Raw genomic sequence first — 50,178 nt, 5'->3', positions numbered from 1 at the left:
TTGTGGGTGGCTTCCACGCTGCTTGCGGTGCCTTTTTGCTTCGCCACGCCCGAGCCGTGCGCCGGGGTGTTGACCGAGAGCCGGCGCGCGGGTTTGCGCTTGCGCAGGCCAGCGTTGAGCTGGGCGAGCAGCCAGGCAATGCTGTTTTGTGTGGCCGGGTTGGCCAGCGCGGTGAGCATTTGCCGGATCAGCACGGCCAGGCCCTTGAGCACTTTGATGTGTGGCTGAACAAGTTTTACAACCAGGCCAGTGTTGCTCGCTGCCGCTTTGTAGCCCTCGGTCGCGCCGTACTGAAGCGCCCCGGCTGCGGTGCTGATGACCGCGCCGGCCCTGTCCAGCAGGCCCCAAAGGGAGGGTGACCACACCGATCAGGTTGATGCCCAGGCTGACCCAGTCCAGCGGGTCACTGGAGCCGGTCTTGGTCAGGTGGATGATGTCGCCCAGGGCATCGAACAGGGCGACGATGTTGCCGACCACTGGCACCGCGCCGGCCCAGGCCTTGACGGTGGCGAGGTCGATCTGATTGCCGCTGAGGTCCAGTAGCCACTCGTTGACGATCTTTTCGCCTTGGCCCAGGTCTTCAGCGACCAGATTGTTCAACGGGACGAGGGCGACTTCGCGTTCTTCGATTACTTTCTTGTCTTGTGCATTCATGTTTACAGCCCCCACCCTGTGAGGATGCTGAAGATAGAACGCATATCACTTGAGCTAATCATATGTTCTCCCGCTGTTGAATCCTTCGGGCAGGTTTGTAGAACCAGATCCATTTGTAGAACGTACGGCATAAGTTCACTAAAGGCGGTAGTGCGAAGTCCGTGATTATTCGCTAAGGACTCACCTCATGCTGTGTAGGGCGAATATCTGTAACAGTTTTTTATTAAGTGAAAAGTTACATTCGCAGTGTTAACGCGATGCAGTGTTCAGTACGTACCTCCGGACTTTAGGTTGTGAGAAGCCGCTCTGTTCGAGGGCTGGGCAGCAAGACGAAATGAGAGCATAAACGCATAAGGGGCAAGATTTTTGGGTGGGCTCGAAAATCAGAAGTATCTGTAAGAAAGTTCCTGCATGGTAACTATGTATTTAAACAATTTTATTGAAGGGGAATTAGATGAGGAATGAGTGCGGGGGATGAAGGCGTGAGTGCTTGCACGAACGGTGAGCGGCAGGAGGAGAGGTCTGAAAGTTGCTGCATATGCAAAAAGGCCGACATCCACAGCGCACTGTGTATGCCGGCCTTTCGAGGATGGGGGCCCACAGCCCCCGATGTGTTAACGCTTAGGGTTCAGCGTCAGGTGCACGTGACGGTTCACGTCTTTGTACAGCAGGTAGCTGAAGTTGCCTGGGCCGCCGGCGTAGCAGGCTTGCGGGCAGAAGGCGCGCAGCCACATGAAGTCGCCGGCTTCCACTTCGACCCAGTCCTGGTTCAGGCGGTATACCGCCTTGCCTTCCAGCACGTACAGGCCGTGTTCCATCACGTGGGTTTCCGCGAACGGGATCACGCCGCCCGGCTGGAAGGTGACGATGTTCACGTGCATGTCGTGGCGCATGTCGGCCATGTCGACGAAACGGGTGGTTTTCCAGCGGCCTTCGGTGCCCGGCATCTCGATGACGGTGGCGTTGTCGCGGTGGGTGACGAACGACTCCGGTACGTCCAGGCCTTCAACCTTCTGGTAGTGCTTGCGCAGCCAGTGGAAGGTGACGTTGGACTTGCTGTTGTTGCGCAGGCTCCACTCGGCGCCCGGGGCCAGGAAGGCGTAGCCGCCCGGTACCAGGGTGTGGTGCTTGCCTTCAACGGTGATGTCCAGCTCGCCTTCGACGATGAACACCACGGCTTCTGCATTAGGGTCCAGCTCAGGGCGCTCGCTGCCGCCTTCCGGGGCCAGCTCGACGATGTACTGGGAGAAGGTTTCGGCAAAACCGGTCAGCGGGCGGGCGATGACCCACATGCGCATCTTGTCCCAGAACGGCAGGTGGCTGGTGACGATGTCACGCATCACGCCCTTGGGGATGACGGCATAGGCTTCGGTGAACATGGCACGGTCAGTCAGCAGCTCGGTTTGAGCTGGGTGCCCACCGTGGGGGGCGAAGTACGAATGGTTCGACATGGACAATCTCGACTTGTTGTTCTCTCCCCGTGCCGTGAACCGCACCGGCCGGTGCGGCGCAGGGGATGTGGCAACAGAATAGGGTCGAGCGCGCGCCATCCACAAATTAAATGTTGGAATACCCGGTATTTGATCGCTGAATGTCGACCTGGCGCCCGGCGTGCTGTTCCGGCAGTCGATCGCCTTGGCCGAACAGTTTGTGGCGCAGGGTGCCTTCGGTGTAGCTCGACGGGTAGCGGCCACGGCGTTGCAGCTCGGGCACCAGCAACTCGACCACATTGGCCAGGTCGTCCGGCTGCACGGCGTAGGTCAGGTTGAAACCGTCGATACCGGTTTGGTCCAGCCAGCTTTCCAGCTGGTCGGCGACCTCGCTGGCGGCGCCTACCAGGACCGGGCCACGACCACCCAGGCCAACGAACTCGGCGGCCTCGCGTACGGTCCAGCGGCGGTTCGGGTCGGCGGCGGTAAACGCGGCCAGGGCTGCGCGGCCGGCGTCGTTTTCGACGTATTCGATCGGCGCATCGGGGTCGAGGCCGGCAAAGTCGATGCCGGTCCAGCCCGACAGCAGCGCCAGGGCAGCGTCCAGGTCGACGTAGCGACGGTATTCGGCGAAGCGGGCCTCGGCTTCTTCGCGGGTAGGGGCAACGATCAACAGCGCCTGGGCATAGATCAGCACTTCATCACGACCTCGCCCGGCGGCCTCGCTGGCCTGGCGGATGCCGTCGGCGTAGCGGCGCAACACGGTCGGGGTCGGGCCGCTGATGAACACGCATTCGGCGTGGCGTGCGGCAAACTGCTGGCCGCGTGCCGAAGCGCCGGCCTGGAACAGCACCGGCGTGCGCTGCGGTGACGGCTGGCACAGGTGCATGCCGGGCACCTGGAAGTGCTCGCCCACATGGTTGATCGGGTGCACCCGGGTTGGCTCGATGTAGCGCCCGCTGTCGCGCTCCAGCAGCACCGCGTCGTCGTCCCAGCTCTTCTCCCACAGCTTGTACAGCACCTGCAGGTATTCCTCGGCCAGGTCGTAACGCTGGTCGTGGCCCAGCTGGCGCGCCAGGCCGAGGTTGCGGGCGGCGCTGTCGAGGTAGCCGGTGACGATGTTCCAGCCGACCCGGCCATTGCTCAGGTGGTCGAGTGTGGACATACGCCGGGCGAAGGGGTAGGGGTGCTCATAGGTGAGCGAGAAGGTGACGCCAAACCCCAGATGCTCGGTGACCCCGGCCATGGCCGGCACCAGCAGCAGCGGGTCGTTGACCGGTACCTGCACGCCACCGCGCAGGGCGGCTTCAGGGCCGCCCTGGTAGACGTCGTAGATGCCCAGCACATCGGCAATGAACAGGGCGTCGAACAGCCCGCGTTCCAGCAAGCGGGCCAGGTCGGTCCAGTAGCTCAGGCGGTTGAAGGCCACGCTGGTATTGCGTGGGTGGCGCCACAGGCCAGGGGACTGATGGCTGGCGGCGTTCATGCTGAACGCGTTGAAGCGGATCGGGCGGGGCATGTCAGGTGCGCTCCGCTCAAGGCAACACGGATGCCGGGTAAACCGCGTCGGCCACCTGCAACTTGTGTGGAATCAGGCCCAGGCCCTGGAAGGTGTCAGCCAGTTTCTGTTGTTCGGCGACAATCTGCGGGGTGATGGCCACGGCGTTGTAGTTACGGCGCTCGCTGGCCACTTCCAGCACGTTGGCGTTGATGCCTAGCTGCGGGGCCAGCAGTGCTGCGACTTCTGCGGGCTTGGCGTTGGCCCACTGGCTGACCTTGCCCAGCTCGGTAAAGAAGGTTTTCAGCAGCGCACGGTGCTGGTCGGCATAGCTGGCGGTGGACAGGTAGAAGGTGCGGTTGTTGGACAGGCCGCTGCCGTCACGCAGGTTTTTCAGGCCTGGCTGGCTTTCTGCTGCGGCGAGGAACGGGTCCCACAGGGTCACGGCCTGCACGCTACCCGACTGCAGGGCGGCCACGGCATCGGCGGCATTGTTGACGTAGGCGGGGGTGATGTCCTGGTAACTCAGGCCGGCCTGTTCCAGCGCGACGGCCAGCAGGTACTGGGCGTTCCAGCCTCGGCCGGTGGCTACGCGTTTGCCTTTCAGGTCCTGCACGCCGGCCACATGGTCCTGCTCGCGCACCACCAGGCCGATACCACGTGGGTAGGGCTGCTCGGCGGCCAGGTACACCACCGGTTTGCCGGCGGCCTGGGCGAACACCGATGGGGCGTCGGCGGCGTGGCCAAGGTCGATGGCGCCGGTGCTCAGGGCTTCGAGCAACTGCGGTCCGGCGGCAAATTCGTGCCAGCTGACCTTCACGCCTTGCGGGGCCAGGGCCTTTTCCAGGGCTCCGCTGCCTTTGAGGATGTTGATGCTGTTGAACTTCTGGTAACCGATGCGCAGGGTCTTGGCGTCGTCGGCCAGGGCTTCGGACCAGGGCAGCAGGGCGCTGGCGACACTGGCCAGCAGACCGCCGATCAGCAGGCGGCGCAGGGGGGAGAAGGCACGGATTGGCATGGGGTTGCTCCTTGAAACCGGGTGGGAAGCGATGCGCCCAGACTAAGGAGGTGGCGATTGGCTTTCAATTTTTATATTCCGTTTCGTTAGATTGTTTTGTTATTTTTATATCCTTTTGTTTTGTAACGGTTTGCATTCTTTCGACATTTTTTTCACATCCGCTTGCTAGCATCCCCGGCATTCCCAAGGAGCCCTACATGCCGCAATTCCTGCGCAAGCGCAGCACCCGCATCGCCCTGACCGCCACTACCGGCGTGCTCACCGCCACCTTGGGTTTCTTCGCCTGGCAGAGTTTCTACCCGGTCCAGGCTGCCACTGGTTGGGGTGTCGAGGTGCTGCATCGTGATGTGGCCAAGGCCGCATCGCTGTTGCCGCAAGCGGATGGCAGCCTGCTGGTCAGCCGCGAGCTGGACGATGGCCTTGGCAGCATCCTCAAGATCACCGCGACCGGCGAACGTGTCGTGGTGGTCGACAATCTGTCCAAGCCCGATGGTATGGTCGCGGCACAAGGCGGATGGGTGTTCAGCCAGGAAGGCGGCCAGGCGCCTGTAAGCCTGGCCCGCGATGGCCAGGTTACCCATCTGTTCGACGGTGAAAGCGTGCAGGGCCTGTGGAATGACGGCGACCACCTGTATGCCATCGAGGACCGCAAGGGCAATGGCCGCCTGATGCGTTATGACTGGGCCAGCGGCCAGCTTGATGTGCTGCGCTCCGGCCTGACCGAAACCGAAGGCCTCACCCGTTGTAACGACGGCCGCTTGCTGTACACCGAGAAAGCCAACGGCAAGGTTCGCGCCCTGTCTGACGATGGCAAGGACCCGGTGGTGGTTGATGGCCTGCGCAACCCGACCTTCCTGTTCTGCGACCAGCGTGGCCTGTGGATCAGCGAAGACAACACCCACCGCGCACGCTTGTTGCTAATCGATGCTGACGGCGTCCAGCACACCATGCTGACCTTCCTCAAGGCGCCGCAGTCGATCGTGGCGGACGGCAAGGGCGGTTACCTGCTGGCCGAAGGCGGGCGCAATCGCGTGCTGCAACTGACCCCGCCACCGGCGCGCGACACCGCCCAGCGCTAGCTCGGCAGGCGCTGCTTGCGCCCTGGCAGCAGGCCCAGCACCAGCATGCAGCCAAGCAGAATCACCAGGCCACCCGCCGCCTGCAACAGGCTGAGGGCTTCATTGAGAAACAGCGCACCCACCAGCACCGCCACCAGCGTGACCACGAATTCCACGCTGATGGCGCGGGTGGCGCCGATCCGTGCCACCAGGCCGAAGTACAACACGTAGGTGGTGGCGCTCATCACGGCGCCGCTGATCAGCAGGTAAAGCCAGTCGCCTGCTTGTGGCACGCTGGGCACCGGTACCACCAGCAACAGCGGCAAAGTCAGCAGCCCGCCCGCCAGAAACGCACCGCCGGTGACCGTCCACGGGTCCTGGCCGCGCAGGTGCAGGCTGGCGTAATTGCTGCCGTAGGCGGCGCTGATGGCACCCAACAGCGAGGCGATGCAGCCGTGGATGAAATCGTCATCGACCGGCCTGGCCGGAAAGCCGACCAGTATGGCGATGCCGACAATGCCCAGCAGCAGCCCGGCCAGGCTTTGCGGGGTTATTTTCTCCAGCCCCCAGACCCGCCCGATCAGCATCGAGAACAGCGGAATGGTGGCGACAAAAATCGCCGCCATCGCCGTGCCGATGCGTGGGGTGGCGTACGACATGCCGATCAGTTGCCCGGCCACCGTGGTCGCGCCCACCACCAGCAAGGGTACCAGCAGCGGGCGCAGGCGCAGCGGGCGGCCCAGCAGGGCTGCGAGGGCCGCCAGGGTGCCGCTGGCAATCAGTGCACGCAGGCTGACCGCGCCCACCCAGCCGAAGGCATGCACCACCTTGAGCAACACCAGGAACGAAAAGCCCCAGGCGATGGCCAGGAACAGGTAGGCGGCGAGGTCGCGCGGTTGCATGAGGCAGGGTCCATCCAGGGCAGGGGCAGGCAGGCTAGCGGGTTGCACGGCGCGATATCAAGGCCGGCCAGCCGCAATGCATTATGGCTACCCGACCAACAGCGTGCTTCCCTGCATGGCTGCGCTCGCGGATAATCCCCCGTATTCCAATAAATAGCCTGTGAGTGGGTATGAGTGATTCCGTAGTCAGCCTTGGCCAGCCTGAAACCGAAGGGGGGCGCAAAACGCGCAAGAACAACCCCGAGAAAACCCGCGAGGACATCCTCCAGGCAGCCATCAACGAGTTCGTCCAGCAAGGGCTGGCCGGCGCGCGCGTCGACGCCATCGCCGAGCGCACCGCTACCTCCAAACGCATGATCTACTACTACTTCGGCAGCAAGGAACAGCTGTACTGCGAGTGCCTGGTGAAGTTGTACGGCGACATCCGCAAGACCGAGCAAAGCCTGGACCTGGAGTCGTTGCCGGCTGAGCAGGCGATACGCCGGCTGGTCGAGTTCACCTTCGATCACCATGACCGCAACGTCGATTTCGTGCGGATCATCTGCACCGAAAACATCCATTATGGCGAGTACGTCAAGCAGTCGCCGGCGATCCGCGAAATGAGCAGCCTGGTGCTCGAAGCCCTGGGCAACACCCTGCACCGTGGCGTGGAGGAAGGCGTATTCCGCGCCGGCATCGAGGTGATCGACCTGCACATGCTGATGAGCTCGTTCTGCTTCTACCGGGTGTCGAACCGCCATACCTTTGGCGAGATCTTCCAGATCGACCTGTCTGACGACCAGGTCAAGCTGCGCCACAAAGCCATGATCTGTGACGCCGTGTTGCGCTATATCCGCGCCTGAGTAGGGCGGTAGGTATTCGGCGCCCATGAAACCGAGCGCCGCGTGGGTGGAGCTCGGTTTAACAGGCGCAGAAACTGCTGCGGCGAACACCTTGCAGCCTTCTCACACCCTGAAGGTAAGCCCTCACTGCTTCATGCCCAACTCAGCATCATCCATCAGCGCCTTGGCCATAGCGCTTAGGTAGAGAGCGGCCCATGTCATTGTTCAATCCCCTGAAAACTCTCGACTGCCTGGGCCGGCCCCTTCGCGGGCTCGCCCGCTCCCACAGGTCCTGTGCAAACCTTGCGGGCTGTGGTGATCCTGTGGGAGCGGGCATGCCCGCGAAAGGGCCGGCCCTGGCAGCACATTAATCAGCTTTAATGCGAAGTTCTGGGCGGGGAAACGCCCTACAAGGAAGGGGTTAAATCTGAGTTTTTCCCACTCACTCGCCCAGCCGTTGCTCGCGCGACGGCGGGTAGCCGAAGTACGCCGCATAGCACTTGCTGAAGTGCGATACCGAAACAAACCCGCAAGCCACTGCCACTTCCATCACCGACAGGTCGGAGTACTGCAGCAGCCGGCGGCTTTTGGTGATGCGCAGTTCCATGTAGTAGCGCCGTGGCGAGGTGCCCAGCTGCGCCTGGAACAGGCGGTCGATCTGCCGGCGTGAGCGCCCGCTGTAGGCGGCCAGTTGGTCGAGGCTGAGGGTTTCCTCCAGGTTGTTCTCCATCAGCTCGACGATGGTGCGCAGGTGCAGGCTCATGGACTTCTTCGCCCCCGGGCCGACCTGGCGGTAGCGGGCCCCGGAGAACGACAGGATTTCCTCCACGCCTTCGGCCAGCCCGTCGCCATACAGCCGGCGCACCAGGCCCAGCATCAGCTCCATGGCGCCATTGGGGCTGGCGGCGCTGAGGCGGTCGCGGTCGAGGGTGAAGCTGGCCGGGGTGATGCGGGTTTGCGGGCTGCGCTCGGACAGGCTGGCGCGCTGCTCGGGGTGGATACTGCAGCCATAGTCGTCCAGCACCCCGGCGCGGCCAAGGAACCAGGCACCGTTCCACAGGCCACCCAGGGCCATGCCGTGGGCGGCGCAGTCGTCCAGCAGGCGATCGAGTTCAGGGTACTTCAGTGGGGTGCGCAAACCGCCGCAGATCACCAGCAAGTCCAGTTCTTTCAGCGCCCCGGCGGACAGCTCGGTGGCCACCAGTTCCAACCCCAGGTCGCTGGTGACCCGGTCGCCATCCATCGACAGCGGGGTGAACTGGAAACTGTCGCCGCGCAGCAGGTTGGCCGTGACCAGCACGTCCATGGCCACGGTGAAGCTGGCCATCGAGAAGTGTTCGAGCAGGACGAAATCAACCCGATAGGGGGCCTGGGCATTGGCGCTGGTGGATTTCAGCCGCAGCATGTTGCTGGTGCTGGTCTTCTTGCTGAACTGACGTGGCGTGGGCACTCTGGACTCCGCTTCCTGGCTGGCCCGCAGAGTGTGGCGGGTGGCCGGGGGAAAGACAATGTCCCGGGTGGCTGTGTCGTATTTCAGGTCGTGTTCAGGCAACCTGTCTGGCTTGGCCTTTTGCCGCCCTGTTGCCCCACTGTCACTGAGGACGCCCCTGATGAAGTACGCCGTTGCCCTGTTGTTCTGCCTGTTGCCGCTGCTGGCCAATGCCCTGGAACCGGGCGAGAAACTGGCCCCGTGGACGCTGCTCGACCAGCACGACCAGGCCTACAGCCTCGATACCGGCACGCACATCCTGCTGGTAGCCCGCGACATGGACGGCGCCAAGTTGGTCAAAGCGGCGTTGGCCGAGCAACCCAAGGGCTACCTCGAGGCGCGTGATGCAGTGTTCGTTGCCGACATCCAGCGCATGCCGGCGCTGATCAGCAAGCTGTTCGCCATCCCCGCCATGCGCGATTACAGCTACCGGGTGCTGCTCGACCGTGAGGGAGATGTGGCCAGCCGTTATCCCGGGCAGGAAGGTCAAGTTCAGTGGTTGCAGCTAGAACAGGGCGTGCTGGTGAGCCAGCGGGCGTTTGCCGATGCAGCGGCGTTGAAGGCAGCGCTCGAGCGCGCCCCACAGCATTGACGGCAGGACGCCGACCCTTGTAGGAGCGGCCTTGTGTCGCGATGGGCTGCAAAGCAGCCCCCTACCATCTACAGCAAGGCAAATATCCTGGGGCTGCTGCGCACCCCATCGCGACACAAGGCCGCTCCTACAACGGTTCGCGATGCCATACTGTTGGTCAAATCAATCTGAACCCTCAACGCTATCGGTAACCCAACGCATTACATGCCAAACGGGAGAGCGCTCATGGAAATAGGAACGATCTGGATCACCATCGCAGCCTTGGTCATCCTGATGGAAATCTGGGCCATCTGGCACATCATCGGCAGTGACCGGCGCGCCGAGCGCAAGATGCTGTGGATCGTATTCGTCGTCTACGCACCCTTCCCGGGGTTGTTGTTCTGGGCCTGGCGCGGGCCGCGGGCGGTGAAGGGCAGGGCGGTCCTCCAGGAAAAATGACGGTTTCCGGCATCAGACGCGGGGGCGCCTGATGCCACCGATATTCATTTGGGCAGGATGTCGAAGCGAATGGCTGGGCCCAGCCCGTCAACCATCAGGCAGCCGTAGAATTTCACGGTCGAGAGCACCTGCAGCTGCCTGAGTGCTTCATGGATGTAATCGTGCAGCAGCTTTTCAGCTTCGCGCTTGCGGTCTGCGAGGATGGTGCTTTTAAGCGTGATCATGCCGAGCAGGGTGGTTTCGATCTGCTCGACGGTGTCCAGGCCGAGCTTCTCGCGCAGGTGCAGGCGTGCCTGCGCGGCATCGGCTTCATCGTAGGCAGGGTTGTGCGGCTTGATGGTATAGGCCAGCTGAAAATCATATTTGCTCATGCGCTTTTCCTTGTGACGTACAGGCCTCCATGCCGGGTCTTGCAATCTACTGCCTGACGGCCATCGCGCAAACAGACGCGTGGTTCAAGCATGGCAATGCATTGTGCGAAATGTCCTACCCTGCGCTTGACCTCGAGTTAACTTCAGGTCCGATACTCCGCCACTCTTCCAACCGAGTGAGTGCTTGTCGTGACCCAATCAACTGCATTTCAGCTGAGCAACACAGAGGGCCTGTACGACCCCAGTGGCAATGCCTATTCCCATGTTGCCGAAGTGCGCGCTGACAGCCGCCTGCTGTTCATCGCCGGCCAGGGCGGGGAGGACGGCAACGGCCAGTTGTCGCCATTGTTCGCCGAGCAGGCCCGCCAGGCGCTGGCCAACCTTGAACTGGCCTTGGCGTCCAAAGGCGCCAACCTGGCCCAGGTGTTCAAGCTGACACTGCTGATTGTCGAGCACTCCGAGACGCGCCTGGGCCAATGGGTGGCCGAGGCCGACAGGGCCTGGGGCCCGAACATGAAACCGACCTGCACGCTGATCCCGGTACCCCGGCTGGCACTGGACGGCATGCTGGTGGAAATCGAGGCTATGGCGGCGCTGTAGCTGAAGCACTGGGCGGTATTGCCCTGCGCTGGCACCACGGCGCTAGAAGAAACTGCGCTGGGCCTTGAGCGTGACCACGCTGTCGCAATAGGTGTTGATGCCCGAATACGCGTCGCAACCGCCGCCACTGAGATTGGAGTTGCTGTAGATCAGGTTCAGGTCGATGCCAAGCCAGGGCCGCGACAGCTCCAGCGACCAGTCGGAAAAGGCATTCACCTGGCTGCCGTCGCCAATGGTGAAAGGGGTGCCCAGGCGATGATGGGCGAGCTTGACGGTCAGGTCGGCATCAAACAGCGGTAGTTGGCCAAAGTCGGCGAACAGGGTGCCGGTGCGGTTGCCGGGGTTGTCGCGCAGCGCGCCGCCGAAGCGGTTGCCCAACAGCGAGATGCCACCGTAAAGGGCGTAGCTGTCGGGGCCTGCGATAGTCGGCTGGCTGTAATGGATCAACCCCACTTCATAGCCCAGGCTGCTGTCGAAATGGTGCTTGTAGCCCAGGTAGCTGTCCAGGCGCAGGGTCGAGTTGGGGGTGACGCCCGTGCTGGGGGCGTACTGGCCCAGGTACCAGCCACTGGGGTGGCTGAAATCGAGACCACCGTGGAATGCGCCGACGGCACTGGGTGAGATAAGGCCTTGGGCCATGCTGCGCGAGGGTGTGGTGCCGAGTGTGAAGTCGAAGTCGCCCAGTTCGCGTTTTATCTGCTGGGCCATCAACACTGGGCTGAACAACAGTGCAGCACTCAGCAACAGAAGGGGCCTGGTCATGGTCTCCATCCTGGAAGGCTTGCGGTTGAGCGGTAGAGGATACCTGCGCAGGTGGAAGGAGGGAACCTTTGCCTGCCCCACTCAGCCTTTGGTCGAACGGTCTGCGTCGGCGGCTTCGGTCACCACGGGCAGGTTGCCGGCACGCTGGATCACCCGCCGTTGCTGCTCATAGTCGTCCAGGGACAGGCCGCGGCGCTGCAACGCTTCCAGTTGCAGCTGGCGGGTCTCTTCGGCGCTGTACGCACGCAGTTCAGGGTGGTTGGCACAGCCTGCCAGTACAGCAATGCTGGTTGCGGCCAGGGCAGTGAGGAAGAGGCGGGCCTTGGTGTTCATCGAGCAGCTCCGGAATGCAGGGGATTCGCCAGGTTCGAATCGATGGAGCTAGGTTATTAAGCCTGCGCGATCAGTAGAAATTGCCTTGTTCGATAGTCACTATTGACGCAAGCATCAGTGCTAAAAGTTTGCGCTCTCACATGTGGCCAAAAGCATCGCCATTGCTACCCTTAACCCACGCGATCTGACCTGTTGGGGATAAGCGATGCGCATGCCATTGTTTGCTTTGCTGTCGGCGCTGATGTGCCTGAACGCGGCGCCCGGCCTGGCGCTGGCGCAAGACGTACCAGCCCCCGACCCGGCCCCGCAAACCGACACGGTTGCGGCCAAGACCCCGGTGTTCACCCAGGAGCAGCTGGACCAGATGCTGGCGCCGGTTGCGTTGTACCCCGATCCGCTGCTGGCCCAGGTACTGATGGCGGCCACTTACCCGGGGCAGGTGAACGAAGCTGTGACCTGGTCCAAGGCCAACCCCAAGGCGTCGGGCGATGATGCGGTGAAACAGGTGGCGAAGCAGCCGTGGGACCCGAGCGTGCAAGCGCTGGTCGCCTTCCCGCAGCTGCTGGCGACCCTGGGCCAGGACCCGGTGTGGGTGCAGCGCCTGGGTGATGCCTTTCTGGCGCAGCCCGACGATGTCATGGGCGCGGTGCAGCGCTTGCGTCACCAGGCACAGGCGGCCGGCAACCTGCAAAGCAACCAGTACCAGAACGTGACCGTGCAGGCCGCCCCGGCAGCACAGGCTGCCAGCAGCCCCCCATCCACCATCATCATTCAGCCGGCCGACCCGCAAGTGGTGTACGTGCCCAGCTACAACCCGACTACCACCTATGGTACCTGGGCCTACCCGGCTTCACCGCCCGTGTACTACCCGCCGCCGCCGATGTACTACCCAGGTTCCGCGCTGGTGGCCGGCCTGGCCTTTGGTACCGGTGTGGCGATCGTCGCCTCGTTGTGGGGCGACTGCGACTGGGGCAACAATGACATCGACATCGACGTCAACCGTTACAACAACATCAACGCCAACAACCGCATCACCAACAACCAGAACAAATGGCAGCACAATGCCGCGAATCGCGAAGGCGTGCCTTACCGCGATACCCGCAGCCGCCAGCAGTATGGCCGCCAACTGGACGGCGCCACCCAGCGTACTGCCTTCCGTGGCGACGACGCGCAGCGGGCGCAGGCTCGGGACAAGGCCCGGGCCTCGATGGACCGCGCAGGTATCGAACGGCCGGCCACCGACAACCGCCAGGCACGCCAGCAAATGCGCGAGGCGCAGGCCGGCAATTCGGTCGGCAACCGCATGCAACCCCGTGGCGACAATGCCAGAGCAACCGACCGTCGCCAGGAAACACGCAATGGCCAAGGCCGGCAGGTGGCACAGAACCGGCCGGCCAACAGCGGCGGCCGGGCGCGTAACAATGCCTTTGACGGCGTGCGCTCGCCCGCGCGCACCAATATGCAGGCCGACCGCGGTCGTACCAGCCAGTCGTTTGCCCAGCGGCCCAGTGCATCACGTGCCGCCGGCCACCAGATCTCCCGGCCCAGTGCGCCAATGCGTCGCGGCGGAGGAGGCCGTCGATGAACCGTCCAGTATTTGCAGCCATGCTGCTTGCGGCATGCGTGGCATGGGCTTCCCTGGCGGCTGCCCAGGAAGCCTTCCCAACGCCGGAGAAGGCCGTGGAGTCCTTCGTTGCGGCGCTGGGCACGGAAAAGGCCGATGAAGCCCGCCTGGCCCAGTTGCTGGGTGATGACTGGCGCACCTATATCCCGCGTGGTGGTGTGCAGCGCAGCGATGTGGACACTTTTCTGGAGCAGTATCGCGCGCAACACAGTATCGACATGGCAGGCGAGGGCAAGGCCATCCTGGCGGTGGGCAGTGGTCACTGGAAATTGCCCATTCCGTTGACCAAAAGCAGCCAGGGCTGGCGCTTCGACCTCAAGGCCGGCAGCGCCGAAATCCGCGCCCGGCGCATCGGCCGCAACGAGCTGGGTGTTCTGCAGTCGCTGCTGGCCTATCACGATGCGCAAATGGACTACGCCGCCGAGGACCATAACGGCAACGGTGCGCTGGAGTACGCGCAAAAAATCTTCAGTGAGCCTGGCAAGCATGACGGCTTGTACTGGGATGACGACGGCGATGGCCAGGTCAGCCCCCTGGGGCCGCTGTTTGGCCAGGATGTGGTGGGTGACGACTGGTATGGCTACCACTTCCGCATCCTCGACGCACAAGGCCCGTCCGCCCCGGGTGGCGCCTACAGCTACCTGATCGGCAATCAGATGAGCCGTGGCTTCGCCATGGTCGCCTGGCCGGCCAAGTACGACGACACCGGGGTGATGAGCTTCATGATCAGCCATGATGGCCAGGTGTTCGAGAAAGACCTCGGGCCGCACGGCGACAGGCTGGCCAAGGAGATGAAGCGCTTCGACCCGGATGACAGCTGGAAGGTGGTGGATGTGGCGGCAGAGGATTAAGCCCGCAAATCACTGCAATCGCGCAGCCCTGACTTCTCGCGCCGTGCACCCATAGTGCTGGCGAAACGCCCGGGTGAATTGCGCCTGGTCGGTAAAGCCCCAACGGAATGCCAGCTCGCCAATGGCCAGGTGGCAATGCGGGTCGCGCAGTTGGCGGTGCACGGCCTCCAGGCGCTGTTGGCGCACCCACTCACCAAGGGTGTAGGGCGTAATCGCGAACAGCTTGTGCAGGTAGCGCAACGACAGCCCGCAGGCGCTGGCGATGGTTTGTGGCGACAGTTCGGGGTCGCCCAGATGTTGCTGCACATACTGCTCGACCCGAGTCAGGTGCAGGGTGCTGAGGTTGTTGCCTTCGCTGCCCAGTACTCGCTCATCCTGTTGCAGGGCCAGCAGCAGTGTGGCCGAAGCCTGTTCCAGCAGTAGATGACGGGCAGCTGCGGGGCTTGCGTCGAAATGGCGGGCGCACAGGTCCAGTTGCTCTACGAAGATGCGCCCCAGGCCTTGGCTGGCATCGAAGCAATGCCGGGTGTAGCGTTTGTGCCCCAGCAGGTTGGCCTTGAGTGCCCGCTCGGGCAGCTTGAGCACCCACAGGTCGTTCTGCGTGCCGTAATGGAAGCGGTAAGGCGCATCGCCGCGCTCGACGATGAACCCCCCCGGGCTGCAACTGAGTGGGTGACCGTCCTGTTCGAAGTGCACTTCGCTGCTGCGCGGCACCGTCACCAGGTAGAACGCCTCATGGTCCTGGCCGACGTGCGCCTTGCTGCGCGAGTAGCCCAGCGGGCTGGAGCGCAGGCGTGAAAGGCTGAGTGGCGTACTGGGCGTGCTCCAGCGCTGCAGGTGGCCATCGAATGGCTGCTCGCTGGCAAACTCCAGGCTCAACGGGAAATAGGTTTCATTGATGGCTTCGGCCCAGCGCGCCTGGCGTTCCGGCTGCGGCCAGCCATGGGTCGAGAGTTCTGTGGGCATGGTGGGTCCTTTTTCAAAGAGGGCAGCATTGAAAAAAGGAACTGCAGGCAAGCTACTCAAGCAGCTCTTGTTATTGTGCAAACCGCCCGGCAGCGCAAGGCTGCCGGGCGGCTTCAGGCCCATGATCGGCGCACGCCGACCGTTTGATCAAGCCCCGCGTGTCACCCGGTAGGTGGCCGAAGGCTCCAGGCGCGCCCGCCAGCCGGGTGGCAGGACGATGTTGGTGGTGTCTTCTTCGATTACGCAGGGGCCCTGCACGGTCTGCCCCGGCAGCAGGCGGTTGCCGTTGAACACCGGCGTGGGCTGCCATTCGCCCTCGGCACTGAACAGCATCGGCCGGACACCATCCGGGGCAGGCGCGGGTGGTTGGGCCGGGCCCTGCAACTCGGGCTGTGGCGGACGCGGCAGGTGACCAATGACTGAACACTCCAGGTTCACCAACTCCACCGGGCTGTCGGGCTCGCTGTACGAATACAGGGTCTGGTGGCGGCTGTGAAAGTGGCTGATCAGTGCGGCCAGGCCCGCGTCATCCAGTGCATGCTGCTGCAGCTCCACGCTGCATTCATGGATCTGCCCCAGGTAGCGCATTTCCAGGGTGTAGTGGCAGCTGCTGGCCTGGTCGCCAAAACCGTCTTCACGCAAGTTTGCCAGTCCTTGTTGACGTAGCTCGGCAAGTGCCTGGTTAAGCTGCGCCAGGTCCACGTGCCCGGCGTCCAGCCGCATCGACAGGCTGGTGAGCTGGTCGTAGCGCACATCGGACAGGATCTGGCCGAATGCACACAAGCCTGAGGCCACCTTGGGGATCAACACGGTCTGCATGCCGATTTCCTCGGCCAGGCGCACCACGTGCATGCCCGCTGCGCCACCTGCGCCGATCAGGGCGAAGTCGCGCGGGTCGTGGCCGCGTTCGATGGACACGCGGCGAATGCCGTTGACCATGTTCAGGTTGACCAGGGTGGTGATGCCGAACGCTGCGCGTTCCACGCTGATACCTAACGGTTCGGCAATCTTGCTGCGGATAGCGTCCAGTGCGGCCTGGCGGTTCAGGCGGATGCTGCCGCCCAGTAGCGCGCCGTCGGGCAGGTAGCCCAGGGCCAGGTTGGCGTCGGTTACCGTGGGTTCGCTACCGCCTTTGCCATAGCACACCGGCCCAGGCATGGCACCGGCGCTGCGTGGGCCGACCTGAAGCATGCCGAACTCGTCCAGGTGGGCGATGGAGCCGCCGCCGGCACCCAGGGTTTCCACCTGGATCATCGGCACGCCGATGCGCTGGCGCAGGAAGTCCACGTCCTTGCTGAAGTTGGTGCGCCCGGCGTTGGTCAGGGTGATGTCGAACGAAGTGCCGCCCATGTCCACGGTAATGACATTGTCGATACCGAACGGCCTCGCCACCGCCAGCCCCGCCTGTGGCGCCGAGGCGGGGCCGGAGTTGATCGCATTGACGGCGCGCTCGCGCATCAGGTGCCCGGGCGCCAGGCCACCGTTGGACTGGAAATAGCGCACTGGCTGCTGCGCGCCAAGCTCCTGGAACAGGCTGTCGATGCGCGCCACATAGCGCGCCATCACGGGGCTGAGGTAGGCGTTGACCACGGTGGTGGAGGTGCGGGTGTACTCGCGAATCTGTGGGAACACCTCGCAGCCGGTGCAGACGAACACCCCGGGCAGGGCGGCCCGTACCAGCTCGGCGGCGCGCTGCTCGTGGCTGGGGTTGCGCACCGACCACAGGAAGGAAATGGCCACGGCCTGCACGCCTTCGGCACGGAAGTAGTCGATGGCGTCATGAATGGCGCGCTCGTCCAGCGGGCTGTGCTCACGGCCATCACCGAGGATGCGGCCACCAACCGGGCGGCGCAGATGGCGCGGGGCAAGCATGTGAGCCGGCGGGTAATGGGCGTCGTAGCGGTGGCCTTCTTCCTTGTGACCCAGGCGGATTTCCAGGCTGTCCTCATGGCCTTCGGTGCACAGCAGGCCCACCTTGACCCCGGTGCGCTCGATCAGCGCGTTGAGGGCCACCGTGGTGCCGTTGATGCACAGGTCGCAGTTGGCGATCAGCTCGGCCGGGCTGCGCCCGGTGGCGTCGGCGATCTGCGCCAGGCCGGCGCGAATGGCCAGGGTGCCATCCTGCGGCGTGGACGGGGCCTTGAACAGCTGCACGCCGCCATCGCGGTCGGCCAGGATGAAATCGGTGAACGTGCCGCCGGCGTCGATGCCCAGGCGATATTGATTACGCATGATGGTTCTCCGGTCAGCGCGGGGCGCGGGCAAGGCGGGTTGCGGTGTCGTCGAGGTGGCCATCGTCATCGAGGACCACGCCATACTCCAGGGCTGCCCCTTGTGGCGAGACCAGGCCGTTGCGCACATCCTCCAGTACTGCTGCGACCGGACGGCGCAGCGGGTCGCCGTAGCCACCACCACCGGGGTTGATGTTGATGATGCGTTCACCGGGCTGCAGGGTGAGCATCGGGTTCTGCGTGTAATGGTCTTCGCTGCCATCGGCGTGGCGGTGGATCAGCCGACCCAGCTTGGGCTCGAGCAGGGCATTGCGTGCCCCGGCGGCACCCGCGGTGGGCAGTTGGCGTCCCTCGCCGAAGCCGACCACGGTCATGGCGTGGTCAAGCGGTTCGATCTCCAGGCGGGTGCCCGAACCACCGCGCAATTCACCGGCGCCGCCACTGTCGGCCATCAGGCTGTAGCGGTGGATCAGCACCGGATAGGCGTGCTCAAGCAGTTCGATGTCGCCGCTCATCAGCGCCCCGAAGCAGCACAGCGGACCGCAGGCGTGCCAGCCATCCATCACCTGGTTGGCACCGGCACCGGAAATGATCGAGGCCAGCACCATCGTCACGTACTCGCTGTTGCCGTTGCGCGGGTCGTGGCCGGCGATGTTGATGCCGCTGGTGTGCCCCCAGGAGGCCGTTACCCGCTGTGGTGAGGCTTGCTCCAGCGCGGTGCGCACGGCATCGGCCAGGGTCTCCATCGGCGTGGTGGTGCAGTTGACGTGGGGCGCCGGTTCTTCGGCGTTGCACAGGGTTCCACTGGGCCCGACATCGACCGTGACGCAGCGGTACAGGCCTTCGTTGTAGGGCGGTGCCACCTGGGCGAACATCATCAGCCCCAGGTAAACGCCCGACACCGAGTTGCCCTCGTAGGAGTTGATGAAGTAGGGCACCTGCGGCGGGCTGTCGATACGCACGTGGGCCTGGTCGCCACGAATCTTCACATGGGCGGTGATGGCCAGTTCCCCCAGGCCGTGGCCGGCATCTTCGAGCACGGCGGTGCCGCTGTAGTCACCGTCCGGCACGTCGCGCAACAGCGCGCGCATGTGCCGGTCGGCCATGTTCTTCAGCTCGGCAATGCAGGCACGTACTTGCGCCACGCCGTACTTGTCCAGCAGCGCCAGCAAGTGCCGCTCGCCGACCTTGCAGGCGCCGTACTGGGCATTGAGGTCGCCTTCCTGATAGGGGCGGGCGCGCATGTTGGTGAGCATGAAGTTGATCACGTCTTCGCGGCGCTTGCCCTTTTCCCACAGCTTGACCGGAGGAATGCGCAGGCCTTCGGCGTAGATCTCCTTGGCGTCCGGGTTATAACCAGCCGGTACCGGGCCGCCGATGTCGGTCAGGTGGCCTTTGCACACGGTCCAGAACACCAGTTCGCCCTTGTAGTACACCGGCTTGTACATGCAGCAGTCGAGAATATGGCTGCCTTTGTAAGCCGGGTCGTTGTGGTAGATCACATCGCCTTCGGCGATGTCGTCGCCGAAGAACCCGGCCACGCACTTCATGGCCGGGATCAGCGAGCCCAGGTGGATGGGAATGTCCTGGCCTTGCAGGATCATTTCCGGCAGGTGGTCGAACAGCGAGTTGGAATAGTCGTGGGCCAGGTTGAACACACTGGAGCGCCCGGTCTTTTCCAGGGTCAGGGTCATTTCGCGTTGCGCTGTCTCCAGCGCACCCCGGACAACCGCAAGGGTGATCGGATCTACTGTCTGCATAGGTCACCAACGTTTGTTCTTGTGCTTTGGGTGCGTGCCGCGGCAGGGCGGCGCGTGGTGACAGGCTACGGGGCAGGGCGGGGGAAGGCTTGTCGCTGGGTGTACTGGTTGTTGTGTCAGGGCGCACTAGCGGGGCTGGCTTGAAAAACTGGGGGCGCTTTGCGCCCCTTTCCGACCGGTCCGGCGCCCCGGCAAGGCCGCTCCCACAAGAGAAAGCAATCCAGCGGGCCAACGCTGTACCTGTAGGAGCGGCCTTGTGTCGCGATGGGCTGCGCAGCAGCCCCAAATGCTGGCAGGTAAAGACCTACTGCCCCAGCATCTGCCGTACCAGCCATTGCCCCGCTGGCCCAAGCGCCCGCCGGCTCGACCAGGCCACATCCATATCCACCCGGCGCGGGTAACCCGCTATCTGCAACTCCACCAGCTCATTGCCAAACCGCGCCACCAGCGCCCTGGGCAGTTCGGCCCAGCCAAACCCGCGCACGGCAAACTCCAGCAGGGTGAGGTAATCCGGTGCCGACCAGGCCTGGCCACGGCCGTGGTGCAGGCTGGGGGCGTAGGTTTTGATGTAGAGCTGCCGCGCGTTTTCAAGGTGTTGCGTTTGCACCGTTTTCAGGCCCGCCAACGGGTGCCCGCTGGCCACATACACACCGAACTCCGCCTGCTCGGGCAAGCGCGCCACGGCAACGTCGGCGGGGTAGCTGGGCTGCGTGGCTAGAATGCCGACATGGGCCAGGCCCTGCTGGATCATGTCGATCACATCGGCGTCTTCCGCCGGGCCGCAGCGCAATTCGGTGTGCGGGTAGTGCTGGGCGAAGCGGGCCATTACCGCGCCCTGGAAGGTGACGCTGTAGCTGTCCGACATCACCACCGAAACCAGCGCCTCGACGTGCTGCCCCAGCCTGACCGCCAGCGCATCCAGCTGGGCGCTGGCGTCCAGGATCGCTTCGACATGGCTCAGCACCTGCCGGCCAGCTTCGTTCAGCGTGGGGTGGCGGCCACCGCGATCAAACAGCGGGCAGCCGATATCGGCCTCGAAATTGGCGATGGCGATGCTGATCGTGGACTGGCTTTTGCGCAGTTTGCGCGCCGCTGCAGAAAAAGAGCCTAGCGATGCTGCTTCAACAAAGGCGACCAGAGCTTCGGGTGAGTAGCGCATGGTATTGATAAAACCGATGGTAGCTATGTCGCGAGTATCAGTTCTATCAAAGAAAATAGGAAGCACGACTCACGCAATGGATGGAATTTGCAATGAAAACGGTCTCTTTCACCGAACGCCTGGTTCACGCCGTTGGTTACGAAGTATTCGCTGTACTGCTGTGTGCGCCACTGTTGTCCTGGGTGATGGGCAAATCGCTGGCAACGGCGGGGGCACTGGCGGTAACCCTGTCGCTGATCGCCATGTTGTGGAACATGGTCTACAACGCGCTGGTCGATCGCTGGGTGCAGACTGAGCGCATCCACTGGAAGGCCAGTGCGCGCTTTGTGCACGGCCTGGGCTTCGAGGCTGGGCTGGTGGTGTGGTGCCTGCCGGTGGCGGCGTGGATGCTGGATATTTCGCTGCTGCAGGCGTTCATGGTGGAGCTGGGTTTTTTCGTGATCATTCTGCCCTACACCGTGCTGTACAACTGGGCCTTCGACAAAGCCCGGCACCTGCTGATGCAGCGTCGCCTTGCATAACTCTCCTGTGGGAGCGGCCTTGTGTCGCGAAAGGGCCGCAAGGCCGCTCCCACATTTTCTCGAGTCGTCCAACAAAAAACGGGGCATGCCATTGCTGGCATGCCCCGTTTTCATACAGCTGATGCGCCTCAGGCGACCTTGACGATCCAGCCTGCCGGTGCTTCAACATCACCGCTCTGGATGCCGGTCAGCTCGTTGTAGAGCTTCTGGGTAACCGGGCCGACCTTTTCCAGGTCGTGGAACACGTGCAGCTTGCCGTTGTACTCGATACCGCCGATCGGGGTAATCACCGCAGCGGTACCGCAAGCGCCGGCTTCGATGAAGCGGTCCAGCTTGCTGATTTCGACGTCGCCTTCGATCACGGTCAGGCCCAGGCGCGATTGCGCCAGTTCCATCAGCGACAGGCGGGTGATGCCTGGCAGCACCGAGGCCGATTTCGGGGTCACGAACTCGTTGTTGCCGGTAATGCCGAAGAAGTTGGCCGAACCGACTTCCTCGATCTTGGTGTGGGTCAGCGGATCGAGGTAGATGGCGTCGGCGAAGTTGGCCTTCTTGGCTTCAGCGCCTGGCTGCAGGCTGGCAGCGTAGTTGCCACCGACCTTGGCTGCGCCGGTGCCTTGTGGAGCGGCGCGGTCGAAGCTGGAGATCTGGAAGTTGTGCGGCTTCATGCCGCCCTTGAAGTACGAGCCAACCGGAATGGCGAAGACCGAGAAGATGAACTCGGGGGCGGTGCGCACGCCAATGTTGTCACCGGTGCCGATCACGAACGGGCGCAGGTACAGGGCGCCTTTGCCGTGCGGTGGCACGAACTTTTCGTTGGCCTTGACCACTTGCTTGCACGCTTCGATGAACACATCGGTCGGCACGTGCGGCATCAGCAGGCGGGCGCAGCTGCGCTGCATGCGGGCGGCGTTCTGGTCCGGGCGGAACAGGTTGATCGAGCCGTCCTTGCAACGGTAGGCCTTGAGGCCTTCGAAGCATTGCTGGCCGTAGTGCAGGGCCGTGGAGCCTTCACTGATGTGCAGGACGTTGTCGTCGGTCAGGGTGCCCTTGTCCCACTCGCCATTGCGCCATACGGACAGGTAGCGTTTGTCGGTTTTGATGTAGTCGAAACCCAGCTTGTCCCAGTTAATGCTTTCGTTGCTCATGACACCCTCATTGTCTTGCAAGTGCCCGATCGCTCGGGCTGCTGTTATATGCGCACCACGTCACCATAATACATCCATCGCGGATCGGGAACGGCCAGTCACGAATTGATAGCCTGCGATGCATTATTCTCGGTCCGCGGTCGTTGTAGGAGCAGCCTTGTGCTGCGAAGAGGCCGGTCCATTGGATGCAATTGTGTCGCCAGTACCGGCCTCTTCGCAGCACAAGGCTGCTCCTACAAGTGCAGGTAGCCATGCAGGGCCAGGTTTTCCAGCAGTACCGCATCATGGGACGCCACCATCAGCGCCCCACGAAACCGCCCGAGCATGTGCTCCAAGGCTGCCAGTGATGGCAGGTCCAGGTGGTTGCCGGGCTCGTCCAGCAGCAACAGGTCGAGTGGCCGCTCGCGGTACAGCACGGCGGCCAGCGCGGCCTTCATCCGCTCGCCTCCGCTGAGCAGGCTGCTGGGCAGTTCGATACGGGCCGCATCCAGGCCCAGTTGCGCCAGGCGGCTGCGCAATTCGCCCTGGGCCAGCACCGGGTTGGCCTGGCGCAGGTGTTCGAGCACGCTGATGTGGCCTGGTAGCGTGCTGCAGTGCTGGTCGAGCAGGGCAGTCTCGCCACTGAGGCGTAACTGGTCGGGCGATGCCGGTAACGCTCCGCTCAGCAGCCTGAGCAGGGTGGACTTGCCACTGCCATTGGCGCCGACCACGCCCAGCCGCTGGCCCTGGCACAAGCGCAGGTCAAGCGGTTTGCGGGTGCCTCGGGGCAAGCGAAGTGCCTGCACGGCCAGCACTTCGCGGCCCGCATGACGCTGTGGCGTGGGGGCATGCAAGGTAATTGCACTGGATTGCTCGACCTCGCGGGCGGCGTCCCGCACTTGGCTCAGCAGGGCTTGCCGGGCATCGCGATGGTCGCGGCGCTGCTTGCCCGCTGTGGCCTGGCTGCGCTCCTGCTGGCGGTCGACCAGGATTTTGGCCTGGTTGGCATGCCTGGCTTGCCGCCCGGCCCTTGCCTGATGGCGTTCCAGTTCTTCGCGCTGGCGCTGCAGTTCACGGGCCTGGCGTTGCTGCTCCTGCTTCAGTCGGGCAAGTTGCTGCTCGGCCTGCGCTGCCTGGCTGGCTTTTTGGGCTGCATAGAAGCTGTAGTTGCCGCCATAGGCCTGCAACCCCAGGCTGGATAATTCGACGATGCGCGCCATGTGCCCCAGCAGGCTGCGGTCGTGGCTGATCACCAGCAAGCCCCGGTCCCAGTCCTCGATCATGCCAAGCAGCTGGGCACGGGCGTCGTTGTCCAGGTGATTGCTCGGTTCGTCGAGGATCAGGTAGTCGGCATCGCTGAGCCATGCGCCAATGAGCGCCACGCGCATGGCCTGGCCACCGCTCAGGCTATGTACGGGCTGGCGCCAGTCGAGTTGACCCAGGCCATGGCGCTGCAGCTCTACTTGCAATTGCTCGCGGATATCCCAGCGCTCGCCAACGGTGTCGAAATCCTGGGGGTTGATGCTGCCGTGCTCGATGCGCTCCAGCGCCGCAACCACCGAGCCCACCTGGGCCAGGTCGGCAAGCGTGGCGCTGCGCTCGATTACCTGCTGGTTCAGCAGGTGGACAAGGCCAAGGCGCCGGCAATGGCCGCTGCTCGGTTCACGCTGGCCGGCAAGAACCTGCCCAAGCAGGCTCTTGCCCACGCCATTGCGCCCGACCAGGCCGGTGTGGCGTTGGTCGAAGGTTTCGTTAAGGTCGGTGAACAGCAGCCTGCCATCAGGCAAGGCCAGGGAGACGCTGTCCAGCGTCAGGATTGACGTGTTCGTCATGCACAACTCCACAAATGCCGCGACATCTCCGGAGTGAACCGGAGGCTGAAGACTGGCCGTCAAACGGACGGCGGCATCAATGGCGCATTGGACGAACACCTCGTAATTGGGGAATGCGTAGCCTAACCAACCGCCGGGGGCGGGTAAAGCACCGCCCGCCAGCTGGCCTCAGCGCTGCTTCTGCAAGCGCTTTGCCCAGTCGCCACCGTGGCCGTGTGCGCAGGCCTCTTCACTGTCAAAGCGCACATGCCAGGCAGGGTGATCCAGCTGGATGCCGGCGTGGTCCAGCGCCTGCCGGGTCAGCGCCAACATGCGCGCTTTCGCTTCGCCCGCCACGGCAGCAGCCTTGTCGGCCTCGTGCTCGAACACCCAGGTGATCCGCAGGCTGGCTGGGAAGTTCTCGGGGTCAAGGCGGTGGGTGAGCCAGGTGAAGCCGACGATCTGGGCCTTCGCGGTTTCGCAGGCGTCGGTCAGGCACGCCACCAGCTCGCGCTCCAGGCGGGCCATTTCGCGTTTGCCCAGCGCCTTCACGGCTTGGCCTCGTCATCGATCTGCTGGCAAAAGCGCAGGCGGTTGCCGAACGGGTCGCACACTTGCATCTGCAGGCCCCAGTCCAGGCGCTCGGCCTCGGGCCGGGCATAGCCGTACTGCTTGTCTTGCAGTTCACGCTCCAGCGCGCGCAGGTCGTCGGTGCGGGCGAACACGGTAGAGCCGGGGCAGGCATCACCATGGTGCTCGGAAAGGTGCAGGATCAGGCCGTCGCGGTGAATTTGCATGTACAGGGGCAGGTCCGGGCTGAAACGGTGCTCCCAGTCCAGGCGGAAGCCGAGGAAATCGAGGTAGAACTCCTTGGCCTTGTCGACCGAGAAGATGCGCAGTACCGGTATGGCGGGGGCGAGGGGCATGGGGCGTCCTTGACCGTGGGCAAAGGTGCCACTTTAGCGCAGTTGCACCCCTTGTGGTCGGCCAGCCCGCAGCAATGGTTGACCACCCGCCAGCCACTGCGTAGCCTTGCCACTTCGAGGTTCTTCGGCCAGGCCGAAGCTAAGACGGGAACGCGGTACAAGCCGCGGCTGCCCCCGCAACTGTAAGCACCGACAACGGATCGACACAGCCACTGCGCCAACGCGCGGGAAGGCGTCATCCCGCCAGCCCGCTGTTCAACTGAACGGGGAGATGGAACGGTGCAAGCCAGGAGACCTGCCTCGCAACGTTTTCGACTTTCAACCGGGCGGGGTGATCCGGTGGCGAACAAGCCCGGCCGACCTGGCCCGCGGCTGTCGTCCTGCATGCCCGCGCCACTCTGCCAAGGGCAATGCGACATGAAAACACTGGCCAAGCTCCCCGTTACCATCGTCACCGGCTTCCTCGGCTCGGGCAAGACCACCTTGCTGCGCCACATGCTCGACAACGCCCAGGGCCGCCGCATTGCGGTCATCGTCAACGAATTCGGCGAACTGGGCATCGACGGCGAAATCCTCAAGCAGTGCAGCATCGGTTGCACCGAAGAAGAAGCCAGCGGCCGCGTCTATGAACTGGCCAACGGCTGCCTGTGCTGCACCGTGCAGGAAGAGTTCTTCCCGGTCATGCGCGAGCTGGTGGCACGTCGTGGCGACCTGGACCACATCCTGATCGAAACCAGCGGCCTGGCCCTGCCCAAACCGCTGGTGCAAGCCTTCCAGTGGCCGGAAATCCGCAACGCCTGCACCGTCGACGCGGTCATCACCGTGGTCGACAGCCCGGCCGTGGCCGCCGGCACCTTCGCCGCCTACCCGGACCAGGTCGATGCCCAGCGCAAGCTCGACCCTAACCTGGACCACGAATCGCCACTGCACGAGCTGTTCGCCGACCAACTGGCCAGCGCCGACCTGGTGGTACTGAACAAGGCCGACCTGATCGACGCCGAAGGCCTGGCCAAGGTCCGCGCCGAAGTGGCCGAAGAACTACCGCCGGCAGTCAAGGTGGTCGAGGCCAGCAGCGGCAAGCTGCCACTGGAAGTGCTGCTGGGCGTGGGCGCCGAGTCCGAGGCACACATCGATGGCCGCCGTACCCACCACGATTCGCACCACGACGGCGATGATCATGACGACCATGACCATGACGCCTTCGACTCCATCTCCATCGACCTGCCCGAGGCTGACGAAAGCCTGCTGCTCGACGCCCTGACCCAGCTGGTGGTGGAGTTTGGCGTCCTGCGCGCCAAAGGCTTCGCTGCCATCCCGGGCAAGCCGATGCGCCTGCTGGTACAAGGCGTGGGTACCCGTTTCGACAAGCACTTCGACCGCGCCTGGCGTGCCGACGAGCCGCGCATCACCCGCCTGGTGCTGATCGGCCAGGAGCTCGATGCTGCCCAGCTGGAAGCGCGCCTGCGCCAGGCCTTGGGCGCCTGACCCATGCACTTGCTGCGGACCCAGCCCGGCGGCTTCGTGCCGGACGACAGTATTGCCGATCTCGGCCAGACACCCGCCGAACTGGTGATTCTCTGCAGCGGCGATTCGCACCTGGCATTGCTCGCCGATACCGCCGAGCAATTGCCTGAAGGCTTCCCCAGCCTGCGCCTGGCCAACCCGATGCAGGTGCAGAACCACGCTTCGGTCGACCTGTATGTCGACCAGGTGCTGCGCCATGCCAAGGTCATCCTGGTGTCGCTGCACGGCGGCGTCGGGTACTGGCGCTATGGCGTCGAGCAACTGGTCGAGCTGGCCGCCCGTGGCGTGCAGCTGATTCTGGTGCCGGGCGATGACCGCCCGGACCCGGAGCTGACCCGCCTGGGCACGGTGACGGGTGAGCAGGCCGAGCGCCTCTGGCACTACTTGCGCCAAGGCGGCAAGGCCAATGCCATCAACCTGTACAACTGCCTGGCCAACCAGTGGCTGGGCCGCGATTATGCCTGGGACGAGCCGCAACCTTTGCCGCGCACTGCCGTGTATCACCCGGCCAAGGGCAGCGTGGCGCTGGAGGACTGGTACCCGCACTGGCACCCGGATTACCCGGTGGCGCCGCTGCTGTTCTACCGCTCCCACTTGCAGGCGGCCAACACCGCGTTCATCGACGTGTTCTGCCAGCGCCTGCAGGCGGCTGGCTTGAACCCATTGCCGATCGCCGTGGCCAGCCTCAAGGAAAGCGCCTGCCTGGAGCAGGTCGAGGCCTGGCTGGACGAAGTCGGTGCCGAAGTGCTGGTCAATACCACCGGTTTTGCCCTGTCCAGCCCCGAACGGCCCAACCTGCGCCCGTTCCGCCGCGACATTCCGGTGCTGCAGGCCATCTGCGCGCAGGACAACCAGCCCGGCTGGGAAGCCAGCGAACAGGGGCTGGGTGCGCGCGACCTGGCCATGCACATCGCTTTGCCCGAACTGGACGGGCGCATCATCACCCGCCCGATCAGTTTCAAGGACATGGCCTGGCGCAGCGAGCGCAGCCAGTCCGACGTGGTGTGCTACCGCGCCCACCCCGAGCGCATGGACTTTGTCGCCGAACTGGCCCGCCGCTGGGTCGAACTGGCGCGCCTGCCACATGCCCAGAAACGCGTGGCCCTGGTGCTGGCCAACTACCCGACCCGCGACGGCCGCATTGGCAACGGCGTCGGCCTGGACACGCCCGCTGCCGCACTGAACATCCTCAAGGCGTTGCAAACCGAAGGCTATCCGCTGGCCGATTTGCCGGACAGCGGCACGCAACTGATTCACCAGCTGCTCGGCGGCGTGACCAACGACCTTGACCACCTCGACCAGCGCCCCTGCGCCCAGAGCCTGAGCCTGGCCGACTACCAGGCCGCCTTCGAGCGCCTGCCCGAGGCCAACCGCCAGGCAGTGCTGGAGCGCTGGGGGCCGCCCGAGCAGGACCCGATGCACCGCAGCGGCCGGCTGATGGTGGCCGGTTTGCGCTTTGGCCTGACCTTCGTCGGCATCCAGCCAGCCCGGGGCTACCAGGTAGACCCCAGCGCGGTGTACCACGACCCCGACCTGGTGCCGCCGCACGGCTACCTGGCGTTTCACTTCTGGCTACGCCATGCGTTCGCCGCCGACGCGGTGATCCACGTCGGCAAGCACGGCAACCTCGAATGGCTGCCCGGCAAGGGCGTCGGTTTGTCGGCGCAGTGCTGGCCGGACGCGCTGCTTGGCCCGCTGCCGAACATCTACCCGTTCATCGTCAACGACCCGGGCGAGGGCGCCCAGGCCAAGCGCCGTACTCAGGCGGTGATCATCGACCACCTGATGCCGCCGCTGACCCGTGCCGAAACCTACGGCCCGTTGCGCCATCTGGAGCAGCTGGCCGACGAGTTCTATGAAGCGCAGCTGCTCGACCCGCGGCGTGCCCGCGAGTTGCAGCGCGACATCCTCGAGCTGGTCAAGGTCAACCACATCGACCGCGAGCTGCAGCTGGAAGGGCAGCTGGACGATGCCGCCGTATGGCTGCCGCGCCTGGACACCTACCTGTGCGACCTCAAGGAATCGCAGATTCGCGATGGCCTGCATGTGTTTGGCCAGTCGCCAGAAGGGCGTCTGCGCCTGGATACGCTGCTGGCACTGTTGCGGGTCGAGCGTGGCGACGGCCGAGGCGGTAATGCCAGCCTGCTGCGGGCTTTGGCCAAGGCACTGGTGCCAGGCTTCGACCCGCTCGATTGCGAGCTTGGGCTGCCCTGGCAGGGCGCACGCCCCGAGCAGCTGCAGGCCATCAGCATTGAACCCTGGCGCACCTGCGGCGATACCCGCGAGCGCCTGGAGCTTTTGGCACAGCAGGTGATCGAGCAGGCGCTGGGCGGCACCCTGCAGCTGCCTGACCTGAGCGAATGGCAGCCGGTGCACGACGTGGTGCAGGCCTTGCGCGAAGCGGTGGCACCCAGCCTGGATGCCTGCGGTACTGCTGAAATGAACGGCCTGCTGGCGGCGCTGGCCGGGCGATTCGTGCCAGCCGGCCCCAGCGGAGCCCCCAGCCGTGGGCGCCTCGACGTGCTGCCCACTGGCCGTAACTTCTATACCGTGGACGTGCGCAACCTGCCCACCACCACGGCCTGGCGCCTGGGCTTCGCCTCGGCCAGCCTGATCCTCGAACGCCACCTGCAGGACCACGGCGACCACCTGCGTCAGCTTGGCCTGTCGGTGTGGGGCACTGCCACCATGCGTACCGGCGGCGACGACATCGCCCAGGCCATGGCGCTGATGGGCGTGCGGCCGGTGTGGGCCACCGGCAGCCAGCGCGTTGACGATTTTGAGATACTGCCGCTGAGCCTGCTCGACCGCCCGCGGGTGGATGTGACCTTGCGCGTTTCGGGCTTCTTCCGCGATGCCTTCGGCAACCTTATCCGGCTGTTCGACGCCGCCGTGCAGGCGGTGGCCGCGCTGGACGAGCCCGACGACCTCAACCCCTTGGCCGCCCGTGTACGCAGCGAGCGTGCCACGCTGCAAGCGCAAGGTGTAGGCGCCGAGCAGGCCGCGCGCCAGGCCGGCTGGCGGGTGTTCGGTGCCAAGCCCGGTGCGTATGGTGCCGGGGTGCAGAACGCCATCGACGGGCGCTTGTGGCACAGCCGCGACGACCTGGCCGAGGTCTACCTCAACCATGGCGGCTACGCCTACGGCGGCAGCGACGACGGCACCCCGGCCCGTGCCCAGTTCGCCCAGCGCCTGGCCAAGGTGCAGGCGGTGCTGCAGAACCAGGACAACCACGAGCACGACCTGCTCGATTCCAACGATTACTACCAGTTCCAGGGCGGCATGCTGGCGGCGTCGGAAACCTTGTCCGGGGCGACGGTGGCCAGCTATCACGGCGACCACAGCCAGGCAGACCGACCACGCATCCGTACCCTCAAGGAAGAGCTGAACCGGGTGATTCGTGCCCGCGCGCTCAACCCCAAGTGGATCGACGGGGTCAAGCGCCACGGCTACAAGGGCGCCTTCGAGATGGCGGCGACGGTCGACAACCTGTTTGCCTTCGATGCCACCACGCACCTGATCGACGACCATCATTACCAGGGGCTGGCCGATGCCTACGTGCTCGACCCGGCGACCCGCGATTTCATGCGCGAGCACAACCCCGAGGCCCTGCGCGACCTCACCGAGCGCCTGCTGGAGGCCCAGCAGCGCGGGCTGTGGCAGGCCCCGGGCGACTACCGCGAAGCCCTTGAGGAACAACTGCTCGACGGCGAGGAACAGGCTTGAAATGAGTGAACCCGTGCAATTTCCGCTGGCCGCCGTGGTCGGGGCCGACGACCTTAAGCTGGCGCTGTGCCTGACCGCCATCGACCCGAAAATCGGCGGTGTGCTGATCGAAGGGCCGCGTGGCATGGCCAAGAGCACCTTGGCCCGGGGCCTGGCCGACCTGCTTGGCGAGGGTCCGTTCGTCACCCTGCCACTCGGCGCCAGTGAAGAGCGGCTGGTCGGTACCCTCGACCTGAATGCCGCGCTGGGGCAGGGCAAGGCGGAGTTTTCCCCGGGCGTGCTGGCGCATGCCGACGGTGGCGTGCTGTATGTCGATGAGGTCAACCTGCTGCCCGACACGCTGGTCGACCTGTTGCTCGACGTGGCTGCCAGTGGCACCAACCGCATCGAGCGCGACGGCATCTCGCACCGGCACAGCGCCCGCTTCGTGCTGATCGGTACCATGAACCCGGAAGAGGGCGAACTGCGCCCGCAGTTGCTCGACCGTTTTGGTCTGAACGTGGCCCTGGAAGGCCTGCCCGAGCCTGAGGCCCGTCAGCAGATCATTCGCCGGCGCCTGGCCTTCGACAGCGACCCGCAGGCTTTCTGCACGCAATGGGCTGCGGCCCAGGCGCAGTTGCGCGAGCGCTGCCAGGCGGCGCGCCATGCCTTGGCCGGTATTGCCCTGGATGACCAGGCGCTGGCCTGGATTACCCAGCGCTGCTACGCCGCCGGCGTCGACGGCTTGCGCGCAGACCTGGTGTGGTTGCGTGCGGCACGCGCCCACTGTGCCTGGCGTGGTAGTGCGGCCATCGAAGAAGTGGATGTCGAAGCGGTGGCCGAATTTGCCCTGCGCCATCGCCGCCGCGTTGCGCCCCAGGCCAACCCGCCCTCGGCGCCCCAGCCGCCTGAGCAGCAGCCCGGCCAGCAAAGCGCTGGCAACGCTGGCGAACAAGGCGGGCAGGGTGACTGGGGGGCATTGCCGGCGCAACCCGTGGCCAGCGGCGCACGCCGCGAGGTACCCAACTGGGCAAAAAAGCCCTGAGCATCCCCCAATCAACTGCAAAAGGGGCGGATGCCAAAGCGGGCGCAGGCAAGCAGAGCGGTGCCAGCCGCGGCCGTGCACGCAGTGCGGCAAGCGGCCGGGTGGCCTGGCTGCCGACTTTGCTCAAAGGGCGGCCACGGCTACGCCAGGACCTGTGCTGGCAACAACGCCAGGCCAAACCGGCAGAGTTGTGGCTGGTGATCGTCGATGCTTCGGCCTCGACCCGCCGCCACCAGGCGCTGGCACACACCAAAGGGCTGCTGGCGGCATTGTTCGACCAGGCTTACCGGCAGCGCGCCCGCTTGGCCTTGCTGACCGCCAGCGGGCGCACACCGCAGTGGCAGCGCCACGGCCTGAAGGCTTCGGCGGCCTTGCAGCCCTGGCTGCAGGCCCTGGGCGCCGGTGGTGGCACACCGCTGATCGCCGCACTGGAACAGGCCCGGCAATGGCTACAGGCGCGCCAGCGCGCCCACCCGGATGAAACGGTACGCTGCCTGGTGTTTACCGATGGTCGCCTTCAGCACTGGAACGCCGTACCACCCATGCCCTGTACAACGTTGGTGGTGGACATGGAATTGGCGCCGGTGCGTGTTGGGCGCGCGCAACGCCTGGCCGAACAATTGCAGGCCGATTACCAGCACTTGCAGCAGTTCAAAGTCGTGGACTGAACAGTGTTGATGCGACACTGTGTCGCAAGAGTGAAAGTTGCGAGAATAGCAACTTTGCATTTGAACAAGTGCGTGGCATTGCACGCACTTGGCTTGCAAGGCGATATTACTTTGGCATCGACCACGGTTGCAGGTCGTAACCTTTTTCGCACAACTCGGCGCGCACTTCTTCGATCAGGCTGGCCCACTGGGCAGGGTCGGAGTAGGTGCTCGAAGACACTTGCTTGCTGCCAATGCGGGTGCTGGTCCGGTCGATCACTGCCAGGCTCAGCTCACCAGTACCGTTGGGTGCATCCCAGGCTACGCACTGGAAAGGTTCGAAGGCGTGGTCGGCGATCAGCAGTGCTTCGTTGACACGGAGCGGGGCATTCATGGTTCGGTCTCTCTATGGTCCCAAACATCGAAGTGATTCCGCGTTGCTTTAAAATCGCCTCAATAATCGCGAAGTGCAGCGCGGGGTTATGTGTACTGATGCTCGTTGTCCGGGGGCAAGTCACACATTAGATGTAAATTTTTTTGTCAGGCTTGAATCCGTTCTTTCCTGCGCCGCCATGTGATGTCGATAAAGTGCGAAAATTCCCGTGGCACTTTGTAAAAAAATGCGTCAGCAGACAGACGGTAGTGGGCACCGTCAACTTCGTTGCTACTGTTAAACGGGCGCCACAACTTGCTGTTTTACTTCATAAAACCAAAAACTGGCGCCAAGGATCGGTCATGCAACAGCCTGCCGCCCAACGTCGTTTGCTCATCGTCGACCCCTGCGATGACTGCCACCAATTGTTGCCTGGCCTGAGTAGCGCAGGCTGGGACGTGGACAGCTGCATGCTTGGTGCGGCGCTCGATCACCCTTGTGATGTGGGCCTGCTGCGCTTGCAGGCTTCGCACCTGAGGCACCCGGACGCGGTCAAGGACATGATCAAGCGCAGTAACACCGAATGGATCGCGGTGCTCAGCGCCGAACAGTTGCGCATGCCGGCCGTCGGCGATTTTGTCTGCGAATGGTTCTTCGACTTCCACACCCTGCCATTCGATGTCTCCCGCGTGCAGGTCACCCTTGGCCGGGCGTTCGGCATGGCGCGCCTGCGTGGCAAAGGCGCCGCCAAGGTGGACGAAGCGACCCACGAACTGCTCGGCGAAAGCCGGCCGATCCGCGAGTTGCGCAAGCTGCTGGGCAAGCTGGCGCCCACCGAGTCGCCGGTGCTGATCCGTGGTGAAAGCGGCACGGGCAAGGAACTGGTGGCCCGCACCCTGCATCGGCAGTCGCAACGCAGCGACCAGCCGTTCGTCGCCATCAACTGTGGGGCAATCCCCGAGCACCTGATCCAGTCCGAACTGTTCGGCCATGAGAAGGGCGCTTTCACCGGCGCCCATCAGCGCAAGACCGGGCGCATTGAAGCAGCCCATGGTGGCACGTTGTTCCTGGATGAAATCGGTGACCTGCCGCTGGAGTTACAGGCCAATCTGCTGCGTTTTCTACAAGAGAAGCACATCGAGCGGGTGGGCGGCAGCCAGCCGATTCCGGTGGATGCGCGGGTGTTGGCCGCAACCCACGTGGACCTTGAAAGAGCCATTGAGCAAGGGCGTTTTCGCGAAGACCTGTACTACCGCCTGAACGTGTTGCAGGTGGTGACCGCGCCCCTGCGCGACCGGCACGGCGACTTGTCGATGCTGGCCAGCCATTTTGCCCATTTCTACAGCCTGGAAACCGGTCGCCGGCCGCGTTCGTTCAGCGACCATGCGCTGGCGGCCATGGGCCGACATGACTGGCCGGGCAATGTGCGCGAGCTGGCCAACCGGGTGCGCCGTGGCCTGGTGCTGGCTGAAGGCAGGCAGATCGAGGCGCAGGACCTGGGCCTGCAGACGTTGGACCAGGGGCAGCAGCCCCTGGGCACGCTGGAAGAGTACAAGCAGCGGGCCGAGCGCCAGGCTTTGTGCGATGTGCTTAACCGGCACAGCGATAACATGAGCGTGGCGGCCAAAGTGCTGGGGATTTCGCGGCCGACGTTCTACCGCCTGCTGCATAAGCATCAGATCCGCTGATTGTGGGAGCAACTGTCTTGTTCAAAAGCTAAGAGCTTGCGTGATCACTGTGGGAGCGGGCGTGCCCGCGAACACCGGCGAAGCCGGTGCCATCCACCGCGCTCGGTTCTTCGCGGGCATGCCCGCTCCCACAGAGGTGATGATCAGTGCGGCGCGCGCACAATGGTCTTCAGCAGGTCTTCCGGGCTGATGTGCCCAACCACCTGGGCCACCGCGCTGCCAGGGGTTGGCAGGTCGATGATGTGGTTTTTCATCTTGCCGACCACGTGCATTTCGCACGGTTTGCAGTCGAACTTCAGGGTCAGCACTTCATCACCCTGAATCAGCTGCATCGGTGCCACCTTGGTGCGCACGCCAGTCACGCCCTTGGCCTGCTTGGGGCACAGGTTGAAGGAGAAGCGCAGGCAGTGCTTGGTGATCATCACCGGAACTTCACCGTGTTCTTCATGGGCCTCGTAGGCCGCGTCGATCAGCTGCACGCCGTGGCGGTGGTAGAAGTCGCGGGCCTTCTGGTTGTACACGTTGGCCAGGAACGACAGGTGCGACTCGGGGTACACCGGTGGCGGCGTGGTCTCGGCCTTGCGCCCGCCACGCGGGTGCGCCTTGATGCGCGCCTCGGTCAGCGCCTCGATGGCTTCACGGCGCAGGGCCTTGAGCTGCGAGTTGGGGATGAAGTACGCCTGCGGCGCGTCCAGCTCGATGCTGCTGGCGTGGTACATCGTGGTACCCAGCTGGCCGAGCAGGTCGTGCAACTGGTCCAGTGCCTGCTGCGGCTTGTTGGCCTCACCGAACGGGCCGTCCAGGGCCACCTGCACGCTGACGCCTTCCTCACTGCTGAGGGTAAGCATCAAGCGCTGCTCGCGCAGTACAGCATGCCATTCCACGCCAACCCGGCGCTCGGAGGAGGTGCGTTGCAGGGCCTGCTGCCAGTTGTGGTCGAGGTTGCGCGACAGCGGGTGGTTGGGCCGCAGCTTGTGCAGGCCTTCGGGCATTTCGTTGGGCTCGACGCGGTAGCGGTAGCGCTTATGGCCGTCTTCCTCGAACTCGCCACGGGGTTCGGCGATGTTGGCGCGGAAACCCACCACTTCACGTTTGAGCAGCACATTCAGGCCGTCGCCGTTGGTCAGTGGCACTTCGGTGAGGACTTGCATGTCACGCTTGCCGACTTTTTCCACCACACCCACCGGCAGGCCGGTGAAGGTAGGTGAGTCGAAGGCGCCGATGTCGACCTTGCGGTCGGTGACGAAGTAGTCGGTGCTGCCGCGGTGGAAGGTTTTATCCGGGTCGGGCAGGAAGAAGTGCTCGGTCCGGCCGCTGGACGCACGGGCATATTGCGGGCGGCCTTCGAGGATGGCGTCGAGCTCTTTGCGGTAGTGGGCGGTGATGTTCTTCACATAGCCCATGTCCTTGTAGCGGCCCTCGATCTTGAACGAGCGCACGCCGGCATCGACCAGGTCGGCCAGGTTGGCGGTCTGGTTGTTGTCCTTCATCGACAGCAGGTGCTTCTCGAACGCCACCACGCGGCCCTGGTCATCTTTCAGGGTGTAGGGCAGGCGGCAGGCCTGCGAGCAGTCGCCACGGTTGGCGCTTCGGCCAGTCTGCGCGTGGGAGATGTTGCACTGGCCGGAGAAGGCCACGCACAGCGCACCGTGGATGAAGAACTCGATGGCGGCGTCGGTTTCGGCGGCGATGGCGTGGATTTGCTGCAGGTTCAGCTCACGGGCCAGTACCAGTTGGGAGAAACCGGCCTGGTCGAGGAACTTGGCCCGCTCCAGGGTACGGATGTCGGTCTGGGTGCTGGCGTGCAGCTCGATCGGCGGGATGTCCAGCTCCATCACCCCCAGGTCCTGCACGATCAGCGCGTCGACGCCGGCGTCGTACAGCTGATGGATCAGCTTGCGTGCCGGTTCCAGCTCGTTGTCGTGGAGGATGGTGTTGATGGTGGTGAACACGCGCGCATGGTAGCGACGGGCGAACTCGACCAGTTCGGCAATCTCGCCCACTTCGTTGCAGGCGTTATGGCGTGCGCCAAAGCTTGGGCCGCCGATGTAGATGGCGTCAGCGCCGTGCAGGATCGCTTCACGGGCGATGGCCACGTCACGGGCAGGGCTGAGCAGTTCCAGGTGATTCTTTGGAAGGGACATGTCGTTATATTTTCGGGCTGCCACGGTTTAGGCGGGCATTGTAGCGGCGAAACGGGCTGGCGGCACCCTCGGGGTGCCGGGAGGTGCAAGTACGCGCACCTGTGGGAGCGGCCTTGCCGGGGCGCCGGACCGGTCGGATAGGGCCGCAGAGCGGCCCCGGCGGGTTTGCGGTTGAATCAAAGATCTTGGAGGCGCTGCGCACCCCAATCGCGACACAAGGCCGCTCCCACAGGCGATCCTGCAGGCCGCGCCTACAAAGCGAAGGTCAGCGCTTGGCGGCCATTGCGGTCACTTCGACGCGCATGCCTTCGAACGCCAGGGAGGCTACACCCACGGCCGCGCGAACGGGCCATGGCTTGCTGAAGAAGCGCTGGTACACCTCGTTGAACGCTGCGCGGTCAGCCATGTCGGTGAGGTAGATGGTCAGGTGCAGCACGCGGTCCATGCCGCTGCCGGCCTTTTCCAGCGCCACTTTCAGCGCCTCCAGGGTGCATTCGCTTTGCTCGACGATGCCGCCCAGCTCCAGGCTGCCATCAGCGTGGGTCGGAATCTGGGTGGTGACCAGCACGCCGTTGAACTCGGCGACGTCGGACGAAATCGACTCGGCGTCCGGGTCCGGGGTGTAGATGATGTCTGCATGTGCCATGGTGTGTTTTGCCTTGCTACGGAAGGAAAGCGGCAAGCCTACGCGAGCAGGCGGATCCGGTCGAGGGCGCCCAGGTGTTTGAAATACGCGGCGTTCACCGTCAGAATCGCGCCCCATTGCAAAGCCAGGGGCACACTTTGAACGAACAGACTTTGTCCAGGCGCCTGGAGCGCGTGGCTGCACATGTACCGCAGGGCGCGCGTTTGGCTGATATCGGCTCGGACCACGGCTACCTGCCGGTAGCGTTGATGCTGCGAGGTGTGATCGAGGCCGGGGTGGCGGGCGAGGTGGCGCAGACGCCGTTCGCCTCGGCACAGCGCAATGTGCGCAGAAACGGCCTGCAAGACCGGTTAACCGTGCGCCTGGCCGATGGCCTGGCGGCGGTCGAGCCGCAAGACCGCATCTCGGTGGTCAGCATCTGCGGCATGGGCGGCGACACCATGTGCGAGATCCTCGAGGCCGGCAAGCAGCGCCTCGGCGGCGTCACGCGCCTGGTGCTGCAGCCCAATGGCGGTGAGCGTGAGCTGCGCCAGTGGCTGGCGGGCAATGGTTACCAGATCGTCAGCGAAGAGCTGCTGCGGGAAAACCGCTTCGACTACGAAATCATCGTCGCCGAGCCGGGCAGGGTGGTGTATAGCGCTGAACAGCTGTACTTCGGCCCTGTGTTGATGCAGGAGAAAAGCGAGGCGTTTCTGGTCAAGTGGCGGCGCATGCTGCGGCAGAAGCAGCAGACCCTGACCAATTTCGAGCGGGCCCGCGACGCGGTGCCTCAGGCGAAAATCGACGATTTCAATCAGCAGGTGGGCTGGATCACCCAGGTACTGGCCTGACTCACTGCTGCGAGCAGTTGCCCATTTCGCGGTAGTCGATTTCGCGCTTCTGGCCCTGGTGGTCGACGTACACCATGTGTGCAGTGCCAATCTGGCAGTCGGCGGCGTTGCTGGCAGGGGTGATGGAGATGACCTTGGCCACATCCAGCGGCATGCCGTACTCATAATTGCTGCTGGTGGGCTGCGCACTGCCCGCATCGGCAAAGGCGCCGAACGAGGCGAGGGTGGCGGCAACAGCAAGGACAGCGATCGAACGTTTCATGACAGGCTCCTTTTCTTGAATGTATGACTAATGATGTATTCATTGGTCATACACAATAAATGGGCCAGTCCGTGATAGATTCCTGCCTGTAACGCAAGAATAAGACTGAACAAGGAGCACACCCCATGGACATGCTGCATGCCATGCGTACCTTCGCCCGTGTGGTGGAATGTGGCAGCTTCGCTGCGGCCGCCAATGCGTTGGATATTTCTGCCGCACAGGTTTCGCGCATCGTCGCCGAACTGGAAAACCAGCTGCAGACCCGCCTGCTGCACCGCACCACCCGGCGCCTGCGCATGAGCGAGGCGGGTGAGCGGTTTCTGGAGCGTGCGCGGCAGATCATGCTGCTGACTGAGGAGGCGGTGGGTGAAGCCCGGGGTGCGCACCTCACGCCTCGCGGCCATCTGCGTTTGCATTGCCCGCACGGCCTGGGCCTGTTGCTGATGCCGCTGGTGGCCGGCTACAACGCGCTGTGCCCGGAAGTGGTGATCGAGCTGACGCTGTCCCAGCGCAACCCTGACCCGCTGGCCGAAGGGCATGACGTGGTGATCACCGTGGACGGTGCGCTGCCGGACTCACAGCTGATTGCCGTCCCGCTGGGCAATATCTTCAGTATCCCCTGCGCAGCACCCAGTTATCTGGAGCGCCATGGCGTGCCTGAGCGCCCCGAGGACCTGCATGCGCACCGCTGCCTGCGCATGGCGTATCCCATGTATGAAGGCGACTGGGTATTCCCCCAGGGTGTGGACCAGTGCGTGATCGCACCGAGCGACAACTTCTCCACCAACGTTGCCGACGCCATGCTGGTGGCCAGTGAATTGGGCATGGGGATCGGCCTGCTACCGTTCTATACGGCCAGCCAGTCGATCGAGCAGGGGCGTTTGTGCAGGCTGCTGGCGCCGTACCGGCTGCGCGAGAGTGCGCTGTATGCGATGTACCCGTCGCGGCATTACCTGGATGCCAAGGTGCGCACCTGGATCGACTACCTCAAGGAGCAGCTGCCTGCGGTGTTCGAGGGGCATGCGAAGGTGGTGGATGATTCGCGGTACTGGCGATAGGCGACTACTGCTCCCGCAAGCCTGTCACTCATCCTGTGGGAGCGGGCATGCCCGCGAACACCGGCGAAGCCGGTGCCATCAATCGCGTTGCCTGATTCGCGGGCACGCCCGCTCCCACAGAGACCATGTCGCCGCGCGACTACAGGGGATAGTGCTTCAGCTCCCGCGCAATCAGCATCCGCTGGATCTCGCTCGACCCTTCATAGATCTGCGTAATCCGTGCATCGCGGTAATAGCGCTCCACCGGGTAATCCTCCAGGTAGCCATACCCGCCATGCACCTGGATCGCCATCGAGCACACCCGCTCAGCCATTTCCGATGCGAACAGCTTGGCCTGCGACGCCTCCGACAGGCACGGCTTGCCGGCACTGCGCAGGCGGGCGGCATGCAGGATCAGCAAGCGTGCGGCGTTCACCTGTACCTGCATGTCGGCCAGCAGGTTGGCGATGCTCTGGTGCTCGTTGATCGGCTTGCCGAATTGCACCCTGTCGCGCGAGTAGACCAGCGCCGCCTCGAACGCGGCGCGGGCGATGCCCAACGCCTGGGCGGCGATGCCGATACGGCCGCCTTCAAGGTTGGACAGGGCGATGGCCAGGCCCTTGCCACGCTCGCCAAGGAGGTTGGCAGCGGGGATGCGGCAATTGTCGAAGGTAACCGCGCAGGTGTCGGAGGCGCGGATGCCCATCTTGTGCTCGCTACGGTCGACCTTGAAGCCCGGGTTGTCGGTGGGCACCAGGAACGCCGACAAGCCCTTCTTGCCCAGCTCCGGGTCGGTCACCGCGAAGACGATGGCCAGGCCGGCGCGGCGGGCATTGCTGACGAATTGTTTGGCGCCATTGATCACCCACTCGCCATCGACCAGTTCGGCGCGGGTGCGCAGGTTGTGCGCCTCCGAGCCGGCCTGCGGCTCGGTCAGGCAGAAGCAGCCGATCACTTCGCCGCTGGCCAGGCGCGGCAGCCATTGCTGTTGTTGCTCGGCAGTGCCGTAGGCCAGCAGCGGGCCGCAGCCTACCGAGTTGTGAATGCTCATCATCGCCCCGGTGGCGCCGCACCCAGCGGCGATTTCTTCCACGGCCAGGGCGTAGGCGACGTAGTCGGTGTAGCTGCCGCCGAACTCCTCCGGGACCACCATGCCCAGCAGGCCCAGTTCGCCCATCTTGCGCACCACGCCGTCATCGATCCAGCCGGCCTTTTCCCAGGCCTGGGCGTGCGGGGCGATCTCGCCACGGGAAAAGTCCCGGGCCATGTCGCGGATCATGATCTGTTCTTCGCTCAGTTCCAGGTCTTGCATCTGTGTACTCCCGGGCTCACAGGCCTTCGAAGAATTGGTCAACCCGCTGCGGTTGCAGCGCGGCCAGGGTCGGCGGGTTCCAGCGAGGCTGTTTGTCCTTGTCGATGATCAGGGCGCGCACGCCTTCGATGATGTCGCCGTGCTGGAACCACTGGCGGTCCAGGTGCAGCTCCATGGCAAAGCAGTCTTCCAGCCCCAGCTGGCGACCGCGGCGCAACATCTCCAGGGTAACCGCCATGGCCAGCGGTGAGCGGCTTTCCAGCTGGTCGGCGACGGCCACGGCCCAGGCATGGCTGTCACCGATACTGACCGCACGCAATTGCTCGACCATGGCTTGCAGGTTGGGCAGGGCGAAGAAGTGGTCGATGACCGGGCGCAGTTTTTCCAGGGGGGCATCTTCCAGCGCCTGGGTGCCGAGTGTGGCCAGCAGGTTCTGCAGGTCCTTGAGCGGGTTGTCGCCAAAGCTCAGCTGGTCCAGGCCCTGGTCGAGGGCGGCGAGCTGGTCACTGGCCAGGTACCAGTCGGCCAGGCCGCAGTACAGGGCGTCGGCCGCCTGGATCTGGGTGCCGCTGACGCCCAGGTAGATGCCCAGCTCGCCGGGGATGCGTGACAGGAAGTAGCTGCCGCCGACGTCGGGGAAGTAGCCGATACCGACCTCGGGCATGCCCAGGCGGCTGCGCTCGGTGACCACACGCAGGTCGCAGCCCTGGGCCAGGCCCATGCCGCCGCCAAGGGTGAAGCCGTCCATCAGCACCAGCACGGGCTTGCGGTAGCGGTGGATGACCAGGTCGAGGGCGTACTCCTCGACGAAGAACGTTTCATGCAGCGTGTCGCCAGCTTTGAAACTGTCGTGCAGCGAACGGATATCGCCCCCGGCACAGAAGCCCTTGGGGCCTTCGCCGCGCAGCACCACGGCGCGCACTTGCGGGTCTTCGGCCCACTGGTCCAGGTGCTGGCGCAGGCTGCGGACCATGTCCAGGGTCAGGGCATTGAGGCCGGCGGGGCGGTTCAGGGTCAGGTGGCCGACCTGGTTGCGGACCTCGGCCCGTACATGATCGGTTGCCGAGGTATTAGCGTGCGCAGTCATTGCGTTCTCCCTGCTTTGTTATTGATTTTCCAAGTGAAGTCTGGAGTTCGCTGGAGGATCGCCGGATCCTGTCATGCGAATTTGCCTTGCACAATCGACAATTATGCAGGGGCATCGTGCATTTTTGCTTTAGGCCACTGATCCGGCTGGGCAATTCATTAACCTGACCGTAACGAACGCGCCGGTAGCTTGATTGATCCGCCAGGCTGCGCAGCCCTAAGGTGACCTCCACGACAGCGAACCTGTGGAGCCACCATGACAATAACTCAGAATCCACCGCCGCAATGGTCGCGGCGGCGCGCCGAAAAGCAGCGCCGCCTCGATCGGGTTCGTCACCTCGCCGACGGCGTGGTGCTGCCCACCGAACGTATCGTCGAAGCCCTCGAACTGCTGCTGGCCCCCGGCGACCGGGTGGTACTGGAAGGCAACAATCAGAAGCAGGCCGACTTCCTTTCGCGCTCGCTGGCCAAGGTCGACCCTGGGCGCCTGCACGACTTGCACATGATCATGCCCAGCGTCAGCCGCGCCGAGCACCTGGACCTGTTCGAGCGTGGCATCGCCCGCAAGCTCGACTTCTCCTTCGCCGGCCCACAGAGCCTGCGCATCAGCCAGTTGCTGGAAGATGGCCTGCTCGAAGTCGGTGCCATCCACACCTATATCGAACTGTACTCGCGGCTGCTGGTCGACCTGATCCCCAACGTCACCCTGGTGGCCGGCTTCATGGCCGACCGCGACGGCAACCTGTACACCGGCCCCAGCACCGAAGACACCCCGGCGCTGGTGGAGCCGGCCGCGTTCAGCGACGGTATCGTCATCGCTCAGGTCAACCAACTGGTGGACCGCGTGGATGACCTGCCACGGGTCGATATTCCGGCGTCCTGGGTCGATTTTGTGGTGGTCGCCGACCAGCCCTTTTATATAGAACCGCTGTTCACCCGCGACCCGCGCCACATCAAGCCGGTGCATGTGCTGATGGCGATGATGGCCATTCGCGGCATCTACGAAAAACACCAGGTGCAGTCGCTGAACCATGGCATCGGCTTCAATACCGCCGCTATTGAGCTGATCTTGCCCACCTACGGCGAGTCTCTGGGCCTGAAGGGCAAGATCTGCCGCAACTGGACGCTCAACCCGCACCCGACCCTGATCCCGGCCATCGAGACCGGCTGGGTGCAAAGCGTGCACTGCTTCGGCACCGAGCTGGGCATGGAGGACTACATCGCCCAGCGCCCGGACGTGTTCTTCACCGGCCGCGATGGCTCGCTGCGCTCCAACCGCATGATGTGCCAGCTGGCGGGGCAATACGCCGTCGACCTGTTCATCGGCGCCACCTTGCAAGTGGATGGCGATGGCCATTCCTCGACCGTTACCCGCGGCCGCCTGGCCGGCTTTGGCGGTGCGCCGAACATGGGCCACGACCCGCGTGGCCGGCGCCACGCGACCCCGGCCTGGCTCGACATGACCGTGCCGGAAACCCTGCTGGAGCGCGGGCGCAAGCTGGTGGTGCAAATGGTCGAGACGTACCAGGAAGGCGGCAAGCCCACCTTCGTGGAAACCCTCGATGCCGTTGAAGTGGCCAGGAAGGCCGGCATGCCGCTGGCGCCGGTGATGATCTACGGCGATGACGTTACTCACCTGCTGACCGAGGAGGGCATTGCCTATCTGTACAAGGCTCGCAGCCTGGAAGAACGCCAGCAGATGATCGCCGCCGTGGCCGGGGTGACCGCCATCGGCCTGCGCCACGACCCGAAAGACACCCTGCGCATGCGCCAGCAAGGCCTGATCGCCTTGCCCGAAGACCTCGGCATCCGCCGCACCGACGCCAGCCGTGAGCTGCTGGCCGCACGCAGCATTGCCGACCTGGTCGAGTGGTCCGGCGGCCTCTACAACCCGCCTGCACGGTTCAGGAGCTGGTGATGAACGTACTCGACTTGCAACCGCATGTGCAGCTTCGCGAGCACGCTCGCTCCCACAGGGTCACTGCTGAAGTTGATACTGTTGCGATCCCTGTGGGAGCGGGCATGCCCGCGAAGAGGCCCGCCCAGGCAACCGAAATCCCCCTGGCCGACCACCTAGCCGACCTGGCAGTAGAAGCCCTGATCGACGAAGCCGACCTGTCCCCCAAACCCGGCCTGGTCGACCGCCGCAGCAACGGCGCCCACCCCGACATGTCGCTGCCCATGATGCACGCTTCGGCTCTTTCGCTGTGGCCATGCCTGCGGCAAATGGCCGACGCAGCCCAAAGCTTCGGCGAAATCAGCCAGCCCCTGCGCGCCTCACTCGGCCAGCTCGGCCGCGAAGGGGAGGCCGCCATGCTCGCCACCACCGGGGGGGTAAACACTCACCGCGGCGCAATCTGGGCCCTCGGCCTGCTGGTAGCGGCAACGGCCCTCGATCCCCTTGCAGACGCCAGCACCCTGGCCGCCCGCGCCGGGCGCATCGCCTTACTGGACGACCTGGCCATGGGCGCACAAGACAGCCACGGCCAGCAGGTACGCCACCGCTACGGCACCGGCGGCGCCCGCGAACAGGCACAACAAGGCTTCCCCGCCGTCATCGGCCACGGCCTGCCACAGCTGCAACGCAGCCGCGCCGCCGGGGCCAGCGAGCCGCACGCGCGGCTAGATGCGTTACTGGCGATCATGGCCGTGCTCAGCGACACCTGCGTGCTCTGGCGCAGCGGCCCGGCCGGGCTGGCTGCCGTCCAGCAGGGTGCCCACGCCGTACTTGCCGAAGGCGGCAGCGCCACACTGGCAGGGCGCCGACAACTGCGCCAGCTGGACCAGCAACTGTTGCACCTGAATGCCTCACCGGGCGGCGCCGCCGACTTGCTCGCCGCCTGCCTGTTCCTCGACAAAGCCGGGAGCCTGTGACATGGAAACCTTGAATTTTCAATTCCCCGCCGCCGAACCGGGCCGCGGCCGCACGCTGGTGGGCTGCGTCAGCTCCGGCGACCTCGAAGTGCTGATCGAACCCGGCACTGCCGGCAGCCTGCACATTCAGGTAGTGACTTCGGTCAACGGCAGCGGCGCCCGCTGGGCGCAACTGTTCCAGCGCCTGTTCGAGGGCCGCGCCTGGCCGGCCGTGAACATCGACATCCATGACTTCGGCGCCACCCCGGGCGTGGTGCGCCTGCGCCTTGAGCAAGGCTTCGAGGAGATTGCCCATGACTGACACCGAACGCTTGCTGCGCAGCCGCAGCTTTGTCGAACTGGGCGCCCGCCAGCGCGCCCGCGCCGTGCTCGACCCGGGCAGCTTCCGTGAACTGCTCGGCCCGTTCGACCGGCTGATGTCGCCGTGGCTGCCGCGCCAGGGCATCGTGCCGCAGGCCGATGATGGTGTGGTTATCGCCAAGGGCCGGCTGAACGGGCGCCATGCCGTGGTTGCCGCCATCGAAGGCGGCTTCCAGGGTGGCAGCATGGGCGAGGTGGGTGGTGCCAAGATCGCTGGTGCCTTGGAACTGGCCATCGAAGATAACCGTAATGGCATCCCCACTTGCGCCGTGTTGCTGCTGGAAACCGGTGGCGTGCGCCTGCAGGAAGCCAACCTGGGCCTGGCGGCGATTGCCGAAATCCAGGCGGCGATTGTCGAACTTCGGGCCTTGCAGCCGGTGATCGGCTTGATCGCAGGCTCGGTGGGCTGCTTTGGCGGCATGTCCATCGCCGCAGGCCTGTGCAGCCACCTGCTGGTTACCCGCGAGGCGCGCCTGGGCCTGAACGGCCCGCAGGTGATCGAGCAGGAGGCCGGCATCGGCGAATACGACGCCAAGGACCGCCCCTTCATCTGGAGCTTGACCGGTGGCGAGCAACGCCACGCCAGCGGGTTGGTGGACGGCTATGTGGCCGATGACATCGATGCGCTGCGCGAACGCTTGCTGCAACTGCTCGACGCACCCTCCAGAGACCGCGCCAGCCAGCACAAGTGGTTCCTCGACCGCCTGGCCCGGCTGGGCGATGACTGCCCGCAACTGGATGCCGCCGCGGTGCGCGCCCTTTATCAAGGAGAAGCCCAATGAACCGTGCCTTGAACTGGCTGCCGGGCCTCGCAGGCGGGCAAGCCTTGCCAGGCTACCCCGCGTCGTTGCGGGTGATCGACGGCGAACTGGACAACCGTCCGGCGCGTTTCATTGCCGTGGTACCTGATGCCGACAATCCCTTCCCCCGGGCCCGCTCGGGCGAGGTCGGCCTGCTGGAAGGCTGGGGCTTGGCCAATGCGGTGAGCGAAGCGGTGGAAGCTGATCGCAATGGGCAGAAGCGGGCCATTGTCGCGGTGATCGATGTGCCCAGCCAGGCCTATGGCCGCCGCGAAGAAGCGTTGGGCATTCACCAGGCATTGGCCGGTGCCGTGCAGGCCTACGCCGAGGCGCGGTTGGCCGGGCACCCGGTGATCGGTCTGCTGGTCGGCAAGGCCATGTCCGGCGCCTTCCTGGCCCACGGCTACCAGGCCCAGCGCCTGATCGCCCTGGACGATGCCGGGGTCATGGTGCACGCCATGGGCAAGGCGGCTGCGGCGCGGATTACCCTGCGCAGCGTCGAGCAACTGGAGGCCCTTGCCGCTGAAGTGCCGCCTATGGCCTACGACCTGGCCAGCTACGCCTCGCTGGGTTTGCTGTGGCGCCGCCTGACAGTGGATAACGCCGAGGCACCGAGCAGCGCCGACATTGCCCTGGTGCGTGCGTGCCTGGCGGACGCGGTGCGTGATATTGGTAGCTCGACCGACCTGTCGTCGCGGCTGGCGGGGGAAAACCGCAGTGCCTCGCGCCAGGTACGCGAACAGCTGCGCCGCCAGTGGCAGGGTGCCTGAGATGAACGCGCCAAGGCCGCACGACTTGCTGTGGGGGATGCCCGTGGCGGGCCTGCCCGCTGATGCACCGCAGTGGGCGCAGGATGTGCTGGCAAGCGGTCGGCCAGTGGTGGTGCGCCGTGCCACCTGCGAGGACGGCTGGGTGGCGGTAGGGCTGCGTGGGCTAGGCCGGGCGCAGCGGTTGGGTGCGTTGATGCGCCTGGCCGATGTCCAGCGTCAGCAAGGCCCCGAAGCGCTGCGCGTGGACGTAAAAAGCCCATGGCCTGCGTTGCAGGCACTGGCCTCGGTCACCCCGGTATTGCAGGCCAGCGGCCTGTCCTGGGGGCCGACGGGTGGGGTGGGGTACCAGATTGCGACCGGCATTGAAGTGGTACATGCCGACAGTGACCTGGACCTGCTGCTGCGTACGCCACAACCGCTGGCCCGCGCCCAGGCGCGGGAGATGCTGGATATTCTCGACTGCGCGCCGTGCCGCATCGATGTGCAGCTGGAAACCCCGGCGGGTGCCATTGCCTTGCGTGAATGGGCCGGTTTTGCCCGCCGCGTGCTGCTCAAGTCGCCTGATGGCCCGTGCCTGGTCAGCGACCCTTGGGCGGTGATGGAGTGTGCCGCATGAGCAGCCTGTTCGCCTTCCCCGGCCAGGGCGCCCAGCAGGTGGGCATGCTGCAACGTCTGCCCGAGGGGGCTGGACAGCTGCTGGAGGAGGCCAGCGATACACTCGGCCAACCTGCATTGGCGCTGGATAGCCAGCACGCGTTGCAGTCTACCCGCGCTGTTCAGCTGTGCCTGCTGCTGAGCGGCGTGGCCTGGGCCCGCTGGCTGATGCAGCGCAGCCCCGCGCCGGATTACGTGGCGGGCTTGTCGATTGGCGCCTATCCAGCGGCGGTTACGGCGGGCGCCCTGGGGTTTGCCGATGCCGTGCGCCTGGTCGCCCTGCGTGGCGATCTGATGCAGCGCGCCTATCCGCAAGGCTACGGCATGACAGCCCTCAGCGGCCTGGACCTTGCCAGTGTCGAGTGTTTGCTGAGCGAGGTGGGGGGCGAGGTGCATGTCGCCAACCTCAACAGCGAAAACCAGATCGTCATCGCCGGTAGCGATACCGCGATGGCTGCGGTCGCTGCCCGGGCTCGCCGCCAAGGCCAGGGTGTGGCCCGACGCCTGGCGGTCAGCGTGCCGTCGCATTGCCCGTTGCTTGATGGCCCGGCAGCGGAACTGGCCAGTGCCTTCGCCACGGTAGAGTTGCAGCGCCCACGCATTACCTACCTCAGCGGCAGCAGCGCGCGCCCTGTGTTCGACCCACAGCGCCTGCGCGACGACCTGGCTGGCAACATGGCCAGGGTGGTCGACTGGCGCGCAACGTTGCGCAACGCCTTTGAACGCGGCGTGCGCCTGCACCTGGAAATACCGCCCGGCAGCGTGCTCAGCGGGCTGGCCCGGCCAGTGTTCGAGCAGGGCAGGGTGGTGGCCGTGGAAGGTACCCGTTGGGACACCCTGGATGCGCTGCTGCGCCAGGAGGTGGCCGGCGACCGATGATGTCAGTTGGCAGACGCTGTCATTTTGGGAACTGTCTTGTTTTGAATCTTGAAGCTTGCGCGACCTCTGTGGGAGCGGGCGAGCCCGCGAACACGGGCGAAGCCCGTGCCATCCACCGAGGCGCCTGCTTCGCGGGCACGCCCGCTCCCACAATGACCGTGAAGGCCGCATCAATGTGTGTTTACGAAGAACAACAACAAGCAACTTCGACACTACCTGAGGACAACAATAATGATCATCTATGGTGTGGCACTGCTGGCGGTCTGCACACTTGCCGGCGTCGTCGTCGGCGACTTCCTGGGCGTGCTGCTGGGCGTCAAATCCAATGTGGGCGGGGTCGGCATCGCCATGATCCTGCTGATCTGCGCACGGCTGTACATGCACCGCAACGGTGGCATGAGCAAGGAGTGTGAGTTTGGCGTGGGCTTCTGGGGCGCCATGTATATCCCGGTGGTGGTGGCCATGGCCGCCCAGCAGAATGTGGTCACTGCTCTGCACGGCGGGCCGGTAGCGCTGCTGGCGGCAGTGGGCGCGGTGCTGGTGTGCGGCGCGACCATCGCCCTGATCAGCCGCAGCCACCGCGGTGAACCTTTGCCCGCGCTTGAACCCACCCCGGAAACCCGCGCGCAGGTTGCCCCTGCAGGAGGTCGTTGAACATGTGGCCGATCATTGAAAATGCCCTGGAACACAACGGCCTGATCACTGCCTTTGCAGTGGTGGGCGCAATCATGTGGTTGTCGGTTGTACTGTCGAAATACCTCACCTTCGGCCGGGTGCACGGCTCGGCCATCGCCATCGTCATCGGCCTGGTGCTGGCCTGGGTAGGCGGCACCGTGACGGGCGGGCAGAAAGGCCTGGCCGACATGGCGCTGTTCTCCGGTATCGGCCTGATGGGCGGGGCCATGCTGCGGGACTTCGCCATTGTTGCCACAGCCTTCGAGGTGCAGGCCACCGAAGCGCGCAAAGCCGGGATGATTGGCCTGGTGGCGCTGTTGCTGGGTACGGTGCTGCCGTTCATTGTCGGCGCAGCAGTGGCCTATGCCTTCGGCTACCGCGATGCGGTGAGCATGACCACCATCGGCGCGGGTGCGGTGACCTATATCGTCGGGCCGGTGACCGGTGCGGCGCTGGGTGCAAGTTCGGACGTGATGGCCCTGTCGATTGCCACCGGGCTGATCAAGGCGATCCTGGTGATGGTGTTCACCCCGGTGTCGGCGCGCCTGCTGGCGCTGGACAACCCGCGTTCGGCGATGGTGTTCGGCGGGTTGGCAGGGACAGTGTCGGGGGTAACGGCGGGGCTGGCGGCAACCGATCGTCGGCTGGTCCCGTATGGCGCGCTGACGGCCACTTTCCATACCGGATTGGGCTGCCTGATGGGGCCATCGATCCTGTACTTCTGTGTGCGAGGCCTGATTGGCTAGTGCTTTTACCCACGTATTTGAATAGCCATCAACTATCAAAATTGACAGTATCTCATAAGGGCAGAACCTGCTGTTATAGATGTTGGGCGATGGCAAATTGAAAAAGCGCCAGGTGAAGTCAACGCTGATCAGAAGGTGGTTTATATGTCACATGAGCCAATTGATGCCACGGTTTTACAGAATACCTTCGCAGTAAAATGCTGGTTCATTCAATTCTATTTCAATCACGGCTGGGAAAAGGCTTTCGAAAGACAAGGCTGGCAGTCTACAGACGATAACGGCAGCGTCTGGCAACTTCGAAGGCTTGTCGACAATCATTGGGAAGGTGTGTTCCTGTCATTAGGTTTTCCAAGGTTGTCTTATTCCGGTAACGGCACGAACGACGAGTTGCGAGTACGCCGAAATATACTGGGGGGGCTTGTTCGGGTTCAAGCGTCTGAACACGCCAGCATGGCGGGACGGCAGGTCAGAAGGGTGGCCGTTGAAGCGAGTAACGGCGATCAGTTTTTCGACATGAAGGTGCGTGCCGGTCTGCAAGCACATTTGGAGTACAGCGCCTCGGATGGATACTTGCGATTGCAGTGGGGCAGCCCGGGGGAATTCGAGTTCTCCAGTGGGCTTGGCGATGTGAAAGAGATATTGAAGGAACATTACAACAGAGAGCGAACGATGTTGCTTCACAAACTCAAAGCGCCATTTAATAATAAATTGCGCGATGTACGCATCAACATGCAAGCGCTGCCGGATAACAATGCCCAGTATATGGTCTTCGGCGTTCTTCCTAAGGCGGGTGCCGGGCCTGTTGTTCCAGCCAGCTATCCACGCAGCATAGCGTACAACGTCATGCTTGGGTTCAGTGATACTGTCTTTACAAACCTGAATCTAGGACTGCCACCTGTCGACAAAAACTGGGTGTTAAGCCTCTTCTTGCCCGCTGATACCTGGCATTGCATCAGTCGCCCCGAGAAGTATGAAGCGAATTTTTATAGTTGCGGGTACGGTTCTGGCCCCGCCTCGGCCGTAGCGTCCGAGTCCGCAGCTCCTTCTGCTGCACTGCAGATCGCTCCACTCTCGCAGGTGTTTGCTACCGGAGCTCAGCGCATTTTGCTAACACTTGCACCTGCTGCCGCCAATGCTCAATGGGTACTTGAGGGGGAGGCGCGGGGGGTACTTGAGAAG

General features: G+C 64.3%; 48 protein-coding genes, 1 pseudogene and 1 riboswitch. Of the genes and pseudogenes, 25 read left to right on the top strand and 24 right to left on the bottom strand.

Going from position 1 to position 50,178, the window contains the following annotated elements:
- The 4 genes from AK81_RS29805 to AK81_RS21575 all read right to left on the bottom strand — a co-directional run.
- A partial coding sequence (locus tag AK81_RS29805; protein ID WP_154100825.1) for a hypothetical protein occupies positions 1–654 on the bottom strand: 654 nt, incomplete at its 3' end.
- A gap of 614 nt (positions 655–1,268) precedes the next feature.
- Positions 1,269–2,105 (bottom strand): bifunctional allantoicase/(S)-ureidoglycine aminohydrolase, encoded by an 837-nt coding sequence (locus AK81_RS21585; protein WP_016499386.1) that lies wholly within the window; start codon positions 2,103–2,105, stop codon positions 1,269–1,271.
- A 106-nt stretch (positions 2,106–2,211) separates the two neighbouring features.
- Positions 2,212–3,603 (bottom strand): LLM class flavin-dependent oxidoreductase, encoded by a 1,392-nt coding sequence (locus tag AK81_RS21580; RefSeq protein WP_043202336.1) that lies wholly within the window; start codon positions 3,601–3,603, stop codon positions 2,212–2,214.
- Positions 3,604–3,619: 16 nt separating this feature from the next.
- On the bottom strand, positions 3,620–4,600 hold the full coding sequence (locus tag AK81_RS21575; RefSeq protein WP_043202335.1) for an aliphatic sulfonate ABC transporter substrate-binding protein: 981 nt from the start codon (positions 4,598–4,600) through the stop codon (positions 3,620–3,622).
- 197 nt (positions 4,601–4,797) lie between these two features.
- Between AK81_RS21575 and AK81_RS21570 the strand changes: the two genes are divergently transcribed.
- On the top strand, positions 4,798–5,679 hold the full coding sequence (locus AK81_RS21570) for a hypothetical protein (RefSeq protein ID WP_043202334.1): 882 nt from the start codon (positions 4,798–4,800) through the stop codon (positions 5,677–5,679).
- Here AK81_RS21570 and AK81_RS21565 read toward each other — a convergent pair.
- Positions 5,676–6,560: a DMT family transporter gene (locus tag AK81_RS21565; protein WP_043202332.1), complete on the bottom strand. Its 885-nt coding sequence runs from the start codon at positions 6,558–6,560 to the stop codon at positions 5,676–5,678. The genes AK81_RS21570 and AK81_RS21565 overlap by 4 nt on opposite strands.
- 170 nt (positions 6,561–6,730) lie before the next feature.
- Here AK81_RS21565 and AK81_RS21560 point away from each other — a divergent pair, with 170 nt between their 5' ends.
- Complete coding sequence (locus tag AK81_RS21560) at positions 6,731–7,402, top strand: TetR/AcrR family transcriptional regulator (RefSeq protein ID WP_043202331.1); 672 nt, start codon at positions 6,731–6,733, stop codon at positions 7,400–7,402.
- A 123-nt stretch (positions 7,403–7,525) separates the two neighbouring features.
- Here the strand turns inward: AK81_RS21560 and AK81_RS29800 are convergent.
- Positions 7,526–7,603, bottom strand: a pseudogene (locus AK81_RS29800) (DUF3077 domain-containing protein); the annotation flags it as partial.
- Positions 7,604–7,823: 220 nt separating this feature from the next.
- Entirely contained in the window at positions 7,824–8,831 is a 1,008-nt protein-coding gene (locus AK81_RS21555) for a GlxA family transcriptional regulator (RefSeq protein WP_043202330.1), read from the bottom strand.
- A 160-nt stretch (positions 8,832–8,991) separates the two neighbouring features.
- Between AK81_RS21555 and AK81_RS21550 the strand changes: the two genes are divergently transcribed.
- Complete coding sequence (locus AK81_RS21550; RefSeq protein ID WP_043202328.1) at positions 8,992–9,462, top strand: hypothetical protein; 471 nt, start codon at positions 8,992–8,994, stop codon at positions 9,460–9,462.
- 225 nt (positions 9,463–9,687) lie between these two features.
- Positions 9,688–9,900, top strand: coding sequence for a PLD nuclease N-terminal domain-containing protein (locus tag AK81_RS21545; RefSeq protein WP_043202327.1), 213 nt, complete (start codon positions 9,688–9,690; stop codon positions 9,898–9,900).
- 44 nt (positions 9,901–9,944) lie between these two features.
- Here the strand turns inward: AK81_RS21545 and AK81_RS21540 are convergent, their stop codons facing one another.
- Positions 9,945–10,271 (bottom strand): hypothetical protein, encoded by a 327-nt coding sequence (locus AK81_RS21540; RefSeq protein ID WP_043202325.1) that lies wholly within the window; start codon positions 10,269–10,271, stop codon positions 9,945–9,947.
- Positions 10,272–10,460: 189 nt separating this feature from the next.
- Between AK81_RS21540 and AK81_RS21535 the strand changes: the two genes are divergently transcribed.
- Positions 10,461–10,871, top strand: coding sequence for a RidA family protein (locus AK81_RS21535; protein ID WP_043202324.1), 411 nt, complete (start codon positions 10,461–10,463; stop codon positions 10,869–10,871).
- A gap of 42 nt (positions 10,872–10,913) precedes the next feature.
- Here AK81_RS21535 and AK81_RS21530 read toward each other — a convergent pair whose 3' ends face one another.
- Together AK81_RS21530 and AK81_RS21525 are read right to left on the bottom strand one after the other, a co-directional pair.
- Positions 10,914–11,633, bottom strand: coding sequence for a TorF family putative porin (locus AK81_RS21530; protein ID WP_043202323.1), 720 nt, complete (start codon positions 11,631–11,633; stop codon positions 10,914–10,916).
- Positions 11,634–11,714: 81 nt separating this feature from the next.
- Positions 11,715–11,966, bottom strand: a complete 252-nt coding sequence (locus AK81_RS21525; RefSeq protein ID WP_043202321.1) for a hypothetical protein — start codon at positions 11,964–11,966, stop codon at positions 11,715–11,717.
- Between the two features lie 205 nt (positions 11,967–12,171).
- Between AK81_RS21525 and AK81_RS21520 the strand changes: the two genes are divergently transcribed.
- The gene (locus AK81_RS21520; protein WP_043202320.1) at positions 12,172–13,551 is read left to right on the top strand and encodes a DUF3300 domain-containing protein; all 1,380 of its coding nucleotides are present in this window, start codon (positions 12,172–12,174) and stop codon (positions 13,549–13,551) included.
- A complete protein-coding gene (locus tag AK81_RS21515) occupies positions 13,548–14,441 on the top strand; it encodes a DUF2950 domain-containing protein (protein WP_043202317.1) in 894 nt (297 codons plus the stop codon). Before AK81_RS21520 ends, AK81_RS21515 begins: the two co-directional genes overlap by 4 nt.
- Positions 14,442–14,450: 9 nt before the next feature.
- Here the strand turns inward: AK81_RS21515 and AK81_RS21510 are convergent, their stop codons facing one another.
- The 4 genes from AK81_RS21510 to AK81_RS21495 form a co-directional block, all read right to left on the bottom strand.
- Positions 14,451–15,407 (bottom strand): helix-turn-helix domain-containing protein, encoded by a 957-nt coding sequence (locus AK81_RS21510; protein WP_043202315.1) that lies wholly within the window; start codon positions 15,405–15,407, stop codon positions 14,451–14,453.
- A gap of 147 nt (positions 15,408–15,554) precedes the next feature.
- On the bottom strand, positions 15,555–17,639 hold the full coding sequence (gene capA / locus AK81_RS21505; RefSeq protein ID WP_043202314.1) for a caprolactamase subunit alpha: 2,085 nt from the start codon (positions 17,637–17,639) through the stop codon (positions 15,555–15,557).
- Between the two features lie 13 nt (positions 17,640–17,652).
- Positions 17,653–19,398: a caprolactamase subunit beta gene (capB, locus tag AK81_RS21500; RefSeq protein WP_043202312.1), complete on the bottom strand. Its 1,746-nt coding sequence runs from the start codon at positions 19,396–19,398 to the stop codon at positions 17,653–17,655.
- A gap of 304 nt (positions 19,399–19,702) precedes the next feature.
- Positions 19,703–20,557 (bottom strand): LysR family transcriptional regulator, encoded by an 855-nt coding sequence (locus AK81_RS21495; protein ID WP_043202309.1) that lies wholly within the window; start codon positions 20,555–20,557, stop codon positions 19,703–19,705.
- A gap of 92 nt (positions 20,558–20,649) precedes the next feature.
- On the opposite strand from AK81_RS21495, the gene AK81_RS21490 reads away from it, so the two are divergent.
- Entirely contained in the window at positions 20,650–21,078 is a 429-nt protein-coding gene (locus AK81_RS21490; protein ID WP_043202308.1) for a multidrug/biocide efflux PACE transporter, read from the top strand.
- Positions 21,079–21,206: 128 nt separating this feature from the next.
- On the opposite strand, the gene AK81_RS21485 is transcribed toward AK81_RS21490, so the two are convergent.
- From AK81_RS21485 to AK81_RS21470, 4 genes are all read right to left on the bottom strand, one after another.
- Entirely contained in the window at positions 21,207–22,226 is a 1,020-nt protein-coding gene (locus AK81_RS21485; protein ID WP_043202306.1) for a branched-chain amino acid aminotransferase, read from the bottom strand.
- Positions 22,227–22,459: 233 nt separating this feature from the next.
- Positions 22,460–24,037: an ATP-binding cassette domain-containing protein gene (locus AK81_RS21480; RefSeq protein WP_043202304.1), complete on the bottom strand. Its 1,578-nt coding sequence runs from the start codon at positions 24,035–24,037 to the stop codon at positions 22,460–22,462.
- Positions 24,038–24,205: 168 nt separating this feature from the next.
- Positions 24,206–24,568 carry a hypothetical protein gene (locus tag AK81_RS21475; RefSeq protein WP_043202302.1) on the bottom strand — a complete coding sequence of 121 codons (363 nt, stop codon included), beginning with the start codon at positions 24,566–24,568 and terminating at the stop codon, positions 24,206–24,208.
- On the bottom strand, positions 24,565–24,942 hold the full coding sequence (locus AK81_RS21470) for a glyoxalase superfamily protein (protein WP_043202300.1): 378 nt from the start codon (positions 24,940–24,942) through the stop codon (positions 24,565–24,567). The genes AK81_RS21475 and AK81_RS21470 overlap by 4 nt, the downstream gene beginning before the upstream one ends.
- 100 nt (positions 24,943–25,042) lie before the next feature.
- Positions 25,043–25,259: riboswitch (cobalamin riboswitch) on the top strand.
- A 100-nt stretch (positions 25,260–25,359) separates the two neighbouring features.
- Here AK81_RS21470 and cobW point away from each other — a divergent pair.
- The 4 genes from cobW to AK81_RS21450 all read left to right on the top strand — a co-directional run bounded on the left by cobW (position 25,360) and on the right by AK81_RS21450 (position 31,884).
- A complete protein-coding gene (gene cobW, locus AK81_RS21465) occupies positions 25,360–26,427 on the top strand; it encodes a cobalamin biosynthesis protein CobW (protein ID WP_043202298.1) in 1,068 nt (355 codons plus the stop codon).
- Between the two features lie 3 nt (positions 26,428–26,430).
- Positions 26,431–30,192 carry a cobaltochelatase subunit CobN gene (cobN, locus tag AK81_RS21460; RefSeq protein WP_043202295.1) on the top strand — a complete coding sequence of 1,254 codons (3,762 nt, stop codon included), beginning with the start codon at positions 26,431–26,433 and terminating at the stop codon, positions 30,190–30,192.
- Position 30,193: 1 nt separating this feature from the next.
- Positions 30,194–31,216 (top strand): ATP-binding protein, encoded by a 1,023-nt coding sequence (locus AK81_RS21455; RefSeq protein WP_043202292.1) that lies wholly within the window; start codon positions 30,194–30,196, stop codon positions 31,214–31,216.
- Positions 31,217–31,317: 101 nt separating this feature from the next.
- Positions 31,318–31,884 (top strand): vWA domain-containing protein, encoded by a 567-nt coding sequence (locus tag AK81_RS21450; protein ID WP_043202289.1) that lies wholly within the window; start codon positions 31,318–31,320, stop codon positions 31,882–31,884.
- Between the two features lie 106 nt (positions 31,885–31,990).
- Here the strand turns inward: AK81_RS21450 and AK81_RS21445 are convergent, their stop codons facing one another.
- Complete coding sequence (locus tag AK81_RS21445) at positions 31,991–32,257, bottom strand: hypothetical protein (RefSeq protein ID WP_043202286.1); 267 nt, start codon at positions 32,255–32,257, stop codon at positions 31,991–31,993.
- Between the two features lie 341 nt (positions 32,258–32,598).
- On the opposite strand from AK81_RS21445, the gene AK81_RS21440 reads away from it, so the two are divergent.
- On the top strand, positions 32,599–33,924 hold the full coding sequence (locus tag AK81_RS21440; protein ID WP_043202284.1) for a sigma-54 dependent transcriptional regulator: 1,326 nt from the start codon (positions 32,599–32,601) through the stop codon (positions 33,922–33,924).
- Positions 33,925–34,067: 143 nt separating this feature from the next.
- Here the strand turns inward: AK81_RS21440 and AK81_RS21435 are convergent, their stop codons facing one another.
- Positions 34,068–36,068, bottom strand: a complete 2,001-nt coding sequence (locus AK81_RS21435; RefSeq protein ID WP_043202283.1) for a peptidase U32 family protein — start codon at positions 36,066–36,068, stop codon at positions 34,068–34,070.
- Between the two features lie 265 nt (positions 36,069–36,333).
- The gene (locus tag AK81_RS21430) at positions 36,334–36,714 is read right to left on the bottom strand and encodes a RidA family protein (protein ID WP_043202280.1); all 381 of its coding nucleotides are present in this window, start codon (positions 36,712–36,714) and stop codon (positions 36,334–36,336) included.
- A gap of 137 nt (positions 36,715–36,851) precedes the next feature.
- On the opposite strand from AK81_RS21430, the gene AK81_RS21425 reads away from it, so the two are divergent.
- The gene (locus AK81_RS21425) at positions 36,852–37,544 is read left to right on the top strand and encodes a tRNA (adenine(22)-N(1))-methyltransferase (RefSeq protein ID WP_043202279.1); all 693 of its coding nucleotides are present in this window, start codon (positions 36,852–36,854) and stop codon (positions 37,542–37,544) included.
- Position 37,545: 1 nt separating this feature from the next.
- On the opposite strand, the gene AK81_RS21420 is transcribed toward AK81_RS21425, so the two are convergent.
- Positions 37,546–37,806 (bottom strand): DUF2790 domain-containing protein, encoded by a 261-nt coding sequence (locus tag AK81_RS21420; RefSeq protein ID WP_043202277.1) that lies wholly within the window; start codon positions 37,804–37,806, stop codon positions 37,546–37,548.
- A gap of 125 nt (positions 37,807–37,931) precedes the next feature.
- On the opposite strand from AK81_RS21420, the gene AK81_RS21415 reads away from it, so the two are divergent.
- Positions 37,932–38,864, top strand: coding sequence for a LysR family transcriptional regulator (locus AK81_RS21415; protein ID WP_043202274.1), 933 nt, complete (start codon positions 37,932–37,934; stop codon positions 38,862–38,864).
- 139 nt (positions 38,865–39,003) lie between these two features.
- Here the strand turns inward: AK81_RS21415 and AK81_RS21410 are convergent, their stop codons facing one another.
- On the bottom strand, positions 39,004–40,155 hold the full coding sequence (locus AK81_RS21410; protein ID WP_043202272.1) for an acyl-CoA dehydrogenase family protein: 1,152 nt from the start codon (positions 40,153–40,155) through the stop codon (positions 39,004–39,006).
- A gap of 16 nt (positions 40,156–40,171) precedes the next feature.
- A complete protein-coding gene (locus tag AK81_RS21405) occupies positions 40,172–41,242 on the bottom strand; it encodes an enoyl-CoA hydratase/isomerase family protein (RefSeq protein WP_043202269.1) in 1,071 nt (356 codons plus the stop codon).
- A gap of 255 nt (positions 41,243–41,497) precedes the next feature.
- Here AK81_RS21405 and mdcA point away from each other — a divergent pair, with 255 nt between their 5' ends.
- The 10 genes from mdcA to AK81_RS21355 form a co-directional block, all read left to right on the top strand.
- Positions 41,498–43,159: a malonate decarboxylase subunit alpha gene (gene mdcA / locus AK81_RS21400; protein ID WP_043202267.1), complete on the top strand. Its 1,662-nt coding sequence runs from the start codon at positions 41,498–41,500 to the stop codon at positions 43,157–43,159.
- A 104-nt stretch (positions 43,160–43,263) separates the two neighbouring features.
- A complete protein-coding gene (locus AK81_RS21395) occupies positions 43,264–44,115 on the top strand; it encodes a triphosphoribosyl-dephospho-CoA synthase (protein ID WP_241496107.1) in 852 nt (283 codons plus the stop codon).
- Position 44,116: 1 nt separating this feature from the next.
- A complete protein-coding gene (locus tag AK81_RS21390; RefSeq protein WP_028613842.1) occupies positions 44,117–44,416 on the top strand; it encodes a malonate decarboxylase subunit delta in 300 nt (99 codons plus the stop codon).
- Entirely contained in the window at positions 44,409–45,257 is an 849-nt protein-coding gene (locus AK81_RS21385; RefSeq protein ID WP_043202261.1) for a biotin-independent malonate decarboxylase subunit beta, read from the top strand. The genes AK81_RS21390 and AK81_RS21385 overlap by 8 nt, the downstream gene beginning before the upstream one ends.
- Positions 45,254–46,045 carry a biotin-independent malonate decarboxylase subunit gamma gene (mdcE, locus tag AK81_RS21380; RefSeq protein WP_043202260.1) on the top strand — a complete coding sequence of 264 codons (792 nt, stop codon included), beginning with the start codon at positions 45,254–45,256 and terminating at the stop codon, positions 46,043–46,045. Before AK81_RS21385 ends, mdcE begins: the two co-directional genes overlap by 4 nt.
- Position 46,046: 1 nt before the next feature.
- Positions 46,047–46,661, top strand: a complete 615-nt coding sequence (locus tag AK81_RS21375; RefSeq protein ID WP_043202257.1) for a malonate decarboxylase holo-ACP synthase — start codon at positions 46,047–46,049, stop codon at positions 46,659–46,661.
- Positions 46,658–47,578, top strand: coding sequence for a malonate decarboxylase subunit epsilon (mdcH, locus tag AK81_RS21370; RefSeq protein ID WP_043202254.1), 921 nt, complete (start codon positions 46,658–46,660; stop codon positions 47,576–47,578). The genes AK81_RS21375 and mdcH overlap by 4 nt, the downstream gene beginning before the upstream one ends.
- Positions 47,579–47,809: 231 nt before the next feature.
- Positions 47,810–48,232 (top strand): malonate transporter subunit MadL, encoded by a 423-nt coding sequence (madL, locus tag AK81_RS21365; RefSeq protein WP_043202251.1) that lies wholly within the window; start codon positions 47,810–47,812, stop codon positions 48,230–48,232.
- Positions 48,233–48,234: 2 nt separating this feature from the next.
- On the top strand, positions 48,235–48,999 hold the full coding sequence (gene madM, locus AK81_RS21360; protein ID WP_043202250.1) for a malonate transporter subunit MadM: 765 nt from the start codon (positions 48,235–48,237) through the stop codon (positions 48,997–48,999).
- Between the two features lie 144 nt (positions 49,000–49,143).
- Positions 49,144–50,178, top strand: a 1,035-nt coding sequence (locus tag AK81_RS21355) for a hypothetical protein (protein WP_043202248.1), incomplete at its 3' end; no start/stop codon positions are given.

The organism is Pseudomonas putida W15Oct28 (assembly GCF_000708715.2).
GTDB classification, from domain to species: Bacteria; Pseudomonadota; Gammaproteobacteria; order Pseudomonadales; family Pseudomonadaceae; genus Aquipseudomonas; species Aquipseudomonas putida_R.
This window is presented reverse-complemented; position numbering and strand designations above follow the sequence as displayed.

What these genes read in the sequence shown, in the direction of transcription:
- AK81_RS21585 (WP_016499386.1), bottom strand. Translation starts at nt 2,105, where the DNA reads ATGTCGAACCATTCGTACTTCGCCCCCCACGGTGGGCACCCAGCTCAA.
- AK81_RS21580 (WP_043202336.1), bottom strand. Translation starts at nt 3,603, where the DNA reads ATGCCCCGCCCGATCCGCTTCAACGCGTTCAGCATGAACGCCGCCAGC.
- AK81_RS21575 (WP_043202335.1), bottom strand. Translation starts at nt 4,600, where the DNA reads ATGCCAATCCGTGCCTTCTCCCCCCTGCGCCGCCTGCTGATCGGCGGT.
- AK81_RS21570 (WP_043202334.1), top strand. Translation starts at nt 4,798, where the DNA reads ATGCCGCAATTCCTGCGCAAGCGCAGCACCCGCATCGCCCTGACCGCC.
- AK81_RS21565 (WP_043202332.1), bottom strand. Translation starts at nt 6,560, where the DNA reads ATGCAACCGCGCGACCTCGCCGCCTACCTGTTCCTGGCCATCGCCTGG.
- AK81_RS21560 (WP_043202331.1), top strand. Translation starts at nt 6,731, where the DNA reads ATGAGTGATTCCGTAGTCAGCCTTGGCCAGCCTGAAACCGAAGGGGGG.
- AK81_RS21550 (WP_043202328.1), top strand. Translation starts at nt 8,992, where the DNA reads ATGAAGTACGCCGTTGCCCTGTTGTTCTGCCTGTTGCCGCTGCTGGCC.
- AK81_RS21545 (WP_043202327.1), top strand. Translation starts at nt 9,688, where the DNA reads ATGGAAATAGGAACGATCTGGATCACCATCGCAGCCTTGGTCATCCTG.
- AK81_RS21540 (WP_043202325.1), bottom strand. Translation starts at nt 10,271, where the DNA reads ATGAGCAAATATGATTTTCAGCTGGCCTATACCATCAAGCCGCACAAC.
- AK81_RS21530 (WP_043202323.1), bottom strand. Translation starts at nt 11,633, where the DNA reads ATGACCAGGCCCCTTCTGTTGCTGAGTGCTGCACTGTTGTTCAGCCCA.
- AK81_RS21525 (WP_043202321.1), bottom strand. Translation starts at nt 11,966, where the DNA reads ATGAACACCAAGGCCCGCCTCTTCCTCACTGCCCTGGCCGCAACCAGC.
- AK81_RS21520 (WP_043202320.1), top strand. Translation starts at nt 12,172, where the DNA reads ATGCGCATGCCATTGTTTGCTTTGCTGTCGGCGCTGATGTGCCTGAAC.
- AK81_RS21515 (WP_043202317.1), top strand. Translation starts at nt 13,548, where the DNA reads ATGAACCGTCCAGTATTTGCAGCCATGCTGCTTGCGGCATGCGTGGCA.
- AK81_RS21510 (WP_043202315.1), bottom strand. Translation starts at nt 15,407, where the DNA reads ATGCCCACAGAACTCTCGACCCATGGCTGGCCGCAGCCGGAACGCCAG.
- capA (WP_043202314.1), bottom strand. Translation starts at nt 17,639, where the DNA reads ATGCGTAATCAATATCGCCTGGGCATCGACGCCGGCGGCACGTTCACC.
- capB (WP_043202312.1), bottom strand. Translation starts at nt 19,398, where the DNA reads ATGCAGACAGTAGATCCGATCACCCTTGCGGTTGTCCGGGGTGCGCTG.
- AK81_RS21495 (WP_043202309.1), bottom strand. Translation starts at nt 20,557, where the DNA reads ATGCGCTACTCACCCGAAGCTCTGGTCGCCTTTGTTGAAGCAGCATCG.
- AK81_RS21490 (WP_043202308.1), top strand. Translation starts at nt 20,650, where the DNA reads ATGAAAACGGTCTCTTTCACCGAACGCCTGGTTCACGCCGTTGGTTAC.
- AK81_RS21485 (WP_043202306.1), bottom strand. Translation starts at nt 22,226, where the DNA reads ATGAGCAACGAAAGCATTAACTGGGACAAGCTGGGTTTCGACTACATC.
- AK81_RS21480 (WP_043202304.1), bottom strand. Translation starts at nt 24,037, where the DNA reads ATGACGAACACGTCAATCCTGACGCTGGACAGCGTCTCCCTGGCCTTG.
- AK81_RS21470 (WP_043202300.1), bottom strand. Translation starts at nt 24,942, where the DNA reads ATGCCCCTCGCCCCCGCCATACCGGTACTGCGCATCTTCTCGGTCGAC.
- cobW (WP_043202298.1), top strand. Translation starts at nt 25,360, where the DNA reads ATGAAAACACTGGCCAAGCTCCCCGTTACCATCGTCACCGGCTTCCTC.
- cobN (WP_043202295.1), top strand. Translation starts at nt 26,431, where the DNA reads ATGCACTTGCTGCGGACCCAGCCCGGCGGCTTCGTGCCGGACGACAGT.
- AK81_RS21455 (WP_043202292.1), top strand. Translation starts at nt 30,194, where the DNA reads ATGAGTGAACCCGTGCAATTTCCGCTGGCCGCCGTGGTCGGGGCCGAC.
- AK81_RS21445 (WP_043202286.1), bottom strand. Translation starts at nt 32,257, where the DNA reads ATGAATGCCCCGCTCCGTGTCAACGAAGCACTGCTGATCGCCGACCAC.
- AK81_RS21440 (WP_043202284.1), top strand. Translation starts at nt 32,599, where the DNA reads ATGCAACAGCCTGCCGCCCAACGTCGTTTGCTCATCGTCGACCCCTGC.
- AK81_RS21435 (WP_043202283.1), bottom strand. Translation starts at nt 36,068, where the DNA reads ATGTCCCTTCCAAAGAATCACCTGGAACTGCTCAGCCCTGCCCGTGAC.
- AK81_RS21430 (WP_043202280.1), bottom strand. Translation starts at nt 36,714, where the DNA reads ATGGCACATGCAGACATCATCTACACCCCGGACCCGGACGCCGAGTCG.
- AK81_RS21420 (WP_043202277.1), bottom strand. Translation starts at nt 37,806, where the DNA reads ATGAAACGTTCGATCGCTGTCCTTGCTGTTGCCGCCACCCTCGCCTCG.
- AK81_RS21415 (WP_043202274.1), top strand. Translation starts at nt 37,932, where the DNA reads ATGGACATGCTGCATGCCATGCGTACCTTCGCCCGTGTGGTGGAATGT.
- AK81_RS21410 (WP_043202272.1), bottom strand. Translation starts at nt 40,155, where the DNA reads ATGCAAGACCTGGAACTGAGCGAAGAACAGATCATGATCCGCGACATG.
- AK81_RS21405 (WP_043202269.1), bottom strand. Translation starts at nt 41,242, where the DNA reads ATGACTGCGCACGCTAATACCTCGGCAACCGATCATGTACGGGCCGAG.
- mdcA (WP_043202267.1), top strand. Translation starts at nt 41,498, where the DNA reads ATGACAATAACTCAGAATCCACCGCCGCAATGGTCGCGGCGGCGCGCC.
- AK81_RS21395 (WP_241496107.1), top strand. Translation starts at nt 43,264, where the DNA reads ATGCCCGCGAAGAGGCCCGCCCAGGCAACCGAAATCCCCCTGGCCGAC.
- AK81_RS21390 (WP_028613842.1), top strand. Translation starts at nt 44,117, where the DNA reads ATGGAAACCTTGAATTTTCAATTCCCCGCCGCCGAACCGGGCCGCGGC.
- AK81_RS21385 (WP_043202261.1), top strand. Translation starts at nt 44,409, where the DNA reads ATGACTGACACCGAACGCTTGCTGCGCAGCCGCAGCTTTGTCGAACTG.
- mdcE (WP_043202260.1), top strand. Translation starts at nt 45,254, where the DNA reads ATGAACCGTGCCTTGAACTGGCTGCCGGGCCTCGCAGGCGGGCAAGCC.
- AK81_RS21375 (WP_043202257.1), top strand. Translation starts at nt 46,047, where the DNA reads ATGAACGCGCCAAGGCCGCACGACTTGCTGTGGGGGATGCCCGTGGCG.
- mdcH (WP_043202254.1), top strand. Translation starts at nt 46,658, where the DNA reads ATGAGCAGCCTGTTCGCCTTCCCCGGCCAGGGCGCCCAGCAGGTGGGC.
- madL (WP_043202251.1), top strand. Translation starts at nt 47,810, where the DNA reads ATGATCATCTATGGTGTGGCACTGCTGGCGGTCTGCACACTTGCCGGC.
- madM (WP_043202250.1), top strand. Translation starts at nt 48,235, where the DNA reads ATGTGGCCGATCATTGAAAATGCCCTGGAACACAACGGCCTGATCACT.